The organism is Candidatus Syntrophosphaera sp., assembly GCA_019429425.1.
Classification (GTDB): Bacteria; Cloacimonadota; Cloacimonadia; order Cloacimonadales; family Cloacimonadaceae; genus Syntrophosphaera.
In genome coordinates, this window is sequence record JAHYIU010000003.1 from 1 (window position 1) to 57,671 (window position 57,671).

38 protein-coding genes are annotated in these 57,671 nt (G+C 55.2%); 15 read left to right on the forward strand and 23 right to left on the reverse strand.

Annotated features, from left to right (window positions below; genetic code table 11):
- Positions 1-265: hypothetical protein (locus K0B87_00540; GenBank protein MBW6513234.1), on the reverse strand; the 265-nt coding region annotated here is incomplete at its 3' end.
- Positions 266-731: 466 nt separating this feature from the next.
- Between K0B87_00540 and K0B87_00545 the strand changes: the two genes are divergently transcribed.
- Together K0B87_00545 and K0B87_00550 are read left to right on the forward strand one after the other, a co-directional pair.
- Entirely contained in the window at positions 732-1,283 is a 552-nt protein-coding gene (locus K0B87_00545) for a hypothetical protein (GenBank protein ID MBW6513235.1), read from the forward strand.
- 164 nt (positions 1,284-1,447) lie between these two features.
- Complete coding sequence (locus K0B87_00550; GenBank protein ID MBW6513236.1) at positions 1,448-2,695, forward strand: sel1 repeat family protein; 1,248 nt, start codon at positions 1,448-1,450, stop codon at positions 2,693-2,695.
- Positions 2,696-2,856: 161 nt separating this feature from the next.
- Here the strand turns inward: K0B87_00550 and K0B87_00555 are convergent, their stop codons facing one another.
- Entirely contained in the window at positions 2,857-6,711 is a 3,855-nt protein-coding gene (locus K0B87_00555) for a hypothetical protein (protein MBW6513237.1), read from the reverse strand.
- A gap of 647 nt (positions 6,712-7,358) precedes the next feature.
- Here K0B87_00555 and K0B87_00560 point away from each other — a divergent pair.
- From K0B87_00560 to K0B87_00580, 5 genes are all read left to right on the forward strand, one after another.
- Positions 7,359-8,651, forward strand: a complete 1,293-nt coding sequence (locus tag K0B87_00560; GenBank protein ID MBW6513238.1) for a PriCT-2 domain-containing protein — start codon at positions 7,359-7,361, stop codon at positions 8,649-8,651.
- Positions 8,635-8,973 (forward strand): hypothetical protein, encoded by a 339-nt coding sequence (locus K0B87_00565; protein ID MBW6513239.1) that lies wholly within the window; start codon positions 8,635-8,637, stop codon positions 8,971-8,973. Before K0B87_00560 ends, K0B87_00565 begins: the two co-directional genes overlap by 17 nt.
- The gene (locus tag K0B87_00570; protein MBW6513240.1) at positions 8,966-10,303 is read left to right on the forward strand and encodes a DUF3987 domain-containing protein; all 1,338 of its coding nucleotides are present in this window, start codon (positions 8,966-8,968) and stop codon (positions 10,301-10,303) included. The genes K0B87_00565 and K0B87_00570 overlap by 8 nt, the downstream gene beginning before the upstream one ends.
- Before the next feature lie 1,871 nt (positions 10,304-12,174).
- Positions 12,175-13,218 carry a hypothetical protein gene (locus tag K0B87_00575; GenBank protein MBW6513241.1) on the forward strand — a complete coding sequence of 348 codons (1,044 nt, stop codon included), beginning with the start codon at positions 12,175-12,177 and terminating at the stop codon, positions 13,216-13,218.
- 25 nt (positions 13,219-13,243) lie between these two features.
- Positions 13,244-14,443, forward strand: coding sequence for a hypothetical protein (locus K0B87_00580; protein MBW6513242.1), 1,200 nt, complete (start codon positions 13,244-13,246; stop codon positions 14,441-14,443).
- 368 nt (positions 14,444-14,811) lie between these two features.
- Here the strand turns inward: K0B87_00580 and K0B87_00585 are convergent, their stop codons facing one another.
- Entirely contained in the window at positions 14,812-15,141 is a 330-nt protein-coding gene (locus tag K0B87_00585) for a hypothetical protein (protein ID MBW6513243.1), read from the reverse strand.
- Between the two features lie 283 nt (positions 15,142-15,424).
- Positions 15,425-16,186: a glucose 1-dehydrogenase gene (locus K0B87_00590; GenBank protein MBW6513244.1), complete on the reverse strand. Its 762-nt coding sequence runs from the start codon at positions 16,184-16,186 to the stop codon at positions 15,425-15,427.
- 288 nt (positions 16,187-16,474) lie between these two features.
- Between K0B87_00590 and K0B87_00595 the strand changes: the two genes are divergently transcribed.
- From K0B87_00595 to K0B87_00605, 3 genes are all read left to right on the forward strand, one after another.
- Positions 16,475-16,843 (forward strand): hypothetical protein, encoded by a 369-nt coding sequence (locus K0B87_00595; GenBank protein ID MBW6513245.1) that lies wholly within the window; start codon positions 16,475-16,477, stop codon positions 16,841-16,843.
- 60 nt (positions 16,844-16,903) lie between these two features.
- A complete protein-coding gene (locus K0B87_00600; GenBank protein MBW6513246.1) occupies positions 16,904-17,470 on the forward strand; it encodes a nitroreductase family protein in 567 nt (188 codons plus the stop codon).
- A 114-nt stretch (positions 17,471-17,584) separates the two neighbouring features.
- Positions 17,585-18,208 (forward strand): hypothetical protein, encoded by a 624-nt coding sequence (locus K0B87_00605; protein ID MBW6513247.1) that lies wholly within the window; start codon positions 17,585-17,587, stop codon positions 18,206-18,208.
- 80 nt (positions 18,209-18,288) lie between these two features.
- Here the strand turns inward: K0B87_00605 and K0B87_00610 are convergent, their stop codons facing one another.
- The 7 genes from K0B87_00610 to K0B87_00640 form a co-directional block, all read right to left on the reverse strand.
- Positions 18,289-18,963, reverse strand: a complete 675-nt coding sequence (locus K0B87_00610; GenBank protein MBW6513248.1) for an ABC transporter ATP-binding protein — start codon at positions 18,961-18,963, stop codon at positions 18,289-18,291.
- Positions 18,960-20,156, reverse strand: coding sequence for an ABC transporter permease (locus K0B87_00615; GenBank protein MBW6513249.1), 1,197 nt, complete (start codon positions 20,154-20,156; stop codon positions 18,960-18,962). The genes K0B87_00610 and K0B87_00615 overlap by 4 nt, the downstream gene beginning before the upstream one ends.
- Positions 20,157-20,175: 19 nt before the next feature.
- On the reverse strand, positions 20,176-20,775 hold the full coding sequence (locus K0B87_00620; protein MBW6513250.1) for a hypothetical protein: 600 nt from the start codon (positions 20,773-20,775) through the stop codon (positions 20,176-20,178).
- An 8-nt stretch (positions 20,776-20,783) separates the two neighbouring features.
- Positions 20,784-21,782, reverse strand: coding sequence for a hypothetical protein (locus tag K0B87_00625; GenBank protein MBW6513251.1), 999 nt, complete (start codon positions 21,780-21,782; stop codon positions 20,784-20,786).
- Positions 21,783-21,842: 60 nt separating this feature from the next.
- A complete protein-coding gene (locus tag K0B87_00630) occupies positions 21,843-22,304 on the reverse strand; it encodes a FixH family protein (protein MBW6513252.1) in 462 nt (153 codons plus the stop codon).
- A gap of 20 nt (positions 22,305-22,324) precedes the next feature.
- On the reverse strand, positions 22,325-22,627 hold the full coding sequence (locus K0B87_00635) for a metal-sensitive transcriptional regulator (protein MBW6513253.1): 303 nt from the start codon (positions 22,625-22,627) through the stop codon (positions 22,325-22,327).
- 448 nt (positions 22,628-23,075) lie between these two features.
- Positions 23,076-23,816, reverse strand: a complete 741-nt coding sequence (locus tag K0B87_00640) for a hypothetical protein (protein ID MBW6513254.1) — start codon at positions 23,814-23,816, stop codon at positions 23,076-23,078.
- Positions 23,817-24,108: 292 nt separating this feature from the next.
- Between K0B87_00640 and K0B87_00645 the strand changes: the two genes are divergently transcribed.
- The gene (locus tag K0B87_00645) at positions 24,109-25,506 is read left to right on the forward strand and encodes an alpha/beta fold hydrolase (GenBank protein ID MBW6513255.1); all 1,398 of its coding nucleotides are present in this window, start codon (positions 24,109-24,111) and stop codon (positions 25,504-25,506) included.
- Between the two features lie 777 nt (positions 25,507-26,283).
- On the opposite strand, the gene K0B87_00650 is transcribed toward K0B87_00645, so the two are convergent.
- Complete coding sequence (locus tag K0B87_00650; protein MBW6513256.1) at positions 26,284-34,794, reverse strand: Ig-like domain-containing protein; 8,511 nt, start codon at positions 34,792-34,794, stop codon at positions 26,284-26,286.
- Between the two features lie 728 nt (positions 34,795-35,522).
- On the reverse strand, positions 35,523-38,270 hold the full coding sequence (locus tag K0B87_00655; protein MBW6513257.1) for a hypothetical protein: 2,748 nt from the start codon (positions 38,268-38,270) through the stop codon (positions 35,523-35,525).
- Between the two features lie 606 nt (positions 38,271-38,876).
- Between K0B87_00655 and K0B87_00660 the strand changes: the two genes are divergently transcribed.
- The gene (locus K0B87_00660; GenBank protein MBW6513258.1) at positions 38,877-41,600 is read left to right on the forward strand and encodes a hypothetical protein; all 2,724 of its coding nucleotides are present in this window, start codon (positions 38,877-38,879) and stop codon (positions 41,598-41,600) included.
- A 174-nt stretch (positions 41,601-41,774) separates the two neighbouring features.
- Here the strand turns inward: K0B87_00660 and K0B87_00665 are convergent, their stop codons facing one another.
- Positions 41,775-43,349, reverse strand: coding sequence for a hypothetical protein (locus K0B87_00665; protein MBW6513259.1), 1,575 nt, complete (start codon positions 43,347-43,349; stop codon positions 41,775-41,777).
- Positions 43,350-43,972: 623 nt separating this feature from the next.
- Positions 43,973-44,116, reverse strand: a complete 144-nt coding sequence (locus tag K0B87_00670) for a hypothetical protein (protein MBW6513260.1) — start codon at positions 44,114-44,116, stop codon at positions 43,973-43,975.
- 177 nt (positions 44,117-44,293) lie between these two features.
- On the opposite strand from K0B87_00670, the gene K0B87_00675 reads away from it, so the two are divergent.
- On the forward strand, positions 44,294-45,628 hold the full coding sequence (locus K0B87_00675) for a hypothetical protein (protein ID MBW6513261.1): 1,335 nt from the start codon (positions 44,294-44,296) through the stop codon (positions 45,626-45,628).
- Positions 45,629-45,900: 272 nt separating this feature from the next.
- Here K0B87_00675 and rpoD read toward each other — a convergent pair whose 3' ends face one another.
- From rpoD to K0B87_00715, 8 genes are all read right to left on the reverse strand, one after another.
- Complete coding sequence (gene rpoD, locus K0B87_00680; protein MBW6513262.1) at positions 45,901-47,640, reverse strand: RNA polymerase sigma factor RpoD; 1,740 nt, start codon at positions 47,638-47,640, stop codon at positions 45,901-45,903.
- 27 nt (positions 47,641-47,667) lie between these two features.
- Positions 47,668-49,398, reverse strand: a complete 1,731-nt coding sequence (gene dnaG / locus K0B87_00685) for a DNA primase (GenBank protein MBW6513263.1) — start codon at positions 49,396-49,398, stop codon at positions 47,668-47,670.
- Complete coding sequence (locus tag K0B87_00690; GenBank protein ID MBW6513264.1) at positions 49,399-51,747, reverse strand: endonuclease MutS2; 2,349 nt, start codon at positions 51,745-51,747, stop codon at positions 49,399-49,401. It abuts the gene before it with no gap.
- Positions 51,744-52,289 (reverse strand): CvpA family protein, encoded by a 546-nt coding sequence (locus K0B87_00695; protein ID MBW6513265.1) that lies wholly within the window; start codon positions 52,287-52,289, stop codon positions 51,744-51,746. The genes K0B87_00690 and K0B87_00695 overlap by 4 nt, the downstream gene beginning before the upstream one ends.
- A gap of 85 nt (positions 52,290-52,374) precedes the next feature.
- Positions 52,375-52,581, reverse strand: coding sequence for a 30S ribosomal protein S21 (gene rpsU / locus K0B87_00700; GenBank protein ID MBW6513266.1), 207 nt, complete (start codon positions 52,579-52,581; stop codon positions 52,375-52,377).
- 193 nt (positions 52,582-52,774) lie between these two features.
- Complete coding sequence (locus K0B87_00705; protein MBW6513267.1) at positions 52,775-53,275, reverse strand: porin family protein; 501 nt, start codon at positions 53,273-53,275, stop codon at positions 52,775-52,777.
- A gap of 83 nt (positions 53,276-53,358) precedes the next feature.
- Positions 53,359-53,508, reverse strand: a complete 150-nt coding sequence (locus K0B87_00710) for a lmo0937 family membrane protein (GenBank protein MBW6513268.1) — start codon at positions 53,506-53,508, stop codon at positions 53,359-53,361.
- A gap of 10 nt (positions 53,509-53,518) precedes the next feature.
- Positions 53,519-54,274, reverse strand: coding sequence for a TetR/AcrR family transcriptional regulator (locus K0B87_00715; GenBank protein MBW6513269.1), 756 nt, complete (start codon positions 54,272-54,274; stop codon positions 53,519-53,521).
- A 541-nt stretch (positions 54,275-54,815) separates the two neighbouring features.
- On the opposite strand from K0B87_00715, the gene K0B87_00720 reads away from it, so the two are divergent.
- Both K0B87_00720 and K0B87_00725 read left to right on the forward strand, forming a co-directional pair.
- Positions 54,816-55,466, forward strand: coding sequence for a PorT family protein (locus K0B87_00720; GenBank protein MBW6513270.1), 651 nt, complete (start codon positions 54,816-54,818; stop codon positions 55,464-55,466).
- 127 nt (positions 55,467-55,593) lie between these two features.
- On the forward strand, positions 55,594-57,231 hold the full coding sequence (locus K0B87_00725) for an OmpA family protein (GenBank protein ID MBW6513271.1): 1,638 nt from the start codon (positions 55,594-55,596) through the stop codon (positions 57,229-57,231).
- The last annotated feature ends 440 nt before the right edge of the window (positions 57,232-57,671 follow it).

Here is a 57,671-nt window from a genome sequence, read left to right on the forward strand (position 1 = left end):
TGGGCGGCAGCTTGGTCTTGGGCACGTTCTGGCTGCCGTTGCGCTGGCTGTAGCTCTTGAGGTCGGCCTTGTAGTCCACCGAAGCCGCGGCGTAGAGCGTGCTCAGATTCCTGGCGATGCTGCCCAGCAGCTCATTGTAAGCCGTCAGCCTCGGATAGACGTACTCGCGGCCGATGCAGAGCTTGCCGTCGCGGTAGCTGCCATAGACCATCTGGTCGATGGTGCCCGAGTAGGTGCTGATCCCGTACTTGAAGATCACTTTCATAGCTTTTACCTCCTTTTTTAGTAGTAGGGAACATATCCCTCCATATATAGTGGGTTACGTTTTTTTAATGAAGAATGAAAATTGAGTAATGAAGAGGGAAAAAGGGCAAAAGGGGAAAGGGGCAAAAGGGGAAGCTGCGCCAGTGTTACACCCTTCCACGCTTTCACGTTTTCACGTTAATGGCTCCGCGTTCTGTTCATTCGTGTAATTCGTGGACACCTGTCTTTATCCGTTCAATCCGTGAAATCCGTTGAATCCGTAGGGGAAAACCAGATGAATCTGGTGGACCGATCGAATGAATTCGGTGTTCCGGCCAATGCGCCAGCCCCTTTTCCCCTCTTCCCCTTTTTCCCTTTTCCATCCAGCATTATAGCTCCTGATCCCCTATGAAATATATATTGACAAAAACCCGACTTGCAAATATGTTGTCCTCATTTAAAGGTATAATTTTACAAGGAGATAAATAATGTACGAGCGCATTCAAAACAAGCGGTATCTTTACCGGGAACTGGAACAGTTCATGGACAAATACGCCTCCATGAAGGGTGTCCGGGTGCTGCGGATCCTGCTCCGCGAGCCCAACACTCCCATCGACGTGATCGACCTGACCCTGCGGCTGAGGTTTGCCAATCCCCGCCAGAAAGTGGTGGAGAAATTCAAGGCCGCCGCCTTTCCGGATATCCCCATGGCGGATGGAAAGGCCCTGGGACAGTACAAGAACAGGATGAACCAGCTCATCGCCCGGAAAGCCCGGCGCCTGGCGGAGGAGGAAGGCGCGGACTGCTCGGACCTGGATTGGGAGATCGGCTGGCTGAAGCGGGAACTGCGGAACATCACCAAACCCAACGGCGATATCAAGAACATCAATCCGGATAAAAAGAAGGCCTACATGTCCTACCGGAACGCCATGGTCAGGCTGCTGAACAAGGCCCGCGAGGAGAATCCCGCGGTCTGGGATCTGGTCCGCCGGAGCCTGGTTTGCGGTAAAACCTTCATCTGGCTTGATAACCAGGGCTGATAAACCTCAAAATCCAGAACGGGAATCATTCCAATCCAGTAAATATAAGTTTTTCAGTCACATCCGCTGATAGCTAAAATAAGTATCGCTAAATGATAAAAAGCTGTTGACAGCAAACCCGCCCACCGGAATTCTGACCCCAAGATTTTCAAGGAGGTACTACTGTGCGGGACGACCTGGAACAAGCGAAGAAAGCGACTTGGGAAGAGCAATGGCCGGAAGCGGCGGAGCTATGCGGAAGGGGCCTGGAGCGGCTGAAAGAACACGGAAACACCGATCCCGAGGGACTTGAGCTGCTCAAGAAAGCGGCCAGCCTTGGCTATCCCTGGGGCCACTACAAATACGCCATATCCTGTTTCTACCATCTGAACGAGCCCAAAACGGCCTTTCGCCACTTCAAAAAGTCCGCGGCGGCCGGTCACCTGGATTCCCTCTATCACCTCGGATTGCTGTATCAGAAAGGATTAGCGAGCCCTTCCCGCCTTTCCAAGGACCCCTCCGTGGCGGAGGTCCAGATCCAAAGGGAGGCCGTCAGATGTTATCAGGAAGCCGCGGAAGGGGGCCACTGGACCGCCCAACTCAATCTGGGCCTGATGTACCTCAGCGGGATGGGGGTCGGACGCTTCTACAGAAAAGCCTTCAAGCTCATCTTCAGCTCCGCTTGCCAGAACTATCCTCCGGCGATGGCGCAGCTTGCACGGCTCTATCTGGATGAATGCAAAGCCGGCTACAACCTGATCGAAGCCTATATCTGGGCGCTGCTGGAGGCAAACGGCGAGGGATGCAAAATAGCTGAGGAGATCGAGCCCAAACTCTCCCCAGCCCAGATCCACTCCGCCCAGGAGGAGGTTGACAGACGCCAGGATATCCTTTTGTCAAAAGGCTTCCTCAGCGAAGAAGATTTCGTGCCCTTCACCAAAAAGAAGGAAGAAAGCCCGGCCCCGCCTGAAACCGGGAAGCTAAAGACAAGCCATCAGAACGGAGGGACCGTCCCATCCGAATCCCCAAAAAGCGCCCACCGCTCCGGGATCTGCCTGGCCGATTGGAACATCCAAAAACTCTCAGAGCTAAAACTGGTCTATTACCTAAAGGACAAGAATATCACCTTCTCATACCGGAAACACAAGGCCACCTTTCCCGCTCAAAAGCTCTTCCTCTCCAACTGTCTCACTCTCCTGCTCATGCACGACAAACACGTCAACTACGGGGAGCAGGAGGTCGGCTATTACGACACCACAATAGCGGATCAGCGCAGAAACTCAAAGCGCAATAACAGGGGTGTCGTTTCCGATTTCAACCTCGAATTCCGCAAACTCTTCGGCCTCGGAAAAGAGGCCAAGGCTTTTGAGTGGCTTCCCGCCGGCCCCAGCTACCAACTGAAGAGCAACTTCCACCTGGAAGTAAAATACTAAGTCCAAACATTGGTTGAGATTGATTTTATTCAACTGGCTTGACGGGGTTCTCGGATACAATGGAATAACCGCGTTGTTAACTGTACGAGAAATGTGTTGTATGTAACGGCATTATTGAACTCAGCCAAAGGCCGTTTAATGAATCATAAAGACACAATCGGTTAATAGTTTATATATCTCTCTTCATATGTCATCTGCATTCTATCGGCTTGTTTTTCGAGCATTGATATACTTGAATTAATCCAACTTCTATCCTTTATTGAGTTTTCTTCTTTCAATTTCTTCAGTAGCTCAATTTGGAGTCTAACATATGAGACCCCGGAACCGATTGTGAATGCTGAACCAAGATTAGAAAAGAGTGAGTTTCTGAAATCTTCACTCTGCCAATAATCTCTGATTAGGGATATCGCAAGAGACGTCCACTGTATGGATTCATTTTGTTTTTCATACAAGGGAATGATATTTATGACATGAGTAGCTCCCGAGAGACCTTTTTTCTTACACCATGATAATATCTTATCTTCGTTAGTCATTCCAATCAGGTTACTTGAAATTCCCTCTCCTGCTGTCCAACCGAAACTATGTTTAAGACGCAATTGAAGTAAAGAGTCTTTTTTGACTAGTAATTTGGTAAACTCGTTCCAAAAATCGTCAAAGAAAGATTCATACAAGAGACTAAAAATTTCGTGACAAGAATCTATGGTCCTAACGTCTTTCTGATATAGTTCGATATATGCTTGAAAAACTAGCTTAGCTATCTTACTGCTATTTGAAGGAGAGTCTTTTAGATGAATGACCGCTAAGCTAGACCAGTCATACAACACATCTTCTATAAACGTGGTGTATTCCAAAAGTTCCTTATCAAGGAGTAGAGGTGTAATGAAATCACGATAACTCCTGTATATTTTTTTGTTAACAAATATATCCATGTAACATATCATTAGAGTTATCTGTTTTCCGATAATACCATATGAACATAGCCTCTCATAGAATAACAACCTGTCGGGAATAGATAGGTGTTCCGTAGCCCTGCCGTACTTGAAGAAAACAAACTCTTTGATCATCTCAGGCTTAATGTCCACTATTGTGAATAATGAGTATATATCATCCATTGATGCCTTAATTTTCGTTACAATCGTTAAAGCGTATTTATTTAAAGGGTCCTGTGAAACGAGATTTTCTATGAAATTAGTCTTGTCCTGATGCCCACACTCAGATAAAACTCCAATAACAAAACCGAGATTAACATTTGTATTTGTTTTGATAAACTCAAGTGAGGAATCCAGAACATCATGTACTTGGTATTGCCTATTAGATAACATCCTACCAAAGTAATATGCTTCTCTTGCCATTGGATCAAAAAGAAGACCGAGATAGTTTGTAACTCGTATCTTATCTTTTATAAGATCATTAACCAAGCCTTCAATTTGTGATTCTGTAGTATTTGACTTGTCTTCAGTCTCATATTCTGGGGTCACTACAGTACACACGATTCTCATTTTGTACTCATTATCATACAAAGACTCAACGTATCTAATAGCTGAATCACGATGTAGGGGATTCTTAAAATAATTGAACTTCATAGCAGTATTCAAAACAGATTGTAGCTTAATGATGTTATCGGAATTCCATTCCTGTTCCATAAAGACATTTAGGAAAGACTCCCAATAACCCGCACAGATTAAATTGCTAAGTCCATTAAGAACTATATTGATTGCTTGCTCTTTGTACGCGTCTTTTGAAGTGATCATAACCTTTCTTAGAATAGAAAGACTGTTTGCTATGTAATCTTCTATCTCTTCCAACGTTGTTGGACGGTAATCAATCTTAGATAATTGTCCTCCAATATATTCTGCACCGCATGATCGTGTAAAATAGCGTACTCTGATGCTCTCTTCAAGAATTTTCAGTATTAAGGGTAAGGTCGCATCATCGGCTTCTTCGTACCACTCAGATATTAGTCTCATTCTATCTTCTAGACTAGCTTCAGTACCAGGTAGGAAAATATGAAACAAGTTTGCAAGTATCCCAGTTGCATTGTTGGCATAAGGTTCATTTTCCCCGAGTGCCAACTTGTAGAGGACTCGTATGGATTCATCAGAGAACTCTCTTGAGAAAACAAGTTTTTCTAATGATAATACGATGTAACGTCTGATTGTATCCAATGATCTTATTTCTTCGTCTGACAATCTGCTAAATGTTTGATTCATGACGTTTAAACATAATTGTGGGTGGACTTCACATATAGATAAGAATACTCTGGCTCCTCGTTCGGTTAAGAGGATATTGTCGGCCGAAAAAGGAGAAAACTTACTATTAACAAGCTTTTCAATAATAACTTCAATCTGGTTTAACCCAGCGAATAATTTTATCTGCTTACAAAAACTATCCATGAGTCCTACTTTTTCAATCTTTTCAAACAAACTATCTTGATCAGCAGGCTGTAATCTTGCTATGTAATCCTTTGCAAGGTACAAAGCCAAAGGTTTAGGTCTTAATGAAATATATCTCCCTCTTACATCAAAAATGCCTTTCGCCAAACCTCTATTACATGTTTCCCAAAAAATCTGACTACGATCCGGTACATTCTCGTTGAAAATCACCAGGGTATTGGCAAGAAACTCTCTTTGTTCCTTAATCTCAGGTTGATTGCTGTCATCATAGAAACCAAAAAATGAGAACAGCGCACATACTTGTAAGACAAATATTGCTCTTTCTAAGTCACTCCCATATATATTTTTCAGGATTTTTCGGGGGACATCTTCATCAATATCAAGTATATTGCCCCTGCTGCCAGACTTCCTCATAGAAGAAATAGATTGCACTATTAACTGCGCAAAGAAGACAAAACCAGATGAATAATCCTCTATCCGAAACTTATCTGAAGCGCTCAATAAAGGGTTATTATCAATATACATCTTGACTGCCTGAAGACAAACTTCCGGTCTAATATGTAACTTCAAACAACCTTTAAACTCATTATGGGTTGAATCCGCTTCTGATGAGATTATAATGATTTTATTATTACCACTTGTTTGGTCAGCTATCCTTTTAAGAGGGTAAGCTTCCTCTAAACCGCAGTTTTCAATAATGAAAACAAGGTGATTATGCTTGCTTAACAATTTCTTAACTTCGTCAAAGGGAGTTATCGTTGATTGACGATTGATCCATATAATTCGCTTACCCTCTTTTCGTGATTGACTTGGATCTAGAGAAGACAAGTAACTATCAATTGCGTTAACAACAAAATGCGTTTTACCGATCCCCGATAATCCACTGATAACACATAGATTAGTAGTGTTATCATCATTAAGAAATTTGATAATTTCATCTTTCCATTCAGAAAGGGTACCACACTCAATATAGCTGCTGGAGAGTAAACCAACATCTGATATAGATGTTCTCCAGATATTGTAGGGAAGTATGTCTGCAAAAAGAGATTTTCCCAAGACCCAGTTTACGTACTGTACCGCTAAAAAATCTTTATTCACCCATCTGCATACAGCATTTGCCTCAACCACCTTAATTCTATTCTTCGGGTATTTGCTGTTATAGTATTTCTTTATTACTTCATGAGTGGATTCAATAATCGAGCTTATAGTAGTTGATGGATACTCATACTTTATAACCCAGATAAAATGAGCACCATTATTCAGCAAATCGTTCAATCGCTTTTTCAACCCAAATTTATTCTCTTTTACACTTTTAAGATTCTCTTGTTCCGTCTTTGTGGGGAAGGGCCGCAGGCTTTTATTTACATTGGCGGGAGTATCAAATCTCCCTGCTTTAAACTGATAAACAGTATGTGGACTTTTAATATGATCAGTCTGTTTCCCTGCATCAAGCACAAGAGCATCTATACCACCATCTTTTTTTGATGCAGAGCATAATTGTAGGTCGCTTAACAGAATCTTGTTATTCGTCATTTCAAGAACAAGCAAAAACTCTATTAATTCAACAAACCCCTTACTATCGAACTCAGAGGCCATTATTTTCTCTGTTTTTACCGAAAACATATATCCTCCTTCGGTACAGTAACAAATTATATTCCCAATTCTCACAATGATGGAGGTTGCCGTATTAGTCAAGCGAAAAACTGATGTCACAAGAAATTTCAGATATATATCTGGATATATGAGTTTGAGATCAGAGAATCAATTCCACTTAAACCAATTTAATTATCCTTGTGCAAGCATCTCAAATAATATCACAATCTGTCCAAGGTCATTTTTCAAGATTCTTTAATCAGAGAATCAAGGAACAAATCCTTTCCGAATCTAGTGTATTCTGAAGTGCAAGAATCACGGACTTCGCCAGTCACATAGCACATGTACGTAATAGCCTCTAATTTCAAGCACTCTTTGTTTCAAACCAAATCATTCAAATCAATTCTGAACATTTCTTGGCTGTATCTCACGCTATACTGTATCTTTGGGTTATGATGGATATGTCCTGCTTTCTCAACCGTTCTCAACGCAAAGCTCTCAAAATTTCTCAATGAGAGAGATTGAGAATAGTTGAGAACTTTTTTGCCTCTCCAAGTCCCTAACTGTAAGCATATTATAGACTTTGCCCCCAGATATATCTCAATTTCAGCTCAATTGAGAACGTAGTAGTGTGGGTCCCGGTTTTCCGGGATACTACTGATCCAAGGAGGTACCCTGTGTACCGAAATTACCATCCCACACTGCTGCTGGCAAAGGCTCCCGACCTCATCAGCGCCGGAAAAGCCCCTGCCGAACCCTTCGCCGATCTTGGCGAAGACCGCAATTCCGCCGTCAAGTATCCCGTAACTGTCGGCGCCAACGTTTCTGATCCGTCCAGGATCTGCACCCGCGACATCGCCCACGTGATCTCCTGCGTCAAGCGGGGGATCGTGGAGGGTATTGACATCCGGGCCCAGATCCTCACCATCCGCGAAATTCAAAACCAAACCCTGGCCAACGCCATGAAAAAACAGCTCCCCTGGTTCTGCGGCTCGCTCTGCGAAGGGCGGAGAAGCAACAAGGCCGTGAAGCTGGCGCACTTCATCGTCTATGACCTCGACCACGTCCGGGATATCGAAGCCGTGAAGAGCGAGGCGATCGCCCGGCTGCCTTTCATCCGCTATGCCTTCCGCAGCGTGCGCGACGGGGTCAAGCTGATCGCCTGGCTGGACAAGCCCGTCACGAACGAAAAGGATTTCCGGCTGATCTGGGAATATCTGGCTTTGCAGATCGAGACCGTCCTCCGGCTCAAAGTGGACCGCACCAACGACTGGAGCCGGGCCTGTTTCTTCAGCTACGACCCGGACCTGATCGTCAGCCCCCAGTGCCTGCTGGTGAGCGTGGAATCCGTCCTCCGGGACGCCGGGTTTCTTTTGGAGATGGTCCGGGCGGGCAAAATGCGCGCCAGCCAGGTATTTGGATCTCAGGAACAGAGGGGAGAAGGCACGCTGGAGTCGAGCCCGCCCACGCTGGAGTCGAGCCCGCCCACGCTGGAGTCGAGCCCGCCGAAAGACAAGCTCGCTCCAATCAATCCCAGTCTGAGCGGCGGCGGGCATGGACTCCAGCAAGACCGATCAACTAAGACTGACAAAGGTCCTGGAGTCCATGCGAGCCGGAATCAAAACCTGGCTGCTGAGCAGGAAAACCAACAGACCGGCCCGCTCGACTCCAGGGTTACCCACGCCGGCACGCTGGACTCCAGGGCAGACACCTTCGAGAAAGCCCGTATGATAGTCCAGAAGCTCGCCAAACTAAAGATCGAGTACATTGACTGGATCAGCATCGGAATGGCCCTGTACGCCGGATTTGGGGAAATGGGGCGCGAACTCTGGGACCTGTTCCAGGACAACCCCAATTACGCTGACGACCAGAGGCTGATGGACACCAAATGGCGCTCCTTCCGGCAGGTGCGCGAAATTGGCCTGGAAACCCTGTTCTTCCTGGGAGGCAAGTATGGCTGCCAGGTTTGAAAAGACAGGCACGCAGATCACGCAGATCACGCAGATAAAAGAGAGCGCGGATAATGAGGAAAAGATGATGCTGAGGATAAACGGAGGAACGCGGAAAAGCGCTGAAATCGAACGGAAAAACACGGAAAAAAATGGGCGGGGAGGTGTAATCATTATCCTGACCGGCATGAGCTCATTATCAATCCGCTCATTAATCCATTTTTTCCTGTGCCTCCTGCGCGTCCCCAATTTATTAAAAAATCTGCGGAATCTGCGAAATCTGCGTGAGACCCCCTCTTTTTCCTCAAGATCTGCGTTCGCTTTCAGGAGGCTCCATGCGTAACGAACTCCTCTCCCTCTTCGGCAGGAAGCGCAGCGAGGTCCTGGACCAATCCCGCCTCCCGCTCTTCATGCGCGAATACCTGGACGCCGCCACCCGGAACACGGATTGCAATCCCGGCCTGCTGCTAACGGCCTGGCTGCCCTTCATCGCGGTCAATATCGGCAACAGGGTCTACATGCTCTCCAATTCGCTGCGGATCTATCCCAACATCTGGAGCTGCCTGATCGGGCCCAGCAGCGTGAGCCGCAAATCCACGGCCATCACCTATGCCGGCTACACCCTCAAGCCCCACGACCGCGCCCTCGAGGACCTCCCCGTGGACGAATATGAGGCCAAGACCCTGCTCCTCTCCAACGTCACCCTCGCCAAACTGCTGGTCTGCCTCGCGATCAATTCCACCCGCCTTTTCGTCCACCACGAGCTTTCCGCCTGGCTGGCCGAGATGGGCAAACACTTCAACGACGGCTACAAACAGACCATCACCGAGCTCTACGACGGGGTGGACAAAACCGTGCGCAACCTCACCCGGACCGACCGGATCAAGCGCCCCGCCTTCAGCATCGCCTCGTCCACCACGGAAGCCTGGATCTACAAGAACATCCGCGACAACTCCGACCAGATGGGCGGATTCCTGCAAAGGTTCCTCTACTTCGTGATCCGCGACGTGAACCTGGACGAGATCGACCTCCTCACCCGAAGCGGCGAGGATTTGGAAGAATATCTGGGGGTCTACGACGCCTTCTACGAGATCTTCCGCTCCCTGCCCGGCCAATACCGGCTGCGCCTGGGCGAGGAGGCCGTCGGAGTGCGCGACGAGGTCTACGTGGCCAAATACCGCCACTGGTTCGCCAAAAACAACGATTCCCTGATGAGCTATTTCACCAGGATCTACGACGGATACTTCTATAAATTCTGCATCATCATCACCGTCTTCGACGCCTGGGACCGGCTCAAATTCGCCATTCCCAAAGGAACCGTCGACAGCGTCATGGCCGAACTGGAAGTCTCCGCCGAAACCACCCGCCAGGCCCTCTACCTCTGCGATTTCTACTTCGCCAACACCATCCCCTTCCTGGAGATCGTGGACGAACAGGACAAACTCGCCGGGGAACGCAAACTGGTGGAGATCCTGATCCAGAAATACAACGGCAAAGCCGGACACTCCGCCCTGCTCAACGCCTCCCACATGAAGAAACGCGATTTCAAAGAGTGCATCGAATCGCTCATAGAAAGGGAAGCGATCAGCGTTGAGAGCTACAAATCAGTGCAGGGGAACAGCGGTAAAATGTATGTTCTGGCACGAGAATTGATGGATTCCTGGGGAAAGTAAAAAACTGGTATCAAGCCGTCCTCCGGGGCGGCTTTTTTATACTCAGACGCATCTCACCTGTTCACCTATTCACAACCCCCAAAAACAGCTTGTGAATAGGTTAAAGGATTATCCGGCAATTAAATAAGCTCACCTATTCACAAAAAACAGCCCTCAGCTTAAAAAGAAAACCGGAGGCCTGAGAGGGGAGGAAGTGCAGTTCTTTCTATCTTATATATACATATATATAAATATATTACTATATAATATCATATATAGTATATATATCTATATTGCATATAGTTACTAATGCACATATACTACTCTTTGTTTCCAAATCTCCCAGATATACAGAGCCCTGTTTTTTGTGAATAGGTGGGCTTAACAACATCATTATCAATGCGTTAACCTATTCACAAACTACTTTTCACCCCTGTGAATAGGTGAAATGGTCAAACGGGATCCGGTGCTTCTTGACATGCCCCTTCGTATAATTCGTGGAATTCGTGGACAATGATCCCCTTAAATCCCCCTCCATCCTGTGCATCCCTGATCTATTCATTTATCCGTCAATCCGCTGAATCCGTCCAATCCGAATGAAAATCCCCTATAATTCGTGCAAATTCGTGGAATTCGTGGACAATGATTCCTCGCCCATCCCCACCTTTTTCAAACTTTTTTTGCCCAAATCCAACTTTTTTCGCCAAAAACACCCCCAAAACGCCTAAGCGTAACCCACTATATATGGAGGGGAAGTTTCCCAAACGGCAACCGCCCGCCACCCGCTTACCACCCCTCCGGCAAACGCCCAGGCGGCGATTGGTTAGCGGGTGGTGGACGTGAGGGAAATGAATGATGAAGAATGGAAATGTGGAATGTAGAATGAGGTGTTTTAGCGTTTTAGCGTTTTAGCGTTTTAGCGTTTTAGCGTGCCACCGGTCTCTTTATCCGTATAATCCGTATAATCCGTTGAATCCGTAGGAAAAAATAAAGGAGGAAAAATATGCGAGCCTATTTCAAAAACATGATCCAGGCCTACCGCGGCACCAGCCCCGGAGGGGCGATAAAACTTAGCCCAGGGTGGAAACCCTGGGTCAGTGAAAACCGGTTATTGTTTGGATAAGCCCCGGAGGGGCACAGCCTGCTGACAAACCCCGCCGCAGGTGGGGTGAAGGAATATAGGCGGCGGCTTTAGCCGTCGTATTAAAAGCGTGCGTATTTTGTTTATTCTGGCCCCACCCCCACCCCAAACACAGATCAAATCTGTGTTTGAGGAGGGGTGGGGAATTAATCTTAGAAGCATATACCACACAAACACCCAGGATAAATCCCGGGCCTATTGTCCTGCACCCCACCTGCGGCGGGGTTTGTCAACAGCCTGAGCCCCGGAGGGGCGACATATTTTAGCCCAGGGTGGCAACCCTGGGGTATGAGGTGTTGAGATCAAATAGCTATCAAGGCCCCTCCCCACCCCTTTCCGCGGCTCCTCTGGAGTTCGCGGAAAGGAGTGGGGAGGGGGGATGTTCAATTGGCATAGGCTCGACCCCCAAACCCAGGGTTACCACCCCTGGGCTAAGTTTTACCGCCCCTCCGGGGTTTCACAGGCGGGACGATTCGACTCCAGCGTGGCGGGTTAACAGGTGAAGGGTGGAACAGTGTAGCCAGAGGATTCCGATCCTCCGCGTTATGCCCTGCCAACAGGGATGGATTCTTGCAGAGCTTTGGAAAGCACTGGCTACACACAGCCCCTATATCCGTTCGCTTTGAGCGCTTTTCCGGGTTAGTCCTACCCCCCAGAGTGGACATCCCTCCACAACCGGGGCTAAAAACATCTTGACAACTTTGGGCGATCGTTGAAGCATTGGCCAGCAAATCAGTTCAGGGAGGAACCCATGAAAACCTTGATTTTTAGCCTCATCGCCGCTCTCGCGGTGTTTTCCCTTTCCGCGGCCGTGCTCACGGTGGATAACAACATCCCCTCCAGCGGCATGTACACCACTTTCAACGCCGCCTACAACGCCGCCGCCAACGGCGACATCATCATGATCTACCCCTCGACGATGAGTTATGGAGGCTATAGCATTGCCAAGCAACTCACGATCGTCGGCGCGGGGACAGATCCAGCCAATCCAGACATGGTGACCACAAAGTTCGCCCCGTCAGTGAATAACGTCGAAGGCAGCGGCACCGTTTTCATCGGCCTGGATGTTTATATATCCACCAGTTCCAGTTATCCCGCAACCTGGCGCAACTGCGTTTTCAGCTCATCTCTTAGCATCTTGCGTGACGGAACTGCTTTAGAGGAGTGCCTTTTCAAATCCAGCGTGACAATTGGAAATGGCACAATTGAAACACACGATACAACCATTAAGGGCTGCACTTTCGATAACGACAGTACCAAGCTGAACCTGAACAACCTGGCCTCCTGTGTGCTCTACAACTGCCTCTTTTACGGCAACTCTTACGCGGTGAACTGCGCGCAAAGCAACACCACCGCCGCCTTCAACCATTGCCTCTTCGTGAACCGGGACACCGGATCCCTCAGGCTGGCAACGGGGCAGACCTCCACAGGCAACCTGATCTTCATCAACAACATCTTTGAGACCATCACCTACATACCCGCGAACTTCACCTATTTATACAACATCTGGGAGGGAAGCCCCACGGAGGTGACCGATCCATCCAACTATCTTGGCGTGAACCTGGCCAACGTGATGATCGACGTCAATGGCGGGGATTACCACTACACCGCCTCATCCCTGGCCTACGGCAATGGCCAGTACGGCGCGGACATCGGCCTCTACGGCGGAGACACGCCCTACGACGACCTTTGGTACCTCACCTACCTGCCCTCGATAGTCGATTTTGACTGCCCGGCCATCATCAACCAGGCGGGGCAACTGGACGTCCATATCGAAGCCAAGGTCGGCAATTGAAGCGCCCCCGCTTCAGGGAGCAGCCATGCGATTTCCAACCTTGCTTTTCGCCATCCTGATCTGGGGCTTGGGAGCACTTTCCGCCGCCACGGTCACGGGCCTTGAATACTGGTTTGACACGGATCCGGGCCAGGGACTGGGATATCAGCTTTCCGTCACTCCGGGCCAGCAGGCCAGCCTCGACCAACTGATCCCCGCCGCCCAGCTGCCGGCGGGATTCCACACCTTCCACGCGCGGGCCAAAAACGCCAGCAACCAGTGGGGGCTGCCCAACCGGGCCTCGTTCTACATCCCCCTGCCCACGCAGCCCGTCTTTCTGCCCTACGGGACGATCACCCAGGCGGAATACTGGTTCGACGCGGACCCCGGCCAGGGCCTTGGATCTCCGCTTTCCGTCACTCCGGGCCAGCAGGCCAGCCTCGACCAACTGATCTCCACCGCCCAATTGCCCGCGGGTTTCCACACCTTCCACGCGCGGTTCAAGAACGACAGCGGCGAGTGGGGCCTGCCCAACCGCAGGTCCTTCTACATCCCGCTGCCCACACAAGCCAATCCGATCCCCTACGCCAACCTCGCGCAGATCGAGTATTTCTTCGATTCCGACCCCGGACAGGGCCTGGGGACCCAGATCTGGACCCGGAACAGCGTTTCCCTCGACGAACTGATCGCCACCTCCCAATTGCCCGCGGGCTTCCACACCATTCACGTGCGGGCCCAGGATAGCGAAGGCGATTGGGGCCTGCCGCAGCGCAAATCCTTCTACATCCCCCTGCCAACAGAACCCAGCCTGCCCAATCCGCTGGTGGCCCAACTGGAATACTACGTGGACGACGACCCCGGCTTCGGCCAGGGCCTGGTGATCTCCGTCACTCCCGGAACGCCGGTCTCGGTGGATATCGGGCTCAGCTTTCCCGGGCTGGAGCACGGCAACCACCTGCTCTGGGTGCGGGCCATGAACAGCGACGGACTCTGGAGCCTGCCCGTTTCCCGCATGTTCTCCGACGGCGTGCCCTCAAACCTGAACGCTACTTACGCGGATGGTTTTGTGACCATCACCTGGGACGGGGTCTACACCGTGGACACCTACAAGGTCTATTCCAAGGCGGAGATGCCCGTGGCCTTCGCGGAGGACCTCACCGGCAGCTTCGGGACCAACACCTGGACGGCCCCGGTCGTTTCGCCCAAAAGGTTCTATTACGTGACCTCGATCTATGACGAGCCATAGTTTGGAGAGTTAAGAGTTAAGAGTTAAGAGTTAAGGGTTAAGGGTTAAGGGTTAAGGGTTAAGGGTTAAGCGTTACGGGTTACGGGAAACGACCGCAGGCGCTTTCGGGACCAATGGCATTACCTGGAGGATTGGAGATCTGAAACACCTGTAGGGCTTTTTGGTGTTGGAAAACCCCGCCACTACCGATTTGGGCTGCCGAATTCCGGTTCGGCAGAGCGGACGCAGTCCGCTTCATTTCCTGAAGCGACCTCCGGCCGCTGTGGCAAAGCGGAATTTGCCACCCCGCAGCCATCCCACCCCCACCGCCACGCAGCGGCGCAGCCATACGCTTAACGCGTAACGCTTAACCCGTAACGCTTAACTCCCTATTCCACTCCCCCGCGGGCCTGTGGATCAAGCTCCGCGGTCACGATGTAGAAATAGCGGCCGGACCCGATCAGGTAGATGTTGGGGGTCAGCACCGCCGCCATGAAGGGATCGACGATGCTGGTGGGCTCAAGGCCTCCCGCCCCGTTCGTCAGGACTGTCACCCCCGCCTCGTTCTGAAAGCTGTAGGTGTTCTCATAGGCATAACTGCCAGCTGTGTAGACGGTGGTGATCTGGTCCCCGTGATTGACTGTGAAGGGATGGTAGGTGGGGCCGGTGCCGGAGGGCAGGGTGATGTTGGAAAGGACCGCCGTGCCGTTGACCAGCACGGCCAGCGTGCCGCCCTCTCAGCCGAGATAGGTGTCTGTCAACACCACGTACCAGGTGGCGGCGGACAGGGCGGAAAAGACGCAAAGCAAGATTACAAGGCAAAAGATCGTTTTCATGGTCGAATCTCCTTAAGCTTAATCCAAACTTTTGCGTGTTTACCCTGAGCAATGAATCTTGTCAAGCTTATTTTTAATGGTGCACAAGAATTATCCGCGCGCCAGAGATAGCCATCCGGGGCAAGTTTTGCCGAAGCAGAGTGGATCAGCCCCCTCTGGGCTTGGATCAGGGGACGGTCCAGCCGCCGTCGATCACCAGCTCCGCCCCGGTGGTGTAGGAACTCTCATCGGAGGCGAGGAACAGGACCGCGTTGGCGATCTCCAGCGGCCTGCCCATCCTGCCCAGGGGGATCAGCTTCAGAAAAGCTTCAACCTGCGCCTGCTTCTGCTCGCTGGGCTGGCCGGTGTCGATGCCGGTGTCCACTCCGCCGGGGAAGATCGTGTTCACCCGGATCTTGTAGGGGGCGAATTCCATCGCCGCGGTCTTGGAAAGCACGCGCATGCCCCCTTTGGAGGCGTGGTAGGCGGCCGAAGTGCCGCTTCCGATCAGGCCATAGACGGAATTGATGTTCACGATCGAGCCTCCGCCGGCCTCGCGCATCAGCGGCACGATGTGTTTCATCCCCAGCCAGGTGCCGGTCTGGTTCACGGCGATGATCTTGTCCCAAACTTCCCTGGAGGTGGCTTCGATGCCTTCCATCTTCACTATGCCTGCGTTGTTCACCAGGATGTCCACCCGTCCGAAGGTTTGTTTCGCTTCCCGGGCGACCATTATCCAGTCCTCCTCGGAGGAAACGTCCTGCCTCAGGGCCAATACCTTTGTTCCAGATTCTGCCAGGTCTTTGGCGACCCGGTCGAGATTCTCTTTGTCTATGTCCGTGAGGATCAAAGCGGCGCCCTCAGAGGCAAACAGCCTCGCGTCGGCCTCGCCCATCCCTTTTGCCGCGCCCGTTATCAGGGCGATCTTGTTTTCCAATCTGTTCATGATCAACTCCTTTGCATATCCTATTGATTTGGTATGCTATACTGATATTTTAAACGGAATCTTCGGATTGGCAAGTTCATTATCCGCCTGGAGCCAATTCAGGCCTGTACGCCAGATTCCCCCTTTTCCCCTTTCTCTTCCTTCGCGTTTCCCGGTCTCTCTGCTCCTCTGTTTCATTGATTTTGGTTAGTTGAGTACATGCCCGTGGCTTGCCCGGCTTCAGCGGTTTGGGAGCACCGGGCGAGAGAAATTGCTTGACATATTCTGTGAATAACAATGTCTGGGAAATGTGTGGATATATGCCTAAAAAGACGCGGCGAGAACCGGTCCTGTTCCAGTATCTACCGCCAGGCCGGGGCCGCGCCAGTCATTTTCAAGGAGCTGATCATGAAGCTGTATCTGACTTTGTTTTTGCTCATCGGGCTGGGGGCCTGTCTGAGCGCCCAGGAAACCTTCGCCTGGGCGGTTTGCACGGACGCCTGGGGCCACTGCTATGTGACGGGTTTCTTCTATTCCACGATCTCTTTCGGCTTCACCGAGCTGACGGCATACGGGTTGTACAATTACGAGGACATCTTCGTCGCCAGGCTGGACCCACAGCGGCGGCGCTTTGCTGCCCCGGGCCTTCTATTTGGTAAAGACGGTGCCCCGGGGGAATAGGAGCCCCCTATTCAGGGTGCGCCATCAGGAGAGTAAAAACATGAGAATTGAGGAGAAACCATGAAACCCAGGCCTGAATTTACCCATCCCATCCATGAACTGCTCCAAAAACGCTGGAGCCCGCGCGCCTTTTCCGACCGGATGCTGAAGGAGGAGCAGGCGCTGACCCTGTTTGAAGCCGCCCGCTGGGCTGCGTCCTGCAACAACGAACAGCCCTGGCGCTTCATCTGGTCGCTGCGGGACGGCTCGGAGAAGTATGAAAAACTCTTTGACTGCCTGATGAAAGGCAACCAGGAATGGGCCGCTTCCGCGCCATTGCTGATCCTGGCCCTGATCCAGAACCACTTCAGCGACAGCGGAAAACCCAACCGCTGGGCCGCCCACGATCTGGGCCTGGCCATCGGCAACCTCACCACCCAGGCCACCCTGATGGATCTTTATGTGCACAACATGGCAGGTTTTTCCCGGGAAAAGGCGGCCGAACACTTCGAACTTCCCGAGGGGGTGGAACCCCTCACCATGTTCGTGGTGGGCTGGCTGGGCGATCCCGCCATGCTTTCGGAGTTCAATCAAAAGCGCGAAGCCCAGATCCAGGACAGGAAACCCCTGGCAGAACTTTTCCTCTAAAGTGGATTTGAACCGCGCAAGCGTTTCTGAAATAAACCAGCGGCCGGACCGGCAAACCGGAACAGCCCGGAGAGTTCAGCCCGGCCTCGAAAACACCTGAACAGGGAGGTTGAGATGCTTAAGCAAACCTTGGTCAAAGCGCTGCTGGTTTTGGCAGCCATGGCCTTGCTGCAGCTTGTTTCCGACGGCGATGTCCTGCCTTTTTTCATCCCCGTGCTGCTGGGGCATTGCGACACAGTCAAAGGACCGGTCGTGCAAGCCGCCGTCAAGGCCCTGGACACCGGGAACGTAGATCTGGTGCTGGTTTGGGTCCAGCCCCAGGACGAAGCCGCCATTCGTGAGGCTTTTCGTAAAACCCTCGATGTAAGGAAATTGGATCCCCAAGCCAAAGAGCTGGCCGACATGTATTTCTTTGAGACCCTGGTGCGCATCCACAGGGCTGGCGAAGGCGCGCCCTATGAAGGGCTCAAGCCTGAAGACACGGAAGCCGAACCCGGAATCGAGGCGGCTGACGAAGCCGTGCGCACAGGCAGGATAGAGGAACTGGCCAAAGAGGTCTCCACCCATGTTGAACACGGCATCCTGGAAAAGTTCGCCGCGGTCCAGTCAACCCGCCAATACCCTCCGGATGACGTGGGGGCCGGACGCAGGCATGTGCAGGCCTATGTGACCTTCATCCACTATGTGGAAGCGATCCACAAAGCCCTGCATGGCAGTGGCGAACACCACGGCCATTGAGCCTGGCGTAATAGCTCTTTCGGATTCGCCGGGCCTGAGTTCCTGATTCCTGCCCCGGACAGGAACGGGCCCCGCTTCGCTCAGATCAGCTTTCCGTCGCGCAGTTCGATCATTCTCCCCGCCCGGGCGGCCACAGCCGGATTGTGGGTCACCAGGATGATCGAGATCCCTCTCGAGCGGTTCAGATCTGCCAGGATGTCCGCGATCTCGTCGCTGCGCTTGCTGTCCAGGTTGCCGGTGGGTTCGTCGGCCAGGATGATCTTGGGATCGCTGATCAGAGCCCGGGCGATGGCCACGCGCTGCATCTCCCCGCCGGAGATCTCCTTGGGCAGATGGTTCAGGCGCTGCTCCAAGCCCAGGCTGGAGGCGATCCCGGCAACTTCCGCGTTCCCGGTGCGGCCAGTCCTGAAGGCAAAGGGCAGCAGGATATTCTCTTTGACCGTGAGGGTGGGGATCAGATAGAATTTCTGGAAGATATAGCCAAAAGTGTCCCGGCGGATCCGGGTCAGTTCCCGTTCCGGCATGGCTTTTCCGTCTGTGAAGACGATCCTGCCGGCAACGCTCAGGTCTCCGCCGCTGGGATTGTCCAGGCAGCCCAGAAGGTGGAGCAGAGTGGTTTTACCGGATCCGGAGGGTCCCATGAAGGAAACGAATTCCCCGGCCTCGATCGCAATGTCCACCCCGTCCACGGCCCGGATCTCCTCCGCGCCGCGCAGGTAGGTCTTGCTCAGGTTGGTGGCGGTGATGATGCTCATGAGTCCCCCTCGCTGCTGTGGATGGCCTCGATGGGCTTGATCCGCGCGGCTCTGAGGGCCGGATAGATCCCGCTGACGATGCCGATGCCCACGATGATGGCGATGGAACGCAGCACCAGGGGCAGATCGATCAGGATCAGCGAGCCTTTGGGGGAGAAGGGCAGCAGATTGCGGATCAGGGTCTCGGTGAGCGCGGAAAGCCCCAAAGCCAGCAGGGTGCCGATGATCCCGCCCAGCAGGCAGAGGATCACCGTCTCGCTCCAGATCAGCCGGAAAATGTGACCGGCGGAGGCGCCCATGGACTTCATGATCCCGATCTCCTGATACCTTTCCAAAACGGACATCAGGATGGTGTTCATCACCCCCACCATGGCGATCAGGATGGCGATCAGCGCGATGGACATCACCATCACCCGCGCCGTGGAAACCAGATTGGAGATGGTGTTTTTCACCTGCGCCATGGAGACCACCTGCACGTCCGGGAGGTCGTAGAGCTTTTCTTCAAAGGCGGCGATGTCGGTCTCCTTGTCCACCTTGATCCCCACGCTGGTGAGCTGGCCTTCCAAGCCGAAAACCTTTTGCAGCGCCTTGTAGGGGACGAAGATGGTGCCGTCGTCCTGGGTCCCGCTGCGCTTGAGGATGCCCACGACCTGCAGTTCCACTTCCTGCTCCGGGATCAGGAGGATGTCCCCAACCTCACGCTGCTCCAGCTCCGCGGCTTCATAGCCGATCACCGCTTCCAGGGCTTCGGGATCGGTGAACCACCCACCCTGGGCGAATTCCAGATAGCTGCGCATCGCGGGGAAGGTGGCGGGATCGACTCCGTTGTAGGCCGCGATGGCCCCGGTTTCTCCCACCGAGGGGTCGAACACCGCCTGCATCAGCATCGGGGTCAGGACCTGCACCTCCGGATGGGCCTGGAGGCTGTCCATCACGCTTTCCGGCATGTAGCGCAAACCGCTGCCGCCCTGCATCATCAGGGTCGCCGCTTCATAGGGGCAGCCTTTGGCGGTGAGCAGCACCTGGAAACCGAGGTTGTCGATGTCGGAATTCAGGGAGCGTTCATATCCTTTGTTAAAGCCCAGCAAACTGATCAGGACCCAGGTGGAGAGGGCGATCCCCAGCAGGGTCAAAACCGTCCGCGCCCGCTTGCGCTTCAGGTTCTTATAGGCGATGGTGCTTATCTTTGGCATTTCAAACTTCCTTTTGGCCTCACCAGCCGGCAAAATGCCGCATGAGCGCCAGGTTTTTCTTCACGCCGCGCATGATCGCGGCAAAATCCGGGTCGCCGGGGGCGGGATTTTTGATCGCGAGGGTCTTTCCCTTTCCGCTCCCTTTCCCAACGTCCCAGGTGGCCAGGTCTTTTTGGTTCAGCCCCGTGAACTGCGCTGTGAAGGCTTCCGCCCGGAACAGTTTGGCATTCTTCGAGCTGATCTTTTGCAGGTACATGTTGGTGATCCTGCCGGTGTTGTCCAGGCTCAGGAAGATCTGCAGGCCGCCGTAGCGCCCTTTTTGGTTGACCCCGTGGATGTAGCCGATCTTGCTTTCCCCTTTGTAGATCGTATAGAGGGTGTAGGGGATGTCGATCGTCTCGTAGAGGCCGCTGAATTTATCGCCCAGATCCGCCTCGACCTTCGCCAGGAGGGCTTTACCACCCTCCCTGCTCAGCGTGCGGTAGCTGGTCTTATAGCCCGTGGAACCGGGAAAAAGCCGGGCCACGTCTTTATCGGGGTCATTCAGGTCGCAGCCCACCGCCGCCCAGACAGGCAGCCAGAGGAGCGCGAACAGGATGAGTAAGGTGAATTTTTGCATGGTCCCTCCTAAAAGGGCAGGGCTTTGTAGTAATAGAGTTGCAGGGCGATGGTGCCGCTTTCCGCCGGCTCCGAGTAGGTGAAGGCAGAGCGCAGGGCCAGGTCCGGGCTGAGCCGGTAGCCCGCGCCCAGCGAGTAATTCTGGACCGCCGCTCCCGCGAGTTCCTGAAACTGCCCTTGCAGCGTGATCTCCGCCCGGTCTTCCGGAAGCGGGAACCAGGTCAGGCGAGCCAGTGCGGCGTAGGCCGGGTTCTCGTGAAAGCTTCCGTAGAGCAGGTCGGAACGCAGTTCAAAGGCCGTGATCCGCCGGCTGAAATCGATCCCGCCCAGCAGGAGGCGGTGGGTCGCCAGGTCGTGCATGAAATGGTAGCCCATGGTTTTGAACACGGTTCCCGCTGCCAGGGATGCCCCCAGGGCGATGTTTTCCCGGGAATGTTCCCCCAGCCCGGCGCGCGCGGCCAGCAGCCAGCTTTCGTCGTAAGCAAGCGCCATGCCGCTTCCCGTGGTCAGGGAAACAGCCAGCTCGGGCCTGCCGCGGTTGAAATTCAGCCCCAGCCCCCAATCGCGGTCCATCACCAGCCCGCTCATGGTGTTGTCCATCAGGATCTGGGCGTGGTTGTCCAGGGTGAGGGACAGGCCGAGGGCGGGTTTATTGTGGCCGATCCAGGCGTCGAAGCCCGGGGCCTTGAAGTTCAGGAAGGCGTTGTAGAGCTGGGGTTCCAGGCGGGAAGGCCGGTTTTCGTCATAGGCCAGGCGGGCTTGGACCGCCAGATAGCCCCAGTCGCGCCCTTCCCCGCCCAGGCGCTGGACCAGGTCAAAGCCCAGCGAGGGCTTCTGCATCGCCTCATCAGGATGCATGGAGTAGGGGCGGAAGGAGTTGGACGGGCTCTCCCAGCTTCCCACGGCCTGGGCTTCGGCAAACAGGAGCCTCCCTTGGGCGTTCAGGGTTCCTCCGGCCAAGCTCAGCAGGGCCAGAATCGCCAGGGCCGCCCGGGGGCGGTTGATCATATTCCCCAAGCCCGCTCCAAGTTTGGTTTTCGGGCTGAACATGGGAATGTTTCCTGTTTCTTAAATCTCGAGTTTGACCAGCGCGGTGTTGCGCACCTTGCCGTCTTTGCTGAACTGCAGCTCGATCTCCCAGTCGCCGAGCATCATGAAATTGACCGGGATGGCGTATTGCTTCTGCTTGTTCATCCGCATCGCCTTGGGGCCTGTGTCGTGGGCTCCCCGCATCGAGGGCATGTAGGCGTTGGCGGTGATCGTGAAATCGTCCGAAGGCCTGTTCTTCTTGTCCCTGACGGTCACGTAGAGGATGTGGGTGCCGATCTTGGGGGATTTGTCCCATTTATAGGTGACGCTCTTGTTGTCGTAGAGCGGCGTGGCTTTTTTGGTGGAAAGCACAGGCGCGTCGGAGGCGGTATAGGTTGATTTGGCCTCGGCTTGCAAGCCGGCGGGGCAACTTCCGCAATGCTGTGCCACCAGAGGCAGTAGCACCAGGCTGGCCAGGATTATCATCAATGCTTTGTTCATTGTAGGCTCCTTGTAGGTCTTCAGGTTTTCGCCATCTTGGCGATGGTTTGTTTCAGCTCGTCCAGGATATTGGGGGAGCCGGAGCGGATCTGGTCCACTATGCAGGAATTAAGATGGGCCTCGAACAGCTCCTGGGAAACGGAACCCAGGGCGCTGCGCACGGCGGAGATCTGGGTGAGCACGTCGTCGCAATAGACGTCGTCCTGGATCATCTTCTGGATCCCGCGCACCTGGCCTTCGATCCGCTTCAGGCGGTTGGCCAGCTTCTTTTTCAGCTCCGCGCCGTGATGCGCTTTCCTCGTGTCTGGGCAGCATGTTTTCATATCTCGGCTCCTTAATATACCCCATGGGGGTATTTATAGGATAACCCGCTCCGCTACCCAGGCAAACTATATTTTTCGGGAGTTGGAAGGAGGGCGGAAAGAGAAGGAGGCAGGACAGCTTGGGTGGCGCGGAAAAGCGCGGAAACAGACGAAAAAAACGGAAAAAGGTGAGGGGATTTTATGGTTTTAGCGTTGTAACGTTTTGGCGTTATGGGTTAGGGCTGATGGGACCTGTCCACGAATTACACGAATTACACGAAGGGGCGCGGTGGCGTGGTGTCGTTTTGGCGTGGTCTGGCAGTGTTACGTGTTTCACATCTCTTTATCCGTTAATCCGTATCATCCGTTAAATCCGTATGAAACTCTCTTTAAATCCGCGCGATCCGCTTTTTATCCGCGTGATCTGCGGGAAACTTCTTAATCCGTCCAATCCGTATGAAAATCCCTTTTAATCCGCGGGCAACAACAAACCTCCACTCGCCTCGCGCGGTGTGCCGGCGTCTGTTCCGAAGGGCTCATTGACGCGTGGATCAAGGGCATTGGAACCAATCTCGCTGCTTGCTTCGCCCACCGTTTTGCCGGAGGCGTCCGATTTGAAGGTGTTGAGCAGCGTGACCGACTGGTTATTGGTCCAGGGGAAGTTAAAATGGACCTGGTGTTGCCAGTAGGTGTAGTCCGAGGGCATGTCCATCCAATTGGCCTGGACCCGGGTTCCGGCGTAGGCCCTGTAGTATCCGGTGTTGTAGGTGATCCCGTTGCCCGGGATGATGATGTCGTCGACCGTCTGGTCGGGAAAGCCGATGTTCACATGGAGGGGCCGCAGGTCGCGCCAGCCGGTGTTGCGCATTTTCAGGAAGAACAGGTCCGGAAAGGTGATCAGGTAGGTGTTGTAGGAATCGCCGTAGATCTCGTTGGTGCGCGACCAATCCACCACCAGGCCGATCGCCTCGCCATTGGCATCCTGGCCATGGGTGAAGGCTGAGTAGCTGTAGCATTGGTCTTGTCTCTCGATCCTGAAGGTGACGGTTTCACCCGGGGAGATCACCCGCGAGCCGTAGCCGTCAACCTGGATCCAAATATCCGTGTAGAGCATGTTGGTGAACCTGGCCAGAAAAGGCGGCCTGGCTTCGTGTACGATGCATGAGGCCAGCAGCAGCGCCGGCAGGCAAAGAAGCAGGATCTTGCGCATGTCTGATACTCCTTGGTGGCCGCAAAGTCCGCAGACTCCCGCCATTCGTTTTCCGCCGCCCCGGAATCTGAACTTTTCCAGGGGGGATCTTGTTCGTCATTGATTATACTCCCGCGTGGGGCAAAACCTTCACCCAAATGCCACCGATCCAGCGGCGGGGAAAAAAAGAAAGAGATCAGGGATACGCGGGTTGTGCTCAGAGGCTGAACAAGCCTTTTAGCTTGACAAAAACCAGGAAGATGTAACATGTGATTCATATCGAACCACTGAATTTTTATCAGGGAGGAAGACAATGAAAGCAGTTTTATTGGCGCTGGCGCTGGCTTTGAGCCTGGGCTGCGCGTTTGGACAGGATATCACGGGCGACTGGCACGGCATGCTGGATATTGAGGGCATGAAGCTGCGGATCGTGTTTCACATCACTTCCTCCGCAGAAGGCCTTACCGCCACTTTCGACAGCCCGGACCAGGGCGCTTTCGGCATTCAGGTCAGCAGGGTGGCCTTCACGGACCCAATCCTCATTTTGGAAATGGACACGCCTCCCATCATTTATACGGGAGAACTCAAAGACGAAGCCATCTCCGGAACCTTCAGCCAATCCGGATATGAACTGCCGCTGGATCTGCGGCGCGAAGCCATGGAAAAGCCTGTTTACATCCGGCCTCAGGAGCCTCAGGAGCCCTTCCCCTATGAGGTCGAGGAGCTTCAATTCACCAATCCTGAGGCGGGGATCAAACTGTCCGCGACCCTCACTCTGCCGGACAAAAAAGGCAAACACCCGGCCGTGATCCTGATCAGCGGAAGCGGGCCCCAGGATAGAAATGAAGAACTGATGGGGCACAAGCCTTTCCTGGTGATCGCCGACCACCTAACCCGCGCCGGGATTGCCGTCCTGCGCTATGACGACCGCGGTTTCGCGGCTTCGGAAGGGGATTTCGCCTCCGCCACGACTCTGGATTTCGCCTCCGACGCGGCCAGCGCGGTCAGATACCTGCAAAGCCGCCCGGAGATAGGCAGGATCGGCCTGGCGGGCCATAGCGAAGGCGGATTGATCGCCCCGTTGGTCGCAGGCGAAATTCCGGAACTGGATTTCATCGTCCTGCTGGCTGGGCCTGGCCTCCGGGGAGACAGGCTCCTGCTTCTGCAAGAAGAACTGATCTGGCGGGTCGACGAACCGGACGAGGCCAAGATCGAGAGATCCCTGAACATCAACCGCAACATCTTCGCCATGATCATGAAAGAACAGGATCCCGAGGCCCTGACCGCTCAGATCCGCGAATTCCTTGTCCAGAGCGTCGCGGATGGCCAGGTCGACATCCCCGAAGGCTATTCCGAAGAGGATGTCATCACCCAGTTCATCGCCCAGATGACAAATCCCTGGATGCTCTTCTTCATCCGCCACGATCCCGCGCCAATCCTGGAGAAAGTGCAGCAACCCGTCCTGGCCCTGATCGGCTCGAAGGACCTGCAGGTGCCGTCCAGAGTGAATCTGGAGGCCATCGGCGCGGCCCTGGACAAGGCGGGCAACAAAAACTACGAACTATTCGAGCTGGACGGGCTGAACCACCTCTTCCAGCAAGCCGAAACCGGACATCCAAACGAATATGCCAAGATCGAACAGACCATTGCGCCTCAGGCCCTGAATACCATGACCCGCTGGATCAAAGAGCAGCTCGGAATGGAGTTGTAGCGTTGTAGCGTTTTAGGGTTTTAGCGTTTTAACGTGACGCGTTATGCGTTACGCGTTATGAGTTATGCGTTATGAGTTATGCGTTATGAGTTATGCGTTATGAGTTATGCGTTATGAGTTATGCGTTATGAGTTATGCGTTATGAGTTATGCGTTATGAGTTATGCGTTATGAGTTATGCGTTATGAGTTGTGGCGTATCAACCCGGCGCAGGCAGTTGAAAAAACCCCGCCGCAGGTGGGGTGCAGGAATATAGGCGGCGGCTTCAGCCGTCGTGTTTCAATATGCAGGCATCAATGTTTTATGACTCCACTCCCTCCTCAAACACAGATCACATCTGTGTTTGAGGAGGGAATGGGGAATTGACCATAGAGACATATCCCACACAGATACCCGGGATAAATCCCGGGCCTATTGTCCTTCACCCCACCTGCGGCGGGGTTTGTAAACAGCCTTGACCCTCCGGGGTCCATCATACGTCGGTTTTTCCTATCGGGGGGCTGCACTCCCTGCGGTCGTTCCGCACCACCGCTATGATCTGTCGCCTCTCCGGGGCTCCCATCACCAGCGATTCCTCAAAATGATGAAAACAATTGTCTGCCAATGACTTATCTTTCCGGCCTCTTTCCCACCCTCCTGATCAATACGCTATCAATACGGACTCACTACGGACTTTGTCCGTAATGAGTCCGTATTGACACCGTATTGATAAGGGGAGCCAGAGGGTAAAAATGGGTGGGAAATGTATCCCACCCATCGGTATTGGTTTTTAGAAGTGCTATTTACGGATGCTTGAGGTGGCAGACCGCACAAGGTAGAAACGGCGGTTTTGGACGGGCTGGGAGCAGGTCCAGGAAACCCGTCCGGAGCCTGTTGTGAAGGATCCAGAGGAAGTGATGTCCGCGAAGTCCGCGTCCGGAATGTCGGAAGCGAAGACCTTGTAGAGCCCGGCGCCGGAGACCTCGTCCCAGCTCAGGATGAGCGAGCCAGCAACGATCTGCAGGAGGATGTTTTGGGGTGTGCCCAGGTCCGCGGGGCCGATATGGAACTCGAAGGGCGCGAGCGGATCGCCCAGGACCTGGTTGTTCACGAAGGGCAGGGCCTCGGCGGCGGTGAAGATCTCATTCGTATCGGCCAGCCAGACCTTGTAGGAGAGGGTTTGGTTTTGCACGTTGGAATACTGGGTGAGGAAAAACACCCATTTGTCCACCACCCAGACCGGAGCCGCGATTCCCCGGCATGCATCGCCGTAAAAGGCGCCCAGCAGGGCGTTGGAGGTATCCAGGGGCAGGCCGTTTTGCAGGACCACGCAGGTGATGTTTGAGGTGAATTCATAGGCGGCGGGATCGACCTGCCAGCCGCTTGGATCCCTGAGCCGCTGGAGTTCCCGGGCGTAGATATCGATCTGATCGCCCCGCGGGATCTCATAATCCGGATAGGTGAAACTCCCGCTGGAAGACGTCTTGAGCATGTATCCGGCCCCGGGTTCCAGGAACAGCAGGGAGCCGTACCAGCCATAACCCGCGATGTATTGCGCGTAGCCGTTCTGGCCTTTGATGAGGTCGCCGGTGGCGGAATTGGCGAGGTTGGCCAAAGCCTCGTTCACACTGATGCTGACGTGGGGCAGGTAGCCGATCCAATTCCAACCGCTGGCATAATTTATCGGCGTGGCGGCCGGATCCTCCAGCAGTCCGATCACGCTCAGTTCATCAGGCTGGGCCAGTTTGAGCTTCAGGCCCTGGGTGGTGGAGACCGATTGCAGATCGCCCACCCAGCCGAGTCCGGGAACGTATTGGGCGTAGGCGGTCTGGCTCTTGATAAGGTCGTTGGCGGAGGGCTGGAGGCTGGCCAGAACGTCGTCCAGGTCCATGGATGGGCTCTCCAGGTTCACGGAGAGCCAGTTCCAGCCGGCGGAGCAGGGCTTGGAAGAGTAGAGCTCCGGATTTACGTGGATGAGCACCGGGTCCAGGGGTGTGCCATAAACCGCTCCTGAAGAGAAGAAGAACTGCTCCTGGATGCCCCAATGCTCCTTGTTCTGGGAGGAATCCCAAACCCGGAAGAAGAGCTCTTCGCCGGAATCAAGATCGCTGTGGACGGTGAGGTAGAATTGATACGAGCCTGGCAGCCAGGGAACGCTGATGAGGGACGCGAAGCCGCGGCAGACAAGGGTTTGGGAGGCCGGATCGAGGACAAAGGCGCCGATGACGTCGTTGGGATCGGCGGAAATCTCGCCTTCCAGGAAGAGTTGGCCGGTGATGGACAGGGAATGGTCGAAATTGCCCAGCGGCACGGAAGCCCAGGCGGGTGGATCGGCCAAAACGCTGATCTCAAAGGCCAGAGGCTCGCGTCCCAGGGCGGGAATATCCGCGTAGACAGTATCCCGGAAAACGCCATAGCCAAGCTGCTCGCTGATGTTGAAGGTGATGGACTGGGTCTCCAGAGGCAGCAGATTTCCGGAGCCTGGCACAGCCGTGAGCCACTGGGGCAGACCCGCGATGCTGAAGCTGGAATACTGGCCTCCGGAGTTGTGGAGCTGGGCGCTCACACTCAGGGGTTCGCCCAGGGCCTTGATCAGTTCGATCTTGGGCTGGGTCCAGTACACTGGATTGGCGTTCACGAAAAACTCCCAGGAGACCGGCGCGGCGAGCGGATTGCCATGGAGGTCCGTCAAGCCCTGCACCGTGGCCTCCAGGGTCTCGTTCTCCAGCCAGTAATTGGCGATCAGGGGCACGATGGAAACCGCGTTGCCGCTGGCCTGGACGTTGATGTCGACCGGCAGACCGGTACGCGTGATGATGAGTGAAACAGAGCCAGGCAGGACGGAATTGGGATCGATGGGCTCGGTGAAAGTGACCGAGATCAGGTCGCCCAGGCCCAGGATCCCGTCCGAGGGCTGAGGCAGGCCCCAGACCGCCGGGGAAGTCCGGTCCAGCGTACCGTTCAGGGAAGCCGTGTAATAGTTGGATTGGATGTTGTCCGTGGTACCGGCCCGGATCTGCCAGGGCCCGTCGGAGAGGCTTGAAACGTCCCAAGCAACGATTATGTAGTTGGGATGGGCAAGCAGGCTGTCGCGCGGGATTTCCAGAGCAGGCAGCCAGTCTATCGCGGCCGGGCGCTTGTACTCAAGGAGCAGGGAGTTGAAATCCGGCTTGGAGAGGTCATAGCCGGTGAGCATCATCTCCAGGCTGTTGTTCGAGGCCTGGTTCACGATCCAGCCATCCTCCGGCCTGGCTATGCTGACGCGGCTGTAGGGCGGTTCCCAATACACGTTGAAGCCTCGCGTGACCCAGAAAGCGTGGCCTTCCGGGCCCTCATGCCCGCGGTCGCCTTCGGCAAAGAATTCCAGGGTGAGGCCCTCATATTCATAGGCGGCGGGGCCCTGAGCGACGGTCATCACGGCCTGAACCTGCTGTCCGGGAGGCACATCAAAGGCCATTCTGTCCACCACGGGCAGTCCGTTGATCAGGATAGTGGCGCCGCCGGGATTGGTGGCGTGCAGGAGGGTGAGGAAATAGCGCCGGTGTTCGCCTGTTTGGGAAGTGTTGCCCAATTGGAGCAGGAAGGCGGCTGTTTCGCCGTCCTGGAGGCCGCTGGCGGTGTAGGTGTTGGCGGAGAAGCTGACCCCGTCACGGGGCAGGGTATTCCGCTCCCAGCGGTTGGAGGAAGCCCCAGCCAAGAGGTCAAAGACGGGGGTGCCATAGACGGGATCCTTTTTGATATCCACCGTGAAATAATCCGGCTGGAAGTTCAGGTGGCTGACCTCGTCGTCATCGGCCAATTCAAAGCTGACCGCGGTTTCGGTCGCGTAGGAGCCCGTCTGGGAAGATCCCAGGGTGAGGGCCGTTTCGAAGGTGAATCCAAGTGAGCCGCCCATTCCGTTGATCACCAGGCCGATCTCCGTACCGAAGGATTCGCTCACGGTCTGTTCGAAAACAATGGTCTGGCTGGAACTCACGCTGGAGGTTTCTTCAAACAGGTAGCCCGCCCCGGCGTTGAAGGAAACGTTGGCTGGATGGTTGGGATTGGGAAGGGCGTTGGCGATGTTGGATGCATTCATGTCCACATAGCTTTGCCACATGGCGGCGGAGCTGGTGTCTCCGATGGCGATGAGGTTCGGGATCACGTTGTTCAGGATCTGGGCCTCGGTGTACATGTAGACGGTGTCGAAGCCGTCGGGCACCACCATGACGTTGTTCCGCAGGGTGACCTCTTGTGTGTCGTCATCCCAGAGCAATTCGCGGGTGAGGCCCCAGATCAGGTTCAGCGCGCCGCCGACGTAGAGGTCGGATTCGCGCCCGATCAGCAGGTCCTGGTCCGAGGTGCGGTATTCCTCGCTGGTGGTGAAGGTGTAGGAGACCTCGCTGGCGTTGGTTTGGACCGTCTGGCAGGAATAGCCGAAATCCAGGTCGAAGATGTAGTCCGTGGTGGATTGGACCGAGAAGAAGGAGGGACCCGCCGAGACGGAGATAGTCGGCCCCAGATGGACGCTGACCTGATTGCCCTGCTCATAGGCGCTGCTGACGGAGACGCCCCAGGCGACGCTGCTGCTGCTGGACTCGCGGAAGGAGGAATAGCTGGAGTCTCCGGGGGGATCGTGCAGGATCAGGAACGGGATTTCCGGAGAGGTGGTGGCGTAGGTGCTTTCGGTGGGCCGGGCGCCCTGGGTTATCACCCAATCCGCGTGAGTGGCAAAGCGTTCCAGCGCGGTGTCGTGGATGGTTACCTCGAGCAGGTTCTGATAGGGGCGGGCCCCTCCGTCCAGGATGTTGGGCAGATAGGGCGCGAAGCGATAGGTGTAGCTCTGTTCGCCGGAGAAATTGGCTTCGGTGGAGCCGATGGCGCCCACATCGTCTGAAACCAGGATGTCGCAAGCGGTGAGGAAGGTCTTGCGTCCCGGGAAGGCGGGCAGGCTGTAATCCTCAAAGGCCCGGAGTTCCAGTTCCACCCACACGTTCTGGTCCAAAACGTAGAAGCCGTAGAGCTGCTCGCTGTCGTCCGCGAAGTATTTCAGTTCCAGTCCGTCCGGCCAGATCACCTCCGCCTGCAAAGGCGCGCGCCATTCATAGCGCAGTGTGTCCGGGTCCGCGTCCGCGTCCCGCAAATCAAGATGCTTCGTTTTGAGTGACTGGAACTGGTCATCCACAGCCAGGTTGAAGGGGTCGTCCCCGGCGGGATTTACGGTCACATTGAAATCCAGAGGCGGAATGGTGGAGACCAGGACCATGCCTGTGAACCAGTCCTGTCCGGTCACGACGCGGGTGTAGAGCCCGTCCACGGAGTTCAGAGCGACGTCGAAATCCCCCAGGGGCCAGTCATCAGAACCTCCCACCACCTGGACGAACAGCCCGGTGGTGAAGACATCCTGAAAATCGATATCGGTGCGGGGATAGGTGACCTCGCCCAGGTCCCAGGTCCGGTCGAAAGTGTGGCCCTTGTATTCCACCGAGACCAGGCAAGCCGTTCCGTGCTCCACTTCCAGCACATAGTAGCCTTCGGTATTGGTCAGCACCAAAGGCACGGCCTGAGAGCCGTTCAGGTAGATCGTGGCGCCCACCACGGGGCAGACCGTGTCGTAGAAAATCACATGCCCGGAGATGGGGATCAGGGAATTATCGGTGAAATCGACGTTGTTGGCGCTGATGTTGCTCTGGGAGAGGGTCACGAGGCGTTGTTCGGGCTGGAACATGTGCCCCGGCTTGCTGGGGGTGACGGTGAAGGTGGTGTAGTTGCCATAGGGGATCTGGGAGATCACGTATTCGCCCCAGTTGCCGGTGACGGCGCCGAGCAAAACGCCAGGTCCCGCGCTGCTCCAGGCGGCGTTGGTGCTGGCGATGTGGGCGTTGTTGGTGGCGTCAAAGACCTGGCTGCCCAGGCCTTCGTTCATGGCCCAGTAGCCGATCAGGCCCGGGGAATTCCAAGCCGGGATGAGGTTTCTCCAGCTCTGGATCTGGGCTTCCGTGCGGGCCAGATTCCAGAGCCGGATGTCGTCGATAAATCCGGTGAAGGCGTCATCCTGTACATATAGCATGCCTCCGGGGGTATCGGAAAAGATCACTGAGGCATCCGCCACGCTGATCCCATCCAGATAGAGATAGCCCCTGCCCTGGCTGGCGTCGTAGGCTAAAGCCACGTGGTGCCAGGCGTTGTCGTTCACAGCGGGGGAATCGCCTGACTGGGCCAGGGTCGAGACTCCGTCGGTATAGAGCAGCCTGCCGGAGGCGTCGATCCGCAGCTCTTTGAGGTCGGTTTCCGCCTCGTCAAGTTTGGAGAGCAGGGCGATATCCGCGGAAGCCGTTTTGAACCAGGCTTCCAGGGTGAAGGCGGCGCTCAGGTCGGCGTTCGGGACTTCCACCTGGAAATAGGATCCGGGGCCGAATTCCAGGCAGTGGCCTTCCGATGGGTCAAGCGAGATCAACACCCCGGCCACGGGATTGTTGTTGGGGGTTTCCACCTTGCCGGTGATGATGCCGTTGGGCTTGATGTAGCCGGTGTCCGAGATCGGATTGGAGGTTTCCCCGCCCGCGTAGGCCAGCACGGTGTAGGCATGCTGCTGTCCCGGAATGGCGCTGTAATCGGCGTAGCTGGTGATGTGGGGATAGAGGGTCACCAGCAGCGAGCCGTCGCGATAGATCTGGAAACCGTCGTTGGGCAGGTAGGCGCTGGAATAGCTCCAACTCAGATATACGTGCCCGGGATAATCATTGTTGCCGTCGGTGGCGGAAAAGTCCGTGGGATCCAGGATCCCGGCGAATTCACAGGCGCCGATGTCCGGGCGGTTGTAGGCGCTTTGGGTGTGGGCATGGACGCGTGGATTGCCGATGATGTCGAAATCCGGCAACAGCGGATAGCTGGCGGGATCGGGGATCCCCCGGTTCAGACAGGAAGAGGTGGAACTGAGGGCATAATGGCCGGGGTAGTTGGGGTCGAAGCGCGGGTCCGAAGCGATATTGGTGGAGCCGGGCCAACCGCCCTGGACGTTGCTATACATCACCAGTATGTCGCCGGAGAGAGGACTTTCTCCATTGTCCCAGATGTTGCAGCCGAAGATCCTGGCGCTGCCTGAGTTTTCTGCCAGAATGGCCCCCGGACCGGCCGTGGAAGCGTTGTCCGCGATGGTCAGATGGGCCAGCAGGGAGTTGGAGTTGTTCAGATAGACGGCCCCGCCACCGCTGGCGGCATTGTTGTGATGCAGCACGCAGTTGTAGATTTCCGCGGAGGAATTAAGCAGGGCCAGGGCGCCGCCTTGATCGGCGGTTCCTTCATTCAGGACACAATTGACGAGGGTCAGAGCGTCATAGCCGTCCACATGGACCAATCCGCCTTCGGGCAGGTCTCCGGGACCCGCCAGGCCGTGGCTGATCTGGCAATAAGCCAGATAAGAGCTGTCCGCAAGGGTGTTTTCGCCCAAAAAGGCCAGGCCGTCCCAGCCCAGGGCTTCATTCTGGGCGGTGAAAGTGATCCAGCCATCCTGCGTACCCGGGGCCTGGAGACTGCCATGGACGTCAATTCCCGTGCCAGGCGCGAATTGCACCTGCGTCCCGGGTTCCACCTGCAGGATTATCCCGTGGGGAACGACGACGTTTTGGCTCACTACCATGTTGCCAGACCAGAGGGGAAACTGCGCCACTCCGGAGAGGGCTATCTGCAGATCCGGCTGATTACCGGAGTTGTTTATAATATGCAGAATATCGTTATGAATTCCTGCTTCCTGGGGATTGAAACGCACCATCAGGGTGGTGGAATCCCCGGGAGCCAATACCAAGCTGCCAGGGTTCTCTGCAAGCTCATAGTGTTGTGGATCTCCGTCGAAGTAAATCTCGCTGATAGTAATATTCGGGGTTCCCTCATTGCTTAAGGCCACGGCCTGCCATTCTGATTGCCCGCCGATGGTTAGGGAGCCAAAATCCATGGCAGGAGCCGATAACAGGCTGATCTCTCTAACGCTGAGTTTGGCGACGAAGGCGCGCGCGCCAGGATCCGAACTGGTAAGGGAGTATGGGCCAAAATAAGCGGTGTTTCTGTATTCGCCAGTTAGATAAGCTTTTCCGCTGTTGTCCAAAACGATCCCCATACCCTCGTCCGTACTAGTTCCTCCGGCTTTGATGGCCTGGATCCAATTGCCCCCAGCATCCAATTTTGCGAAGAACAAATCCGATGATCCACTGCTATACAAGGTTTGGGAACCAAAACTAGCTGTCCCATTAAAGTTCCCCGTGATCATCGCGTTACCCTCCATATCAACTGCGATCCCATTGCCACTGTCATATCCGCCTCCGCCCGCCCGCTGTGCCCACAACCAGTTCGAATTGCTGTCCATCCCGGCTATGTAAATATCTTCCAATCCGCTGCTGGTTAATGAGGTCGCGCCAAACTCAGCAGTCCCGTAAAACCACCCTGTGACCAGCAGGTTCCCGTTGCTGCCTACGGCAATGGCGTTGCCTGTTCCATTATACATTGCCGCCCTCTTTGCCCAGAGCCAGTTTCCATCACTGTCCATCTTGGCAACAAAGCTGTTTGCATACGGGCCGCTGGCTACAAGGGTCGTGCTGCCAAATTGGGACGTTCCCCAGAAATTGCCTGTGAGATAGATCTTGCCACTGCTGTCGGCGGCGATTCCATGTCCCTCTTCGCCGGATGATCCTCCCGCTTGACTTGCCCAGAGCCAGTTTCCGGCTGAATCCAGCTTGGCCGTGAAAACGTCGGTGGATCCGCTGCTGATTAGGTTGGTTGTGCCAAAGCTGGCTGTTCCACGAAAATTGCCTGTGTAATAGACATTGCCGTCATCGTCGACACACAGGCTGAAACCTTCGTCACTGCTGATCCCTCCGGACCTTTTCGCCCAGACCCAGTTGCCATTCGTATCCAACTTGGCGATGAAAGTATCCAGATCACCCGCGCTTGTCAATGAGGTAGTGCCAAAAACAGCAGTAGCATAGAAAGCCCCGGTGATGTAAACATTTCCGGAGTTATCAACGGCTATCCCATTGCTCCATTCAACGTCCGTTCCTCCGGCCCGGCTTGCCCAGAGCCAGTTTCCATCTTTGTCGAGCTTGGCGACGAACACATCCCAGGATCCGACACTGGTGATAGTTGAGGACCCAAAGTAGGCGGTGCCTTGGAAATCACCAGTGATATAAATGTTGTCCAAATTATCCCTGGCAATTGCATTGCCATGCGACACTCCTGGGTTGTTTCCGGTCACCCAAAGCCAATCATGTGATTGCGCTTTGAGGCAGGCAAAGAAAATAACCATAACGGCACATAGGGTTAAAATCTTGGTGTTCTTCATCCTATTCTCCTTATGATGCTTGTTTGGATGATGTGATGTGGTGGGCGGAGGGCTGCTTCTGTGGTTCGCAGGTCCGGGAAAGCCTGCTGCTGCTGTCCGCGCTTGCTTTCCCCCGCCTTGTTTGAGGTCCCTCCCCTGAAATGGAAAACCTGCGTATCGAATATTGACATCGTTTCTCCACTGTGGATTTATATCCACGCCAGCAGGTATTTAAAATATCAAAGCTGTGCCGCGGGCTGGACGCCTGACCTTGGGGCCAGAAAAACTCGGGCTCCCGATCATCCTTGGTAGAGTGCATGCACAGGATATTAATATAAATGAGACAGCGCCCATAGTGTCAAGCAGAAAATTATTTGTTCTTTACGAACGGTTATTATTTTAATTTTTACCGCGTACGCTCCAACATCGGAATCCGGCTCATACCATCATTTTCCTTGCTTTTGCCTGACTCACCTATCACTAACTTGCCACCCGCCCACCACCCGCCCGGCTGGCGGGAACTCGGCGTGTGGCATACAGGAGGCAGGTGAGTCAGGGAAAAGGGGAGGAATGCTGGAGTCGAGAGAGGAACGAGCATGGACTCCAGCAAGCTCTGGAGCGGGGGTGATTCTGGAGTCCATGCGGACCTGGGATACACCCGGAGTCTGAACGGACAGGCGCAGAACCGGTCCGCTCGACTCCAGGCTTATGCGGCTTACACTTAAAACTGTTTCTGCCTCAAAGCTCCATCAGGGCGCCAGTCCCGCGGAGGGAGGGTCAGAGGGCCAGGCCGCCCGGTCGATAACAGCTTTGGGCAGAGGCGGTTGGGGATCCAGGAGTTCGCCGGTGAGCGGATCTTTGATATCCAGCCTCAGCACCGGTTCGCCGAAAGTTCCGTCCCGGGTGGAAGTGATGGCGGTCACCTTGTAGAAGCGTTTGGACTGGAGGCCGCCCGGTTCCAGCCAGGAGGTCGAAGGCGTGCTGCCCATATAGGTGAAAGTGGCGGCGTAGGGTGTATTGGAGCCGTAGATCTTGTATTCCGTGGCGCCGGGGATGGGGTCCCAGCTCAGGGTGCCGTTGGCAGATATGCTCACGTCCGGGATGCCTGCGTCGTAGGGGATGGCGAAACCCACCATATGGGTATTCGTGGGAAAATCGCCGATCTTGAAGGCCTGTCCGGTGGCGGGCCGGATCCAATAGAGCATGGACCTGTAACCGCCATTGTATCCGGCCAGGAAGAGATAGCCCTTGTCCCGGTCGAAGGCGAGGTCCTGACCGAAATTGATCGGAATTCCCAGGGACCCGATCTCGTTGGCAAGTCCTGTGGCAGTGTTGATCCAGTAGAGATTGTCGTTGACCAAATCAACTCCATAGAGGCGATTGATATTATGATCGAAAGCCAGGCCGATCATAAATACGCAGTTGACGTGGGAGCCAACAAGAGTCGCTATTCCGGTATAGCGGTTCAGGGTGTAGAGATTGGCAAGATCGGTGCCATAGAGGATCTGGCCAATGGGATCCCAGGCAATGCCATGAATGGGGACGCCATTATCGCCGAGGTAGGTCTGGGCCCCGCTGTTGTGGTCGATCCGCCAGTATCTGTCTGATTCCAGGGAACTGCTGCTCCATTCCGTTCCGTACCAATGATTGCCGATCCAGTCAGCTCCGGCCATGAATAGCTCAGTTGCGGAGGGTGAACCCAAATGCGTGACCGTGCCCGGTGTTTTCAGGTTGAAGGTGGAGGGTCCTTCGAGGTTGGGATCCGAGTAATGATGAACGTCCACGTAAGCTTGGGTATCCAGGTCCAGGAACCACAGCAGCTGTTCCAGCCGGTCATTGCCGAAATTCATGTCATTGGCCAGATGGGTGGTCACCCGCATATGCCAGCCGTTGTCCAAGGTGGTGGCAAAAGGCGCGAAAGTGACCTGCTGGGTGGCCCCGGGAGCCAGGTTGTTTACCCATTGCGTGTTGGCATAATTACCGTTGCCGATGCTATAGGTCACCTGGAAGGTGGCGGGGCTGTCACCCTGGTTTTGGACCGTGGCCAGGGGAATGAGTGGCTCGAGGTCCACCACTTCTGGATTGTCGATGCTCACGACCCGGGCGTCGATATTGTCCCTGGAGATGATCACATTGTCCACACACCAGAAATCGAACTGGAAATGATCTCCCTCCAGGGTCCAGGCGATATAGGTGATGTCCTGGAATGGCCCGGCCAAGCCGATGGTCGAATGCCCGGATTGGTTGCCTCCCCCGCTGGCCAGGCTCCAGCCCGCGTCCATCCAGTTGATCAGGTCGTGGCTGTATTGCAGCTTGGCAGTTAGTCCGGGGGCAAAATCGTCAAAGAAATGGTAAAAATCGATCTGGAGCATCGAAACTCCTGAGGTCGTGACCGGAGGCGAGATCAGGCGCGAAGTCCCTGTCCCGCTACGCCAATTCGCCCTCATTTCATTTGGTGAACCGCCCGCGCTGCTCGTATTGTAGAGCAACCAGAAATTGGATGTGAAGGGATTGGAGTAGCCCTGGGTCCAGGCCCGGGGGATGTTGGTCCGGCTGAAATCCTCCATTTTGGGGGGGTAGAGCAGCGGACTCAGGTCAAAGATGATGTTGGGTATCTGGTTTAGCCTTTGTAGAGCCGCCGGCGGTGATGCGGGATCGGGATTGGTTACGTCGCTGTAAGATGCCAGGCTGCGATAGTTGGCCACGGCAGTCTGGAAGAACCTTCCGTTGGAAGCGTCGTATCCGCGTGTATTCTCGTCCACCGCCACCACCAGGTTGCTGGTGCCGTCATATTCAAAAGGCCTGTCCAGGGTGATCTCGATCCATCCGGCCGTGGCCAGCAAAGACACATTCCCGCTGAACACCTGGGTCAGTTGGGAGAGTGGCACCCAGCTCGTGGTGTTGGCGAAACTTGCCAGGGTGGTATGCCCGATATAGACTGTCCAGGAAAGCGAATTGGTGGCGCTGGCCACTCCGTTCCAATGGTAGCGCAGTTTGGAGATGCGGTTGTAGCCGAGGGTGGAGGGTAGTTCCGAGCGCAAATAGATGCTCTGGGAATAGCTGTAGTAAAACCATGGATAGACGGGCAGGACTCCGATGTTTGTTTGCGTGCCCACCGGATGGCTGTAAATGTTCAGAACCTCCGCCAGGACGGGTGCGGTGAGGCTGCTGGGTGGAGTTTGATCTCCCTCCCCGCTCACATGCACCGTGACCATGTTTTGGTTGATCAACCGGTATTCATTCTCATAAGACCAACTTCCAGGTGTGTACAAAGTGGTGACTTGATCGCCGTGCTGCACAATGAAGGGATGACTTTGCGGGCCGTAGCCCGAGGCCAGGGTAAGGGAGTTTAGCACGATCGTGCCATTCACATAAACGCTGATTGTGCCGCCGTTCCAGCCGTCCCCAAAACTGTCGAAGAGCACCACAGACCAGGTTACGGATGTGAGGGCGGAAAACAATAAAAGCATGGCCGCGAGGCAGAGAATTGCTTTCATGAGAGATCTCCTTGAGTAAAAAATTATACTGATTCCAGCATTCCCTAAGTTGAAATATTTGTCAAGCTTTAAATGAACTCCCTTTGCTTGGAGTTTGTGGAATGATGAGGGGGAGAGTTTTCGTGAAAGGGTGAAACCACAGCTAAGAGTTGAGAGTTGAGAGTTAAGCTGCGCCGGAAGGAGGCAAAAGGGGAAGCTGCGCTGGGAACGGTTTGGCGGGGTGACGTGATGAGGTGGTGAGGTGGTGTCATCCCGGCGTCCGGGGTTCTCGCGGAGGAGCAAAGCGAATTCGTGAGGTGGTTCTGCCGGGATCCAGTTGTTTATCCGTCCAATCCGTCTTAGCCGTTAAATCCGTAGAAAATGATCTTTCTGATCCGCGCGATCTGCCTTTTCATCCGCGTAAATCTGCGGGAAACTCTTTATCCGTCGAATCCATTGGGAAAAGCCGGTTGACGCAAGTGTTACACTCTTTCACCTTGACACGATTCCACGCCTCACGCTTCACTCATAACCCCCATCCCGATTTATGTTGACAATTCCCCGCCGTGTCCGAAGCTGGGATTGGCAGGTTCAAACCGCCTGCCAGAAAGACAGATGGAGGAACTGATGCCACGCTTGTCTTTGCTTGTTTTGCTGCTCATATCAATCCCGCTGCTGCTTGCCGCGGGGGAACTGGCGCTTGATGTGGGTCTGGAGGGATTCGACCCCCGCTCCGAAGCACCAAGCCCCGGCTGGGGAACCCTCACCGCTCCAGGCCAGCCCCGCCTGCCCGTGAAGACCATCAACGTCATCCTGCCCCCCGGAGCCGCCAATCTGGAGTACTCCCACTTTTTCTCAGCCCCGGTTTCTTCCGCCGGCCCCGCTCCCCAGCTCAATCCGCCTTTCACTGATGGAGAGCGGTTTCTTGACGCCCCTCCCTTTTCGCCCTCCTTCCAGGCGGTGAACTTTTTGGGCCTGCACCACTGGGGCGACGTGCGCTACGCCAGCTTCCGGGTCCTCCCCGCAATCTGGGACGGCCAATCCTGGCACTGGCAGGAAAAGCTCAGGCTCAGCCTGGCCTGGGATGAATCGCGCCTGGCCGCCGACAACCGGATTCCGCCAGTCCTGGGCCTCAAGGATAGGTCCGGAGCCTCGCCCGCGGCGGGATTCTTCGCCAATCCTGAGGATCTTTCCCTCCACTACCGGGAATCGCAGGCCAGGAATTACGACTATCTGATCGTATCCACGCCAGCGCTTTACGCCGCGGTCTCAGACCTGGAAACCTATCGCCAGAGCCAGGGCCTGGTGACCGCCTTTGCAGATATCTCCGCCATCCTGGCAACCAGCCCGGGAGCCAATCCGGGAGCCAAACTGCGCAACTATCTGATCTCCGCCTATGCCGCCCAGCCCTTTACCTACCTGCTTTTGGTGGGCGATCACGACACCGTCCCGGTGATGCACCTGACCCCGGAGCCGGACGGAACGGAGCTTGTGGCCTCGGATTTCTTCTACGGCGACCTGAGCAGCGTGATCGACTCCGATGGGGACGGGATCCTGGGCGAATATTCACCCGGCGAAGGGCTGCAGGACTGGCTCTGCGACTTCACCCCGGAGATCTTTGTGGGCCGCATCTCCACCAACAGCACGACCGTGGCGGCCCAGATCGCCGCCCGCACCGTGGCCTACGACCAATCCACCGCCCCCTGGAAACAAAGCGCCCTCCTGCCCGCGGCCTACCTCAATTACCAGGGCGAGCCGCTCTCCGTCTTCCTCCAGACCGACGGCGCCACCCTGATGGAATATGCCAAAGCCACAGTCCTCAGCGATTGGCAGACCACCACTTTGTATGAGCAGACGGGCTTCGTGCCTTCCTACCCCAGCGATCTGCCTCTGGACTATGCGAACCTGAAAAACCAGCTCAGCGCCAACAGCTATGGCATCCTGAACTGGAGTGCCCACGGCTCCGCCACCACCTCGGCCCGCAAGGTCTGGATCGACGATGCCAATGACAACGGCCTTCCGGACGCCACGGAGATGAGCTGGCAAAACATGGTCAACAAAGCCACTTTCGACAACCTGGCCAATCCCGACGGACTGATCCTCTTCTGCGCCTCCTGCTACAACGGCCAGCTCGACTACTCCTATTCCAACTCCTGCCTGGCGGAATACGCCCTGGAGAAAAAGGCCGTCAGCGTCCTCGCCGCCACGCGCACAGGCTGGTACAAGGTCGGCTGGGCCAATCCCGGCTGGGGCGGGCTTACCTCCTATAACCTCCACTGGCTGGAAAACCTGGCTGAGAATCAACTTTCCACCGGCGCCGCCACCGGCTTCACCAACCTCATCCACACCCAGTATTACCTTTTCGGCGATCCCGTGGACGATGGCGGGATCATCTGGCCGGAGCTGAAAAACGTCTATACCAACCTCCTCTTCGGCGATCCGGCCGTGCGCCACTCCGGAACCCAGAACCCGCCCCAGGCCGAGATCCTGGTCTATGAACCCTCCGGGGAAAGCGGACCCAGGATCGTGGACGCCATCAACGCCAACGGCCGCTTCAACGTGATCTACACGGACAAGCTGATCCCCGATTACGACTACATCAGCCGCTTCGCGGCGATATTCTGCCTCTTCGGATGGGGATTCCAGGCCCACGTGCCTGATCCGGACTCGCTGGACCACGCTATGCTCGATAGTTACCTCGCAAATGGAGGCCGGATCTATCTGGAAGGCGATCTGCCCTGGGACCCGGGCGATTCTTTCCAGGCCAGATTTGGGACCATCGCCCCGCTGGATGTGGTGGTCAATATCGAACGCCTGGCCTGCCCTCTGGGCGATCCGGAACAGATCTGGGACTACAGCCAGTCCGCTCCCGAAACCTATGCCGCCCTGCCTCTCGGACCCACTGCCCTCACCCTCTTCAGCACGGCCAACCTGATCCACGGGGACAATTCCGTGGGGGTCTACAACAGCGCGGAGGGCCACAAGACCATCGCCTCTTCCTTTGCCCTGGCGGATGTGAGCGACACCCAACCCGGCCTGGCCAGCCTTGTGGGCCTGATCCTGGGCTGCTTCGACGTGACCGCCAATCCTTATATCAAGCCCCTGGCCCCATCCGGCCTTGCGATCGCCATGCAGGGTGAGGATGCCATTCTGAACTGGGACCTCGTGACGCAGAACCTGCTTGGGCAGACCGTCGCAATTGGCCATTATGAGCTCAGTTTCAGCCTTGATGGGCCTGAGGGGGAATACAACCCTCTGGGCAGTTCATCCACACCCCAATTCATCCACGTGGGCGCCGGAACGCTTTATCCAAGAGCGTTTTACAGGGTGAGCGCTGTTTTGGGAGAATGAAGGCCTCACCCAGATCAAAAGAGATCATTTCACACGGATTAGACGGATTCCACGGATTGGACGGATAAAAAGCTCCAAGCAGATTGGCGCAGCTTTTCCTTTTGCCCTTTTTCCCCTATTGCCCTTTTCCCCTCTAACTGCGCGTTACATCTCTTAACTCCAAATGCTCCGGAGCTAATATTTCCAAGCGCTCACCCGATAGAAGACCCGCGGTTCGGCCGCCGCCACGAACATATGGGTGAAACTGGTCCCGCTGGTCCTGCCCACCTCGGTGTAGGGACCAAGGATCTCATCATCGGCGGTGTAATAGATGATGTATTCGTCTGGGGTCACGGTTTGGCCATAAACTGTGAGGGTGACGGGATCCCAGTTCAGGATGGCGTTGCTGCCGCTGATGGAGATGTTCAGGTTGTCGGGTTCCTTGGGTATCAAGTCGCCGATCTTGAGCAAAAAGGCGTTGGTCAAATCGGTATCCGGGCTCTGATTGGGATCGGGCAGGACCAGACTGCCGAACTGAGCTTCATTTGAATACCAGCCGCCAAGCCTCAGTCCGCCGGAACCGTCCAGAGCGAGCGCGGGACACATGTCCATTCCGCTGGAACCAGCCCCCATTGCCCAAAGCCAGTTTCCTTCGGAGTTCAGCTTGCTTACAAAGACGTCTGCCAAACCATGACTGGTGAGCTCGTGGGAGCCAAAATTGGCAGTGCCCACAAAAGCCCCGCTCACATAAATGGCGGAGGGGCTTTCCACGGCGATGGACAATCCCACGTCGCCTTCTGTTCCTCCGGCCCGCATCGCTCCCAGCCAGGCTCCGGCGCTGCCGAGTTTGGTGACAAAAATATCGCTAACGCCCGCGCTGCTTAGGTTCAAAGGGCCAAAATCCGCTGTCTCTCTGAATGCTCCGGTAACATACACCGCGTCCGTGGAGTCAATGGCCAGGGAAATTGCCTGGTCATTGCCCTCACCTCCGGCCCGTCTGGCCCATTCGACAACTCCGGCCGGAGTGAGCTTGATCACAAAGATGTCATCCCCGCCAGCGCTGGTGAGCAGGTGGCCGCCAAAATCCACCGAGCCGGAGAAGGACCCGGCCACCAAGGCTTTGCCAGCCGAATCAACAGCGACCGTGAGACCTGTGCTAAGGCCATAATCCGGAAAAAAAACTCCACCCACGGGAACCCCCGTGCTCGACCATACAGCGATATACACATATCCGCTGGTACTACCGGTCACAATGACATTGGCAAAGCCATCCAAAGCGAGTCCATTGGCATAGTCTATCCCCACATCCCCGATCCGCCTGGCCCAAAGCCAGTTTCCCAAGGGCCCCAGCTTTGCCGCGAACACATCCCAATTGCCGGCGCTGCTCAGGTTTGTGCTGCCAAAACTCACCGCTCCCCGGAAGTTTCCGGTGATGTAGGAATTGCCCGCCGCGTCAACCGCGATCGAGTTGACCTCAATTTCCTCCGCGTTCCCGGAATGCTGCAGCCACAGCCAATTTCCCTCCGCGTCTGCTTTAACCACGCAGATGTAATCGGATCCGGTGTGGGAAAAGGTGCCGAATTGACTGGATCCCTGGCATCCGACTGCGGCCCAGGTATTGCCGCTGGAGTCTGTGGTGATGCTGGTGATAACCTGCGATCCACCTCCGCTGCTGCTATTGATCCAGTTCCAGTCCAGCGTTTGCCCTGATATAAGCGTCCAGGTCAACGCAATAGCCAGGATCAAAAACCAAGATCTTGCTTTTGGCATGTTTCCTCCCCATGATTGTTTATTATACTAGAATTAATTACCCTTTTTTTGTCAATGATTTTATGGGCGTGCAGGTTGAATAGCAATTGTGTTAAGCCTCTCTTTCAAACCAAGTAGTTCCAGTTGTCAGCCGCGGCTTGAGGTGGTGGCAAATTCCCCTCGGCCACAGCGGCATTGGCCTGATGCCCCAAGTTCTCAGAGGATCGGAATCCTCTAGCTACAATCACTGTTGTGGCGTTTACCTGATTCCTCCGGATTTCACCCACTTTTCCAACCTACTTTTCCACCCTATATCCGGCAATTTTCTGGGGTCGCCCCCCTTATCAATACGGTGTCAATACGGACTCATTACGGACAAAGTCCGTAATGAGTCCGTATTGATAGCGTAATGATAATGAGGGCGATGGCTCAAGATGGGTGGGTCTCTCTTTCCAACTGAGTGTTTCAGCCCCCTTGGTGCCGTCCATTCCTTATCCGGTCTCTTTGCCCGTCCTTTCGATCCCCATTGAATGACCTGGTGGCTGGGATCTGCTCGCCTTTTTCGTGCCGATCTGCGTGAAAGCAAAAAAACGGGCCGGCCGCTTTGGCCAACCCGCTTTATGGAGGGCTATTGGTATGCTTGTTCAAGACTGGCGGATCCGGGTCGTAAGCAATCCCTGGCGGCTGTTCCTCCAGATCTTGAGGATATTTATCTCAGGCACCTGGACGGGCGTGGGATTTGCTCCGTTGCCCTGGGTTTGGTTGGGGCTGCGTTTGATGCTGTTCATTTTGGGCTCCTTTAAATTTGAATTTCTAACCATCTAACGAACGGGGGCGGCAAAGTGTTGAAAAAAAATTCTTGACAGGCGGAGAGCCAGCCCTCAGATAGGCGGAGAGGATGATACGATGGAAAAAACGGAAGCGCGGGAGGATTGCCGGAGGCTCGGGCCAGGGGGCGGAGCAGTGTGAAAAAGCTCTTGCTGCTGGCCCTGCTGGCCCTGCCCCTGTGGCTCGCGGCCCAGGACCTGCCCTTCACGGTGCGGGCCAAAACCAAATACAGCGCCTCCGGCATGATCGGCTACGAAACTGTCGATTCCCTTCGCTATTACCAGCTCCGCCTGATCCACGAATTCTGCTATCGCAAGTTCGGCCTGGGCCTGGACCTGGATTTCCTCTTCGACAAGCACCTCAACCTACGCAAGGCCGATTGGGACGACCTCCAGGACGCCCTGGACAAGATCTACTACTTCAAATACGCCAGCCCGGGTGATCCCTTCTACTTCCATCTGGGCGGATTTCCCGGCCTGACCATCGGCAACGGGCTGATCATGCAAAACTATTCCAGCATGAAGCTCTATCCGGAGCTGCGCAATGCCGGCCTGATGCTGGGCGGATGCCCCCGCTGGACGGGAGATCCCGGCTTCGAGGTCTTCAGCTCGGACATCCGCAAAAACCAGATCCTGGCCTTCTCTGCCCGGGCCCGCCCTTTGCCTGACTCCACCCATAAATTCCTCAGCGGCCTGGTTCTCGGGATATCGGCTGTGGCGGACCGGGACCAGTATGGCAACCTCAAGCGCCTCGTCGATCCGGATTTTCAATGCGACGTCGAGTCCCTGGAGAGCGATCCAGTCGCGGAGTTCGGGATAGCCTACAGCCTGCCCCTCTTCCGAAACGACAAGCTGGAGTTCGGCCAATACGCCGAGTTCGCCCACATTCTGGACAACGGAAGTGGCGCCATCCTGCCCGGGATCTGGTTCGACCTCGACGTGTTCAGGCTGAACCTGGAATACAGGTTCTACGGCAGCCGCTTCACCCCGGCCTTCTTCGATTCCGATTATGAGGAGGACCGGGCCTTTCAGCCGGACGCGGAGTGTTCGGAATTCAGCACCAAAGAGGAACTCCTGCAAGGCTACAAGCCAGCCCAGGGCTTCAACGGCAGGGTCGAGGCCTTCTTGTTTCAGAAAGTCAAGGCCAGCTTCGCCTGGCAAAACCTCATCGGACGGGACCTGGACACCGGAAAATCCCTCTGGATGAGGATCTTGGTCGATACCCGCCATAAGAGCCTGGAAAACTTCTCCCTGGCCTACAATAAGACCAAGACCGCCAGTCTGGGCATCGACAAATTCGTTGAGCCGAACGCCGAGATCAAGGCCACGGCGATGTTCCGGGTCTATAAGAACCGCTGGTTCCTGATTGCCAAATACTCCGAAAGCTACAAGGACCGCGACGGTAACGGCGTGATCACCTGGGACAAGGAAACCAAGCGGAGCGGGGGTTTGGGGGCCAAATACCTGTATTGATCTTCCTGCGGTGGAAATTTGAGTTTCATACGGATTGAACGGATGGAACGGATTTACGGATAAAGATATCGACCAACCGGAACACTGCCTTCAGGCGGTCTCTTTGCACCCACCGCTATGATCTGTCACCCTCCGGGCTGCTTTTACTTGATAAGCCTTAACTGACCCATTCGATTTGAAAGAGAGCCAAAAAAAAGCCCGGGAGCTGATACCGGGCTTGATCTATACTTAATGCCAGGTATGGGTAGGACCGGCATCCCACCCCACGGGGGCTATTTGACGTTAAAATTATCCATGAACTGCTGAAGCACAGCGGATCTAGAGGGATGGCGGAGTTTTTTGAGGGCCTTGTCCTCGATCTGGCGGATGCGTTCGCGGGTGACCTGGAAGATGTTTCCCACCTCCTCGAGGGTGCGGTGGTAGCCGTCGTCGATGCCGAAGCGGAGGCGGATGACGCGTTCCTCTCGGGTGGTGAGGGTTTTGAGGACCTCGTCGACCTGTTTTTTGAGCAGGGAGCGTTCGGCCATGCGTTCCGGGGAGATGATGGTGCGGTCTTCGATGAAGTCGCCCAGGATGCTGTCTTCGGAGTCGTGTCCGATGGGTTTATCCAGGGAGACGGGTTCCTTGGAGATGGAGAGGATGCTTTTGACCTTGTCCACCGGGATGTCCAGGACCTCGGAGATCTCTTCGGGGAAGGGCGCGCGGCCCAGTTTTTGCATCAGGCGGCGGCTGGTGCGGTTGATCTTGTTGATGGATTCGATCATGTGGACGGGGATGCGGATGGTGCGGGCCTGGTCGGCGATGGCGCGGGTGATGGCCTGGCGGATCCACCAGGTGGCGTAGGTGCTGAATTTATAGCCCTTGCGGTAGTCGTATTTTTCCACGGCGCGCATCAGGCCGGTGTTTCCTTCCTGGATGAGGTCGAGGAATTCGAGCCCGCGGTTGTTATAGCGCTTGGCGATGGAGATGACGAGGCGGACGTTGGCCTCGATCATTTCGTTCTGGGCTTTTTCCTTGTTGCGTTCGGCGCGGTCGATCTCGCGGAGGAGGAAGACCAGGTCGCTGCCGGTCATCTTGGTTTCCAGTTCGACGCGGCGGATCTTGCGGCGGGCGTTCTTGATCTTGCGCAGGGTTTCCACGAAGATGTTGGGATCGAGGTTGGTTTCGGCCTGCACTTCGGCGAAATCCTCGTCGGATTTCTTGGCCCGGCGGCCATAGGTGCAGATCTCGTCGATGGTGAAGCGCTTGATGCGGGTGAGGTCGGTGATGCTGGAATAGCTTTCCTCGATGCGCTCCACGAGGCTTCTGATGCGATAGACCATGCGCTTGATGAGCTTGTCATTGTAGTTTAGCTGTCCGAAATTGGAGTTGATCTCGGCGCGGAGGGCGTCGATCTCCTCCTGGCGGCTGGCGTTTCCGCTGTCGTCAAAGTCGCAGCTGTCCAGGATGGCGCCGATCTTGTCGAAGATGATCTCGTTCTTGCGCAAGATCTCGCGGAACTGATCAATGATCATCACATCCTGTTTTTTGTCGATCCAGGTGCCGATGTCGACGCGGAAGATCTGGTCCAGGCGGACCCGGCGTTCGCGGTAGCGATGGAGGAAATTGTACATTTCGCGGAGGGTGGAGCCGGATTTGAAGACATTCTGGTTGATCATCTTCTGATAGGTCTCGATCTTCTGGGCCACGCGCACCTCGCCCTCGCGGTCCAGCAAAGGAACGCGCCCCATCTCGCGCAGATACATCCGCACGGGGTCGTCGTAGAAGCGCTTGGCCTTGAATTTCTTGGGCGCGGCGGTCTTGCGGATGGCCAGGCCGTCTTTGGTGAGGCGTTTTTCTGTTTCGTCGATGATCTCGATCCCGTCCTGGCGGAGGTCGAAGATGATATCGTCCACCTTGTCCAGGAAAAAAGCGCTGTTGGGCAGGATGTCGTTGATCTGCTTAAACGTGATGTAGCCGGAATCTTTGCCCAGCTCCACCAGTTTCTTCAGGCATTCGTTATAGGTGATCATTAATGCTCCTTGCGGGTTGGCAAGCCCTCAATACAATATTTTTTGGACGACCTTGCGGGTCATCCGGCGGTAAATTTGGGAAAGTTCTTTCTTCTCCCGGAGCAGGTCCCTGTTTCCGGGATCGGCGATTATCCTCCGGTCCAGCTCGCCCAGGTCCTTCTGCAGCTTGCGCAGCTTGACCTGCGTGAGGATGGCGTCAAAGCTCATATCCGGCAATTCTGCGAAAAAAAATTCGGCCAAAAGGTCCCTTAGCTCCTTGTTGTCCAAGTTGTCGAGCAGTTTGGCGGGTTCTTCGATGTCCTCTGCGGAAGCGCTGGCCATCAGATGTTTATAGAGTTCCCGATACGCTCTGTTATTAAAATAATCGGGAGAGAGGCTTTCGGCAAGTAAATTGAACGAAGCGGCGTCCTTGAGGGCCAGGATCAGCAGATAGCGCTCCTCGGAATATTCTTCCAAGCTGGGCAGGGAAGGCGGCACGGCCTGGCTTTGGGGGCTTTGGTAGCTGCCTGAGGTGCGCCGCAGCTTGGAGAACAGGGCGCTGGAAGAAATCCCGAAAGACTCGGCGGTTTCCTTGACGATCAGTTCGCGCCGGACGGGGTCGCGCAGGCCGCGGATGGCGTCCAGGACCTGGTCGATGCGCTCACCCTCTGGCGTTTTGCCGGGCATCGCGGCCAGGAAGGGGATCACGCCCTTGGCGGCTTCGATCCGCTCCCGCAGGGCGTCCGGGCCCTCTGTCAGGAGGAAGGAATCGGGGTCGTGCTTGTTCGGAAGCTCGATGATCAGGGCTTCCAGTCCCTTGGAAAGGCACATCAGGGCCCCGCGCAAGGCGCTCGCGATCCCGGCGCTGTCGCCGTCGTAAAGCATGTAAACCTTTTTGGCATAGCGGGATAGCAGATAGATCTGGTCTTCCGTGAGCGCGGTGCCCAGCGAGGCCACGGAATTGAGGAAGCCGCCCTCATAGAGCCGCAGAAAGTCGAAATAGCCTTCGCAGACCAGGGCGCTTCCGGCCTTGGAGATCTCATACTTGGTCTTGAAGAGGCCGTAGAGTTCCTTGCCCTTGGTGTAAAGTTCAGTTCCGGAAGAATTTACGTATTTTCCGAGCTTGCTTTCGGGATCGAGGATCCGGCCGCCGAAGGCGATCACCTCGCCGATGTTGTTGTGGATGGGGAACATCAGGCGGTTGCGGAAGAAATCCACCAAATTGCCGGAGTAGTTGCCAAAGAGGCCGGATTCTTTGAGCAGAGAGACGGAATGGCCTTCCTTGAGCAGGTGGTTGAGCAGAGCCTTTTCGCCATTCAGGGCGTATCCGAGTTCCAGGGTTTTGGCGGTTTCGGGGCTGAGCGAGCGCTCATTTAGGTAATCCAGCACCTGTTTCCCGTGCTCGAAGAGGTTGGCGGCAAAGAAATCCCGCGCCGTGACGTAGATCTGCAAAAGCTGGTCCCGCTTGGTGGAGACCGTTTTGGTACGGTCACTGTCCGGAATCGTGATCCCAACCCTTTGGGCGAGTTTTTTGAGGGCTTCGAAAAAAGTGATCTTCTCGTAATCCTGGACGAAGGAAAAAACGTTTCCGGCCTTGCCGCAGGCGAAGCATTTGTAGATCTGCTTGGACTGGCTGACATTGAGGGAGGGGTTGGTGTCGTTATGGAAAGGACAGATCCCGCGCCAGTTCGCGCCGACGTGCTTGAGCGGCAGGTATTCCTGCACGACGTCCACGATGTCGTTGCTGTGCCGAACTTGCTCGATCAGATTCTTGTCCATCTATATCTTCACCAGGGTCACTCCGCTGCCCCCCTCGGCCTGGACCGGGGTTTCCAGCGAGATTACCGCTTTTTTCCTTTGCAAATAGTCGCGCACCTTGCTGCGCAGGGCGCCGGTCCCCTTGCCATGCACGATGCGCAGGGTGTGCAAGCCCGCCAGCACGGCGTCGTCCAGAAATTCGTCGATCAGGGGCTGCGCCTCGTCAAAGGTGAGGCCCAGCAGCTTCAGTTCGAACCGCGCCTTGGGCAGGGCGCCGGTCCTGGCCACGATCACGCTTTCCCTTTCCGGAGCGGAACTTTTAGCCTCATAGAGGCTCTCCAGCGGCGTCTTGAAACTTATCCCGTTCATGTCCACGGTGGCGCTTTTGTCCCGGATCTCCAGCACCGTGGCCTCGGCGTCGAAATTGGCCAGCCAGACCCGATCGCCGGGTTGGGGGGCGAAAACCTTTTTGCGCGAGCCGGCGCCGGTCTCCGCGAGTTCTGCGCGGATGTCTTGCAGCCTGCCTGATATTTCATGCAATTTTCTTTCCGAAAGTGACTTACGTTCCTGCCTGTCCAGTTTTTTCAGGCTGTCCTGCTCTTGTTGGTAAAGCTTTTGCTGGGAGATCAGTTCGTCTTGCAACTCTCTGATGAACTTACGCTTGCGCTCCCGCAGTTCCTCTTCCAGCCTGTCTTCCTTGCCTTCCAGTTCCTGCAGTTTGGCCTCCAGGTTGCGCGTCTTGAGCTGGAATTCGTAGGAAGCGCGGCCCAGGGCTTTCTTTTCGGCCTGCATCTTTTTCAGCAGTTCGGTGAATTCCACGTTCTGGGAGCCGCTGAGGGAGCGGGCGCGTTCGATCAGGCCGGGCTCCAAACCCAGCGAGGAGGCGACCTCAATGGCAAAACTGTCTCCGGGGATGCCCGGTGAAAAGCGGAAAGTGGGGGTCAGGCTCCCCAGGTCAAATTGCATCGCGGCGTTCAGGCAGTCGGGATGGCTCTCGGCAAAGATCTTCAGTGCCGTGTAATGGGTGGTGACCACAGCCTTGCAGCCAAGCTCCGTAAAGCGTTCCAGGATCGCCTGGGCCAGAGCGGAGCCCTGTTGGGGATCCGTGGCGGCGCCGATCTCGTCGATCAGCACCAGGCTGCGTTCGTCCGCCCCGGCCAGCATCCTTTGGATCTTCTGGACGTGGGAGGAAAAAGTGGAAAGGGCGTTCTCGATCGACTGGTCGTCCCCGATGTCCGCAAAAACCTGGCTGAACAGGCCGATCTCGCTGTCCTCGTCCGCGGGGATGGGCAGCCCGGAAAGCGCCATCAGGCAAAGCAATCCCACCGCTTTCATCAGCACCGTCTTGCCGCCTGTATTGGGGCCGCTGAGAAGGATGACGCGGGCTCCCCGGCCCAGGGATAGTTCGAAGGGCACCACCAGCGCGGGTTTGCCCAGGCTGAGGATCAAAAGCGGATGGCGCGCCGAAACCAGCTTCAAAACAGGCTCCGAAACCATGCGGGGGACGCTGGCCCCCAACTGGCGGCACAAACGGCCGCAGGCAAAGCGAAAATCCAGTTCGGACATGGCGTCCTGGTTCGCCAGCAGGCTCCCTTTCCGCTCCCGGATCAGGGCGGTGAAAGCGCTGAAGATGTTGAATATCTCGCGCTTTTCCTCCTGTTTGAGCAGTTGGAGCTCGTTGTTCAGCGGCACCACGCTTTGCGGTTCGATGAACAGGGTGGCCTTGCTTCCGGACTGGCTTTGCACGATCCCGGGCACGTAGGCGGCGGCGTTTTCCTTGATGGGGAGCACATAGCGCTCATCACGCCGGGTGATGAATTTATCCTGGATGAAGCTTTCGTAGCGGGGATCGCTGAGCATGCCCTGCATCGTCTTCATGATGTTGCGCTGCAAGGAGTTGCTGCGCTTGCGGAGGCGCGCCAGTTCCGGTGAGGCGCTGTCCAGGACCTCGCCCTCGGGATCGAAGATCTCTTCAAAGCGGCGGCAGATCTCCGGCAGGGCTTTCACTTTCTTCCAAAGCCTCCCCAGCGCGGGAAAATCCCGGATGTCCTCTTCCCTGGCGGCTATGATCAGTGCCAGGCGGGCGTTCAGATCAACTGTCCGGAATTCCTCGAAGCCGAACAGGGCGTATTCGGCCTCGCTGAACAGGGGGAAGATATCCGTAAGATCAGTGAAATCCAGGTCCAGTCCGCGTTCCAGGCATTCCTGCAATTCCGAGACCAGCCTCAGGCTGCCCTCGATGGCTGTTCTATCCTGCAGTGGCTTAAGGCCGGCTGCCCGCGTTCGCCCCAGGTCGCTGTGGCAGCGCTGTTGGACCTGGTCGCAGAGCCTGCCGTACTCCAGGTCGGCAAAGAGCTCCCGGCTATTCATGAGTTGTCGTTTTCAGCTTCCTTTTCCAGCCTGAGCTTTTCCAGGATCTCGTGGTATTTTTCGTGTTCCGTGAGTTTCAGCTTCTCCAGGAGGTCGGTCTTGAGGGTGTCCACAGCCACGTAGACCCGGTGTTTGGAACCGTCTTTCAGCGGTGTGGTGAGAGAGGGAAAATAGTCCAGGACGATCATCACCACCATCACGGCCAGGAGTCCGTTGAGCAGGCCGAAAAGAAAGCCCAGCAGCTTGTTCAGCCCGGTAAGATTGACCGCCTTGATCAGCCGGTTGATCAGCCAGATCACGATGTGGATGACCACCGTCACCACGACCACGATCAGCACCACGGCGATAATGGTGGCCAAAAGGTTGTTCAGCTTGAAATTGATGACCAGGCTGTTGCGCACCAGCGGATAGAAATGCCCGGCCAGAAAGAAGGTCGCGATTGTCCCGCAGATCTGCAGGATGGCGCCCACCAGGCCGCGGCGGAATCCCAGGGCGGCGGTGAAAAGCAGGGCTGCCAGGATTATCCAGTCGATCACTCCCATGTTTTTCTCCCTTTATCGCTATAAAAAAAACGGACAGGGACGGATCCCTGTCGCATGCTTTAACAAATTTGAGGGATTCGCCCGGTTATCTCATGTAACGCTGCATCCGGCGCTGGACTTTGAGCATCTTGCGCGCTGAGGCGTTGGCTTCGCGTTTTTTTCTCACGCTTGGCTTTTCAAAGGCTTGTCTCTTCTTTATTTCGGAAAGAATCGCGGCTTTTTCGCATTTCTTCTTGAATCTTTTCAGCAGGTAATCGAAGGACTCATTGTCTTTGGCTACTACTGTCGGCAAACAAATCACCACCTTTTTTCTTTGATTGGGATGTGCACGTTTTTTCGGGCTGGGTTTATTGTCAAGTGGAAATTGAAAGAGAAGAGACCTGGCCCACCAACGCCAGGATCAAAAAAAATCCCCGCTCCGGTCAGCTGAACTGGGTCGAGTTCGGCATGGCCAAGGCGCGGGGATCCAATGTAACAGGTTGGGGCTATAGTTTTAGGGATATTCCCAGTTTTCCGCCGGAGAACGCGTTACCGCCGCCAAATTCCAAGTTTACACCTAATTTGTCGGTGAAGTAATAGCGTCCGCCGATCTGGCCGGCGATACCCAATTGCGACTTGTAACTTCCGGGATAGCTGCTGGGAGAGTTGAAAACATAATACCCGAGATTGAGCCCGGCATAAAAATCCCAGGGTTCGGGGATGTTCAGAATATGGTTGAAGTGGTAGTTCACATTTCCGGAGATCCCCAGCACGGAGTGATCCCAGTAAACTTGGGCGATCTTCTGCCGGTAGGACCGAAACGACACTTCAGCGCCGATAGACACATCCCGGGAGAGGCCGTAATCCAGGCCGGCATAAACCGGAACTCCCCAGGCGGACAGGCCGACACCGGCATTGAGCTGGGTTTGGCCTGTGGAAATGGGACTTTGGGCGAAGGCAACCGCCAGGGCGGCCATCATAACGATGAGTATGATTGTTCTTTTCATTTTTCCTACTTGTTGGGTTTGAGGTTTGTTTCCGCCAGACGCGGTGTCCGGAGACACAGAGCCTCCGGACGTTACTGCGGGCCTTAAAGTATCTTATTGCCGCGGATGATCCGCACCAGGATAACTATGACGGCGATCACCAGAAGAATGTGGATGAATCCGCCCAGCGTGTACGAAGTTAACAATCCCAACAGCCACAGGGCGACCAGGACAACTGCGATAATCCATAACATGGTATACTCCTTAATTTAGAGGTGATGGGGCTGGCTGGACCGTGGTCAGCAAGCCCCGCTTCAGGATGGTGCTCAGGGTTAGTTTCCATTCTTCCCACACGGTCTCGTCATGGAAATCCCGTTCATTGATCATCGAGATCAACGGAGCCAGATAAATGGCGCTATAACCTATTGCCAACAGGCATTCGCGGACCGCCTCGACAGGCAGCTTCACCGCTTTGCCGGTGTTCACCGCGGTATGGTAAGCGTCGTAAAAATGAAGGTTCGCGCCCAGGGGGCCATGTTCGGACACGTCACGCAGGGCGTTGCGCAGATGCACCGCGCCGTCTGCGATCTCCCGCCTGAGCAGAGAAGCCCATTGCGGATTGTCGTGCATAACGGTCATCAGCCGGATCGGGGTGTCGATCAGCATTTCCTCGGGCGACTTGTCTTGGGGGTCAGAGCCGAAAATCACTGCCAGCATGGTCATCCCCTCATGTTTGAGGATCGCTTCGTATAGCAGTTCCTTGGTGCCGAAGTAGTAATTCACCATCACCTGTTTCACCCTGGCTGCTTTGGCGATAGCGCGGGTGCTCGCTTCGTTGTAGCCCAGTTCGGAAAAAAGCCGGGTGGCGGCCTCAAAGATCCTGCCCCGGGGCGTTTCCGGATCGGGGACAGGTTCAATGGCCATGATCTTGTAGGGATGCATGGGTAAAGAAGGCATATCTTCCGTGCTCTTCTCGACCAGTTTTTCCGCTGGCTCGCCTGGTACTGTCAATGTTATCATTATAGTGTCCTTTCCTTATTGGCTTTTATATTCAGATAATGTCCCAGACATTTGTATATCTGACTTTGTCAAATGACATTGTCTGATGAAAATTATAACTGACTAATTCGAACAAGCAAGTTTTTTTTTCCCGTAACGGCAATATAATAAAAAAATTACATTAGAAATGAGTCCTTGAAAAGTCCACAAGACAAGCCCGGCATGGATTTGAGGGTTCAATGAGGCTGCCAAGATCAGCGATAGAATCTAAAAAATTGAATTTAAATGACTTAATATGAATTTAAAATTTGCTTTTTCACATTCTTGATTTATACTTTCATGTGATAGTGTCATTTGATAATGTCTGCCGATAATGTCTGCTGATAATGTCAGATGAACGCTTAACATAGAGTGTGCAATGCGATCCCCCGGATCCAGGGGGATGAGAATTAAAACGTAGCGAAGGTTCCCCGCCCGTAAAATCCAGGGGCTGGGACAATTGTTCTTTTAAACAACCGGGTTCCGCCGCAGAGGCGGTAACCTCCAAAACAAGGAGAATATCATGAGAATCATGATTCTAACACTACTCGTCCTAACCATGACCTTCGGGCTGATCCATGCCGAGTCAAAGTTCGGCCCCTCAGTATTCGGCATCAAGGCCGGAATGAACATCTCGCGTGTCACCGGTGACGATTCACCAGTATCGGCTGACTCCCATCTGGGCTATCACGCCGGCATATTGATGCGCCTGTATATCTCTGAATCCCTGATCCTGCAGCCGGAACTTCTCTACACCCAGAAAGGCTACAATTACAAATACACGGACACTCAGGCCGAAGTCGATCACCGGATCAGAGACAGCTTCGACTATGTCGAAGTGCCTGTATTGGTCAAGCTCAATGTCAACGCCGGGGATGTGGGGCTCCAACCCTATGCCGGTCTCGCGGTTTCCTACCTGGTCAACGCCAAATCCAAGGAAACCATTAGCAATGACAACGTCAGCATCACCTACAACAACGATGTGAAGGAAGAAGTCAACGCGCTCGGCTTTGGCTTTCTCGTTGGCGCGGACGTCGTGATCATGCAAAAGTACCTGGTGGGCGGCAGATACAATTTCGGCCTGTCCAACATCTGGAAAGATGGATATGAGGGCGGCAGCGACGTCCAGAACGGCGTTTTGATGCTCAGCCTGGGTTATCTGTTCAACAACTGAGACGGAGGCCCCCCATGAAATTCCCACTCAGCAAGATCCTGTTTATCGTGGCACTGATATCAGCAATTATACCAGTGCTGTTGAAGTCATCACTAATTAAAGAAAGAACCAAAGAAAAAGAGGAAAAATGAAAACAACACTGTTACAAATTCTGTTCATTGCTGCGTTGATGCTGGCCATCATTCCGGCGGTGAACGCATTCCAAAGTACCCTGACCCTGCAGGGTGGAACAGCCTATGGCATATCAGACATGGAATTGAACCGGACCCTTTATGGTGCATTCGGTTTGTCCTATGAAGCCTGGTTGAGCCAAAACCTGGCCCTGGGTTTGAATCCCTATGTTTCCAGGACGCAGAGCGCGGACGCGACCAACAGTTTCAAATCCGATAACTACGGAGCCGATCTCTACCTGAAGCTTCGCCCCACAAAATTCATGGCCCTGAATTTCCCCGACAAAGCCGTCATCAACCGTATCTCGCCGTTTATCGCGGCAGGCGTGGGCTTTGCCCTTTATGACAGCAAGGGCGGCACGGACGAAGACAATAATCCCGGAACCCCCTCCGTCGCATTCGAAAATGACGGATTTGTGGCAGTGCTGCCGCACGCGGCGGCGGGGATTTCCTTCCTCACCAAATGGAACGTCAACCTTGATCTGGGCATCAAACTCAATTACACCACCACCGACGAGATCGACAACAAGATCGCCGGCGACTGGAAAGACGGATCATACACGCCCTACATCGGCATCGGCTTCAATTTCGGCGGCAAAAAAACGCCGGTTATCCTGACCAGCGGAAACCTGAACAAGTTTTCCGCCGTCAAGGGGACTGCCTCGGCCGCGCAAAGCTACAGCCTTTCCGGGACTGACATCAGGGAAGATATCGTGATCACAGCCCCCGAGGGATATGAGATCTCCACCAATGGCGGGACCACCTGGGTCAAGATCGCGAACGTCGACCGCGATTTCGCTGGCACCATCCGGGTGCGCATGACCGGCGTCCAAACCGGAGAATTCAAAGGCAACGTGGTTCACTCCAGCAAAGGCGCCGCAAACGTCAATCTGCCTGTTTCGGGCACGGTCATAGAATACGTTCCCAAACCTGAGATCAGGATCACCGGAACCCTGGGCAACTTTGCCACGGATAAAGGAATACCTTCAGCCACGCAGAGTTACACCATAACAGGGACCGACCTCACAAACCAGATCGAGATCACAGCCCCCGCGGGATATGAGATATCTGTTGATGGCGGAACCACCTGGGTCAAGTCCGCGAAAGTGGACCCCGACTTCTACGGAGTCGTCCGGGCGCGCCTGATCGGTGCCCAGAGCGGCAGCTATGACGGCAACATCGTCCATTCCAGTTCCGGAGCCCCCAATGCCAATGTGGCAGTGAAAGGTGTCGTGTCTGAAACCATCGCGGAGATAGACATCAAACTTATCCAGACCGTGGTGCACTTTGACACCAACTACTACGTCCTGTCAGCTCCGGACAAGCTCAAACTGGATGCCCTGGCCGCTGGCTTGAAGCAATTCCCGGATGTGAAGCTGCTTGTGCAGGGCCACACCGACAACACGGGCAACGACGCGATCAACACCCCCCTGGGCGAAAATCGCGCCAAAGTCGTGAAAGAATATCTGGTTGGCAAGGGTGTCAACGGCTCCCGCCTCGATGTGAAGGGCTTTGGACCCACCAAGCCTGTCGATACCAACGAAACTGTGGAAGGACGCGCCCACAACCGCCGCACGGACTTCATCATTAAATAAACTACCATGTGAACCTCTCCAGAGCCCGGTTTAGCCGGGCTTTTTTTTTCAGGCGGAAGTTTGGGCAAGAGGGAAAAAGGGCAAAAGGGGAAGCTGCGCCACTACGATTACCACATGGATACGGGAAGCCGAATTCCGATTCGGCAATCGGACGGAGTCCGATTCATAAACCGAAGCGACCTGTGGTCGCTATGGCAAATCGGAATTTGCCACCCCAAAATCACAGCCCCGGAGGGGCGTCAAAACTTAGCCCAGGGTGCAACCCTGGGAAAGGAAGGATTACGGGCCCCATCACGGATTCCCCATCCCGCCTTTGTCCGTTGCTCGATTAGAGCCACGGACAAAGGTGGGGTGGGGCCTTGACGAATATTTAGAATCCTCATTCCATACCCCCAGGGTTGCACCCTGGGCAAAAATCTATCGCCCCTCCGGGGCTGAAA

Bases quoted from the DNA above. Each gene is read 5' to 3' on its own strand.
- K0B87_00720 (MBW6513270.1), top strand. From the start codon at position 54,816: ATGAGAATCATGATTCTAACACTACTCGTCCTAACCATGACCTTCGGG.
- K0B87_00725 (MBW6513271.1), top strand. From the start codon at position 55,594: ATGAAAACAACACTGTTACAAATTCTGTTCATTGCTGCGTTGATGCTG.
- K0B87_00620 (MBW6513250.1), bottom strand. From the start codon at position 20,775: ATGCAAAAATTCACCTTACTCATCCTGTTCGCGCTCCTCTGGCTGCCT.
- K0B87_00575 (MBW6513241.1), top strand. From the start codon at position 12,175: ATGAAAACCTTGATTTTTAGCCTCATCGCCGCTCTCGCGGTGTTTTCC.
- K0B87_00710 (MBW6513268.1), bottom strand. From the start codon at position 53,508: ATGTTATGGATTATCGCAGTTGTCCTGGTCGCCCTGTGGCTGTTGGGA.
- K0B87_00635 (MBW6513253.1), bottom strand. From the start codon at position 22,627: ATGAAAACATGCTGCCCAGACACGAGGAAAGCGCATCACGGCGCGGAG.
- K0B87_00605 (MBW6513247.1), top strand. From the start codon at position 17,585: ATGCTTAAGCAAACCTTGGTCAAAGCGCTGCTGGTTTTGGCAGCCATG.
- K0B87_00555 (MBW6513237.1), bottom strand. From the start codon at position 6,711: ATGTTTTCGGTAAAAACAGAGAAAATAATGGCCTCTGAGTTCGATAGT.
- K0B87_00660 (MBW6513258.1), top strand. From the start codon at position 38,877: ATGCCACGCTTGTCTTTGCTTGTTTTGCTGCTCATATCAATCCCGCTG.
- K0B87_00655 (MBW6513257.1), bottom strand. From the start codon at position 38,270: ATGAAAGCAATTCTCTGCCTCGCGGCCATGCTTTTATTGTTTTCCGCC.
- K0B87_00695 (MBW6513265.1), bottom strand. From the start codon at position 52,289: ATGGGAGTGATCGACTGGATAATCCTGGCAGCCCTGCTTTTCACCGCC.
- rpoD (MBW6513262.1), bottom strand. From the start codon at position 47,640: ATGATCACCTATAACGAATGCCTGAAGAAACTGGTGGAGCTGGGCAAA.
- K0B87_00545 (MBW6513235.1), top strand. From the start codon at position 732: ATGTACGAGCGCATTCAAAACAAGCGGTATCTTTACCGGGAACTGGAA.
- K0B87_00705 (MBW6513267.1), bottom strand. From the start codon at position 53,275: ATGAAAAGAACAATCATACTCATCGTTATGATGGCCGCCCTGGCGGTT.
- K0B87_00630 (MBW6513252.1), bottom strand. From the start codon at position 22,304: ATGAACAAAGCATTGATGATAATCCTGGCCAGCCTGGTGCTACTGCCT.
- K0B87_00640 (MBW6513254.1), bottom strand. From the start codon at position 23,816: ATGCGCAAGATCCTGCTTCTTTGCCTGCCGGCGCTGCTGCTGGCCTCA.
- K0B87_00580 (MBW6513242.1), top strand. From the start codon at position 13,244: ATGCGATTTCCAACCTTGCTTTTCGCCATCCTGATCTGGGGCTTGGGA.
- K0B87_00610 (MBW6513248.1), bottom strand. From the start codon at position 18,963: ATGAGCATCATCACCGCCACCAACCTGAGCAAGACCTACCTGCGCGGC.
- K0B87_00615 (MBW6513249.1), bottom strand. From the start codon at position 20,156: ATGCCAAAGATAAGCACCATCGCCTATAAGAACCTGAAGCGCAAGCGG.
- K0B87_00650 (MBW6513256.1), bottom strand. From the start codon at position 34,794: ATGAAGAACACCAAGATTTTAACCCTATGTGCCGTTATGGTTATTTTC.
- K0B87_00570 (MBW6513240.1), top strand. From the start codon at position 8,966: ATGCGTAACGAACTCCTCTCCCTCTTCGGCAGGAAGCGCAGCGAGGTC.
- K0B87_00665 (MBW6513259.1), bottom strand. From the start codon at position 43,349: ATGCCAAAAGCAAGATCTTGGTTTTTGATCCTGGCTATTGCGTTGACC.
- K0B87_00625 (MBW6513251.1), bottom strand. From the start codon at position 21,782: ATGATCAACCGCCCCCGGGCGGCCCTGGCGATTCTGGCCCTGCTGAGC.
- K0B87_00690 (MBW6513264.1), bottom strand. From the start codon at position 51,747: ATGAATAGCCGGGAGCTCTTTGCCGACCTGGAGTACGGCAGGCTCTGC.
- K0B87_00565 (MBW6513239.1), top strand. From the start codon at position 8,635: ATGGCTGCCAGGTTTGAAAAGACAGGCACGCAGATCACGCAGATCACG.
- K0B87_00600 (MBW6513246.1), top strand. From the start codon at position 16,904: ATGAAACCCAGGCCTGAATTTACCCATCCCATCCATGAACTGCTCCAA.
- K0B87_00670 (MBW6513260.1), bottom strand. From the start codon at position 44,116: ATGAACAGCATCAAACGCAGCCCCAACCAAACCCAGGGCAACGGAGCA.
- K0B87_00645 (MBW6513255.1), top strand. From the start codon at position 24,109: ATGAAAGCAGTTTTATTGGCGCTGGCGCTGGCTTTGAGCCTGGGCTGC.
- dnaG (MBW6513263.1), bottom strand. From the start codon at position 49,398: ATGGACAAGAATCTGATCGAGCAAGTTCGGCACAGCAACGACATCGTG.
- K0B87_00715 (MBW6513269.1), bottom strand. From the start codon at position 54,274: ATGATAACATTGACAGTACCAGGCGAGCCAGCGGAAAAACTGGTCGAG.